The organism is Rhizobium beringeri, from assembly GCF_004306515.1.
In the GTDB taxonomy this organism is placed as follows: Bacteria; Pseudomonadota; Alphaproteobacteria; order Rhizobiales; family Rhizobiaceae; genus Rhizobium; species Rhizobium beringeri.
Map to the genome: position 1 here is coordinate 3815628 of NZ_SILG01000001.1, position 50917 is coordinate 3866544.

Here is a 50917-nt window from a genome sequence, read left to right on the forward strand (position 1 = left end):
CCGCACCTTCACCACGCCGGGCGCCACCGCCTACACCGCAACCAAGGCGGGCCAGGTCGCCATGGTCCAGCAGCTCGCCCTCGAACTCGGCCGGCACGGCATCCGCGTCAATGCCGTCTGCCCGGGCGAGATCGAGACCAATATCGGCGCCAATACCGACAGCCGCCATCGCGAGGAGACGGAGGTTCCGGTCATCTGGCCGCAGGGGGATATCCCGATCGCCGGCGGCAAGGCAGGCAAGAGCGAGGATGTCGCCGAAACCATCCTTTTTCTCGCCTCCGAGCGCGCCCGACACATCACCGGTACGCCGATCTGGATCGACGGCGGTCAGGGCCTGTTGCGATAGCCCTTGCAGTCAGGAACTCAGCCGTTCAGCCGGGCGCTGTCGAGAGTATACAGTTCCTGCGCGCGCTGCACGCCGCGCAACGCGTAGCGTCCGACGCAGGCGAGTGCGGCACGCTGCTGCTCCGGTATCGCCGCGGCGAAATCGGAGGAGATCAACAGGTTGAGATCGACGGAACGACACATCGAGGCGATCCGGCTGACCTCGTTGACGGCAGGTCCGATGACGGTGAAGTCCAACCGGTCCTGGCTGCCGATATTGCCGTAGAAGACATCGCCGATATGCAGGCCGATATAGACGTCGGTCGTCGCCCGGCCGTCGGCCGCACGCGCGGCATTCAGCTTGGTGAGCTTTTCCCGCAGCAACGATTCGGCGCTCAGCGCCGCACGACATGTCTCCGCCGGCACCTCGCTCTTAAAGATGGCGAGCACACCGTCGCCGATCAGCTTCAGCACGTTGCCGCCGGACTCGTGGACCGCTGTGATCACCGCCTCGCTATAGTCGTTGAGCAGCGGGATGATCTCCTCCGGCGGCACGCTGTCGGAGATCTTGGTGTAATTCAGCAGATCGGAAAACCAAAGTGCCGCGGAAATCCGCTCCGACTTGCCGCGGCTGATCTTGCCTTCCATCACCTGGCGCGCGGCGTCTTCGCCGAGATAGACCTCGGCGATGGTGCGAGCGATACGCCCGAGCGCGATGCATTTGATCGCCAGCCCCAAAACTGGCACCAGCTTGCGCAGGATGGCGAGGTCGTGATCGGAAAAGCCCTCAGGATGCTTCGTCGCGAAATGCGAGAAGAAGCAATCCATCTCGCCGATCGTGCCGGCCTCGGAAAAACGATGCATCATCGCCACGAAATCCGTGTGGCCGGCTTCAGCGATCGTATCGAGCATAGAGAAATCGATCGGATCGCCGAAGCCAAGACGCCGGCGTATCTCCCGCTCGTTGTTAGACCATAGATGATAGAAGGCCGAACGCTGCCAGTTCGACGCCGCTTCCCCCGAGCTCGTCGGACCATATTCGAACTCGGCCTGAATCTCCTCGACGCTGTCCCAGCGGAAGGCGCGGCCCTCATGCACCGGATGCAGCGTATCCATCAGCGCCAGACCACGGTCGAGTGGCAGGCCGGCATCCCGGCAAGCCGAGCAGAAACCGGTCATCAGCTCGGCTTCCGAAGCGCCCTTCAGTCCCTGCTCCGTGATCCAGGCTGCAATCGTGCTGACGTCGCTGTAATCCATGTTCTCACCTTCACTCGTACTAAAGTTGTAGCTCGAATTCGGCGTGGAAGGAAAGCCAATTGGCTCAATCGCCCTCGGGCATATTGTAGGGCGTGACGATTTCGACTGTTGAAAGCGAGGGCGAAACCGCTCGCGGCAAGGCAGTCGCCCGGCTCATGATCGCCCGGAAGGCCGAACGCGCATCGGTTCTGAGATCATGATGCAGCACGAAGCCGATCCGACGCGCCCCAAGCAGGGCGCGATTATCCGCATCGAGATCATGGGCGACGAAAACGCGGACGGGACGTTTGGCCGCGTCGAAGGCCGCAAGCACCGCCCGGTTGCCGCCGCCGATCGAATAGACGGCGTTGATGGCGGGGTCGGCCGCAAGGGCTGCCGCGGTAAGCGTTCCCGTCGCGGCATCGGTGCCGTGCCCCTCGCTGATTTCGGTAATGCCGATGTCGGGATAGCGGGCGCGGATGACGCGGCGAAAGCCGATTTCGCGCTCCTCCTCGCCGCGGAACCGTCCGCTCGACAGCGTTACCAGCACCTTGCTACCATCACTCCCGAGGAATTCGCCGATCAGATAGGCGGCGGTCTCTCCCGCCGCCCGGTTGTCGGCCCCGGCATAGGCGATGCGGGCCGAATTCGGCAGATCGGTCACCAGCGTCACGACGGGAATGCCGGCCGCATCCGCCCGGGCAACGGCGGCCGCCACCTCGGCAACGTCAGGCGCCTTGAGCACGATACCGTGCGTGCCGCGCAGCCGGATGCGATCGAGAAGCTGCACCAGTTCGGTCGGCTTCATCACCTCGGCGAAATGGAACCGGCAACGGAAGACGCCGGGCAGAAAGGTCGCCATCTCCGCCTCGAAGGCGGCGCGCACCGCGTCGCTGAAACGCTGCGGCGTCTCCATGACGATATCGATCGCCAGCACCCGCCCGCTGCCCATCGCTCCGGCCTGCTGCTTCTCCAGCTCCGCGATCGCCGCCTTCACCCGCATCTCGGTCTGCCGGCGCACGCCCGGCCTGCCGTTCAGCACCCGGTCGACGGTCGCAGTGCTGAGCCCGGCCTGGAAGGCAATGTCCTTGACGAGAAAGAGATGTGCCATGCGATTGGCCTGATGGTTTTTTGATGGATTCCTGATCTATATCACCCGGCATCGCGGCGTATAGTGCCTCCATTGGAAAGAGGGAGGAGCCGCTATGAAAACCAACAACCAGCAGAAACTGCGCGCCGACCGCGTCTGGGTGAGCGAAGACGCCTGCGATCTCGACGATTTCCGCAGCCTTGCGGAAAGGACGACTGTGCTTACCGATTACCCCTCGGCGTCTGCGGTCGAAAAAAACGTGCTGATCTATGACAGCCGCAAGGTGATGGCAGCGGCCGCAACGCCAGAAGGCCGACGCGCCGTGTTGGCGGAGATCTGCGAGGCTTTCGGCGAGGGTCCTGGTGTGGTCGTGTTCAAGCGCGCTTACGAAGACACCGGCATCATCGATCGGGCCAGCGTGATCTTCGACGCGATCATCGAGGAACAACACCGCACCTCGACCGGCGGCGGCGATCACTTTGCCAAGCCTGGCGCCAACGACCGTATCTGGAATTCGCTGGAAAAACATTGTCTCGCCGATCCGGCAAATTTCGCCGAATATTACGGCAACGCCATTATCGCGCTGGCCAGCGAAGCCTGGCTCGGTCCGAGCTACCAGATGACGGCGCAGGTCAACCGCGTCAATCCGGGCGGCGCGGCGCAGTCGGCGCACCGCGATTACCATCTCGGCTTTCAGTCCTCAAAGGTGATCGAACAGTTCCCGGCGCATGTGCACCGGCTCTCGCCGGTGCTGACGCTGCAGGGTGCGGTCGCCCATTGCGACATGCCGCTCGAAAGCGGCCCGACACTCTTCCTGCCGTATAGCCAGACCTATGTGCCGGGTTATCTCGCGCTGAAGCGGCAAGAGTTCCGGGATTATTTCGAGACCAACCATGTCCAGCTGCCGCTCGAAAAAGGCGACGTCGTCTTCTTCAATCCCGCCCTCTTCCATGCCGCCGGCACCAACCGTTCGGCCGACATCAAGCGCGTCGCCAACCTCCTGCAGGTCTCTTCCGCCTTCGGCCGGGCAATGGAAACCGTCAATCGCGAGAAGATGAGCGCCAGGCTGTTTCCCGCGTTGAAGACCTTGCAGGGCAGGCTCTCGCCTGATGAGATCGCCAACGCCGTCGCTGCCTGCGCCGAGGGCTACTCCTTCCCGACCAACCTCGACTGCGACCCGCCGCTCGGTGGACTGGCGCCGAAGACACAGGCGCAGCTGATGCATGAGGCGCTGAAGGAAGGCTGGAGCGATGAAGTCTTTACGGCAGCACTTGCCGAGCAGGCGCAGAAGAAGTTGAGCTGATTTGGAGCTCGAGCCTCTTGCATCCGCACTGAGATAAAAGCCTCCCGCACCTGCGGGAGGCTATTCGCACATCATCACAATGGAGGAACCACATGAGCACAGACCACGGCCGCCTCGACGGCAAGATCGCCATCGTCACCGGCGGCACGCAAGGATTGGGCGCGACCATCGCCCGCCTCTTCGCCGAACGCGGCGCCGAAGGCATCGTCATCTGCGGCCGCAACGAAGCCAAGGGCAAGGCAAAGGCGGCGGAGATTTCGGCCGCGACCGGCACCAGGATCGTCTACGTCAAAGCCGACCTCGGCAAGGTCGGGGATGCACAGCATGTCGTGCGCGCCTGTGACGAGACCTTCGGCCGTGTCGACGCCTTGGTCAATGCCGCCGCCATCACCGATCGCGGCACCATCCTCGACACCAGCCCGGAGCTCTTCGACACCATGTTCGCCGTCAATGTGCGTGCGCCGTTTTTCCTGATGCAGGAGGCGGTGAAGGTCATGCGCCGCGAAAAGATCGAGGGTACGATCGTCAACATCGGCTCGATGTCGGCCAAAGCCGGCCAACCCTTCATCGCCGCCTATTGCGCCTCCAAGGGCGCGCTGGAAACGCTGACGAAGAACACCGCTTATGCGCTCCTGCGCAACCGCATCCGCGTCAATGGTCTGAACATTGGTTGGATGGCCTCCGAAGGCGAGGACCGGATCCAGCGCGAATATCACGATGCACCGGCCGACTGGTTGGAGAAGGCGGCGGCAAGCCAGCCCTTCGGCCGTCTCGTCGATCCGCACGAGGTGGCGCGCGCCTGCGCTTACCTGTCGTCTTCCGAATCCGGCCTGATGACCGGCTCGGTCATCTGCTTCGACCAGTCGATCTGGGGCGCTTACGACGGCTCGCCGCATCCGGTCGCCGCCCTCTAGAGCCTTTCCTGGTCAGATTGAATCATTCTGCCGGAGCAGGTTTTCGTCAGGGCAGAGGCGATTGGCGAAGGGCATACCCCTTGGTACGTCCGAGCCGATCGCCTTTGATCCTGGCGGAAAGATGCCCGACCCTTCGGGTTGGCTGAAACGGGCCGGCTGATCGACCGGCCGGCTTGGCCGTAGAGCTTGGCTACGACGCGCGCCGGCCGGTCGACCATCCGACTCCGTTTGAGCCAACAGAATGCTTCAATCTGACCAGGAAAGGCTCTAGGAAAACCGGAGCCCGGCATTTCCATCGCCGGGCTCTGGTACCTCCAGGTTTTTGCCGCTAGGAAAAGAACGGCAGCATTCAGGGAGGAAACTGGCATGGGCGACAATCCGATTTATGAGATCCGCGACGAACGCTTCGGTGCCATGGTCATCGGCAGCGCCGGCCTCGAGGAGCTTTATTCCGGCTGCCGCTGGACGGAAGGCCCGGTCTGGTTTTCCGACCTGAACTGCCTTCTCTGGAGCGATATCCCGAATGAACGCATGATGCGCTGGACACCGGATGGTACGGTCTCCGTCTTCCGCTCGCCCTCCAACTACGTCAACGGCAACACCCGCGACCGGCAGGGCCGGCTGGTCTCCTGCGAACATGGCGGCCGCCGTGTCACCCGTACCGAGACGGACGGCACCATCACCGTTCTCGCCGACAGCTACCAGGGCAAGCGACTGAACTCGCCGAACGACGTCGTCGTGCACTCCGACGGCGGGGTCTGGTTCACCGATCCGACTTACGGCATCCTGTCGGATTACGAGGGCCACAAGGCCGAGCCCGAGCAGCCCACGCGCAACGTCTACCGGATCGATCCGGCAAGCGGAGCGATCGATGCCGTCGTCGAGGATTTCATCCAGCCGAACGGCCTTGCCTTCTCGCCCGATGAGACGAAGCTTTATATTGCCGATTCCGGCTCCGCAAAACATGACGTGCCGCGCCATATCCGCGTTTTCGACGTCATCGACGGCAGGGCGCTTGCCAACAGCCGCTATTTCTGCAGCCTCGATGTCGGCCATCCCGACGGTTTCCGTTGCGATGTCGCCGGCAATCTCTGGACGAGTGCCTCCGACGGCGTGCACTGCTTTTCGCCTGACGGAACCCTGCTCGGCAAGATCAGGGTGCCGCAGACGGTGTCCAACCTCACCTTCGGCGGCCCCAAGAAAAACCGGCTTTTCATCACCGCAACGCGTTCGGTCTATTCGATCTATATCAAGACGACCGGCGCGCAATATCCATAGATCAGGCCTTCGCCTTGTCGGGGCGGCAGTGCAGCGGCTCGGCGCGGTGCCAGTTTTCCAGAATGCGGCCATCGGTATGTTTCTGCCGCGCCCAGCGGATGCCATTCGAGATCACCTTATGCACGATCTTGTCGTGATAGATCGGGTAGGTCTCGTGGCCGGGGCTGAAGAAGAAGATGCGGCCGCGCCCGCGCTGGAAGGTGCAGCCGCTGCGGAACACCTCGCCGCCGGAATACCAGGAGATGAAGACAAGCTCGTCCGGCTGCGGAATATCGAAGGGCTCGCCGTACATTTCCGAGGCATTGACTTCGAAATAGGGCGGCAGCCCCTCGGCGATCGGATGCGAAGGATTGACCACCCAGACGCGCTCCAGGTCGCCATCCGGCGTCTCACGCCAGGAGAGGTTGGCATTGGTGCCCATCAGCCGGCGGAAGAGCTTGGAATGGTGGCCGGAATGCAGCACCAGCAGGCCCATGCCCTTCAGCACGCGCTGCTGCACGCGGTCGATCAGCCCGTCGCTGACGTCGTCATGCGCCATATGCCCCCACCAGAGCAGCACGTCGGTATCATCGAGCACGCTGTCCGGCAGGCCTTCGTCAGGATCATCCAGCGTGCCGCGGCGGATTTCGAAATCTGGATGGGCGATGCCGGCTTCGATCGCTCCGTCGATACGATCAGGATAGATCTCCTGAACCTCCTTGTGGAGCTGCTCGTGGCGTCCCTCGTTCCAGATGGTGACCTTGATTGTCATGACATTCCTCGATGTTTCAGGCCTTGATGTTTCAGGCGCGATTGTCAGGCGGTTGCCGGACGGATCACCCGGCCGGCGGAATCGAACAGATGGCAGGCGGCGGGATCGGCCGTCAGCGACACGCGGTCACCCGGCCGCACGGCGATATCGCCCTCGGCGCGCACGACGATAGGCTGCTCCTGCGAGCCGACGGTCATATAGGTCTCGACGCCGAGGCGCTCGACGATGACGACTTCGGCCGTAAAGTGGTCCTGGCCCTCGGCGGCGATCTTCAGATGTTCCGGCCGGATGCCGAGCTTGGCATCGCCCTGCGGCATCGCGCCGTTGGCATCGGCGAGATCAAGCGAAAGCCCGATCGGACTGTTGAGATGCACCTTGCCGGCCACCGGCCGCGTTATAGTGACGGGAATGACGTTCATCTTCGGCGAGCCGATGAAGGTCGCGACGAATTCGTTGTCCGGCTCATGATACAGCGACATCGGCGCACCCTCCTGCGCCACCACGCCCTTGTTCAGCACGACGATGCGGTCAGCCATCGTCATCGCTTCCACCTGGTCGTGAGTGACGTAGACGACCGTCGCCTTCAGCTCGCGGTGCAGGCGTTGCAGCTCAGCGCGCATCTGCACGCGCAGCGCCGAATCGAGGTTCGACAGCGGCTCGTCGAACAGGATCAGCGCCGGCTTCTTGATGATGGCGCGGCCAATCGCGACGCGCTGGCGCTGGCCGCCGGAAAGAGCGGCCGGGCGGCGGTCGAGATAGTCGGTGAGCTGCAGGATCTCGGCAACACCCTCCACTTGCCGGCGGATCTCCGCCTCCGGCACCTTCTTCAAACTGAGCGAGAAGCCGATGTTTTCGGCAACGCTCATATGCGGATAGAGCGCATAGGACTGGAACACCATGGCGATGCCACGTTTGTCGGGCGGCACGTCGTTGATGCGCTTGCCGTTAAGGATGAGGTCGCCCTCGTCGATGCCTTCGAGGCCGGCGATCATGCGCAGCAGCGTGGACTTGCCGCAGCCGGACGGGCCGACGAAGACCGCGAATTCGCCGTCTTCCACGGTGATGTCGACGCCCTTGATGACCTCGAGCGCACCGTAGAACTTGCGAACGTTTCTGAGATTGATCATCTGTTTCTCTTTCTTGATCTCAGCCCTTCACGCCGCCCGAAAATGTCTGGACGAGGAAGCGCCGCGCAAAACCGAAGGCAACGACGGCAGGCAGCAGGTAGATGAATGCCAGCGCCGTCAGCAGGCCGTAATCGATCTCGTTGATGCGCAGAAAGGCGCGGAAGAGACCAAGCGGCAGCGTCTGCAGCTCCGGCGACGACAGGAGGATCAGCGGCAGCAGGAAATCGCCCCAGGCCGACATGAAGGCGAAAAGCCCGGCCGCAGCCAGCCCCGGCAGCGCCAGCGGGATCAGCACCCGGCGGATGCACTGTATCAGTGTTGCCCCATCCATCAGCGCCGCCTCCTCGTAGTCCTTCGGCAGCCCGTCGAAGAAGGTCTTCATGATCCAGAGCGCCAGCGGCAATTGCATTGTCGCAAGCACCAGGATCAGCCCGAGATACCCGTCGATGAAGCCGGTCCAGCGCATGATGTCGCGGGTATAGCTGCCGAAGATCGGCCGCAGCACCGCCGCCTCCGCATTGTTCAACGTCAGCAGGAACTTGTAGAGCGGCACGATGAGTGCGGTCGGAGGCAGCACACGGATGAGCAGGATCGCGTAGAGGAAGGGTAACTTCCACCAGGCCCTGGTGCGCGACAGCGCATAACCGCCGAGCCCCGCAAGCACCATGACGAGCAGCGTGGCGCCGCCGACCACGAAGAGCGAATTGAACAGCCACTTCGCTCCGTCCTCCTTCGCGAAGACTCTGATATAGTTGGCGAAGGTCCATTGTTCCGGCCAGCGCAGGAAGAGCTGCGCATTGCCGTCGAACGAGGCGATCAGCACCCAGAAAAAGGGTATCGCGCAGAAGATCGAGATCAGCGACAGGATCGCATAGGCGATGAGATCGGATCGACCCTTGTTTGCAGTTTCGCTTGGAGAAACGACGGCCATGTCAGACCTCCACCTTCATGGCCCGGACATAGGCGACGCCTAATATCAGCGAGATGACGAGCGCGACGACGGCGACCGCAGCGCCATAGCCCAGCTGGTACGCCGTGAAGGACTGGTTGTAGATATAAATGCTGACGAGTTCGGTCGCCCCGCCCGGTCCGCCGCGCGTCAGCGCATAGACGAGGCCGAAGACGGCAATCGTGGAAACCGCCGAGATCAGCATGTAGAGCAGGATCGTCGGCATCATCAGCGGCAGAGTGATGCGGCGGAACATCTGCGATGGGGTGGCGCCGTCCATGCGGGCGGCCTCGTAGATCTCCGCCGGGATGGTGCTGAGGCCCGCCGTCAGCAGGATCATCGCCGTGGCGATGCCGCGCCAGGTATTGACGATGATGATCATCGACAGCGGGAAGACCTGCAGCCAGTCGGCCGGCGTGATGCCGAAGAAATTGACGATGCGGCTGAGTGTGGCGTTGTCGCCGCCTGCCAGCATCGAGATCCACATGAAACCGGCGACGACTTCGGGAGCGGCATTCGGCAACAGGATAATCGACGAGAACACCCGCCGGAAGCGGATCGGCCGGCGCAGCGCGATCGCCGAGATCAGGCCGAGCACGAACTGGCCGATCACTGCAGAACCGATGACGAAGATGAAGGTGACGACCAGCGTGTTCCAGAACTTCGCGTCGTTGAAGAGCCTGACATAGTTGCGGAAACCGACAAAGCGGGGCCGAAGGGCCGCAGCCCCGGTCAGCGCCTCATTGGTGAAGCTCAGATAGATGGAATAGAGGGCCGGGTAGATCACGAAGGCCAGAAGCAGCACCAGCGAGGGCAGCAGGATCAGCAGCCATTGCCGTTCGGCGCGCTTTTCATGAGAGTTTCGGGCCATGGAAGCTCACAACCTTATCGAATGAAACCGGCTTGTAGAATGAAAGCGGGAAGACGCAGCGATGATGCCGCGTCCCCGTCTTGGCGAAAGAGAGGGTGCCGGAGCTTACTTGACCATGTCGTCGCCGAGCGTTTCCTTGACGTAGTCGACAAGGATCTTCTGGGCGCCGGCGGCATCGGTTTCTTTGCGGAGCAGCGCTTCGGTGGCCCGCGCGACACCTTCCGAGACCGCACCGAAACCGGAGGCCTGCTTCAGGAACACGCCGTTCTCGGCCGCCGCATGGATCGGAACCAGTTCCGTCAGCTTCTGGAACTCGGCATTATCAGCCGCACCCTTGCTGGCCGGGATATTGCCGATACGGGCGGCGTAGGAAACCTGCGTCTCGATCGAGCCGATCTCCATCAGCGCCTTGATCGCCAGTTCCGTATTGGCCGACTTGGAATTGACGGCCCACGGCGCAGCGAGGTTGGCAAGCACGTACTGGCCGCTGCTCTGGCCGGGAACGGTCCAGGTGCCGACCACCTCCGTCACGTCAGGGATGGGGTTCTTGCTTTCGCGACCCCAGTCGAAAATATAGCACCAGGAGCCGCAGGTGGTCGCGACAAGCTTGCCGGCCGGAAACATCTGGTACTTCGGCACGACCCAGGGCTCGGGTCCGAGCAGCGGCTGCGTCGGCATCAGATCCTTGTCGATCAGTTCCTTGTAGACGTTGAAGACATCCTTGATGCCTTCGCCACTCAGATCGAGCTTGCCGTCGGCATCGACCAGCTGCGGCGTCTTGGAACCGACGAGCAGATGTTGGAAGCCTTCGTCGAAGGCGCCGCTTCCCCAGGAGACGCCGGCCGGGAAGAGCAGGCCGTAGGCGCCGGTCTTCTGCTTGATCTCGGACGCACGATCGAGAAGTTCCCGCCAGCTCTTCGGCTGTTGGGTGGAGATGCCTGCTTTTTCGAGAATATCCTTGCGGTAATAGATTTCCTGGATGCCGAGCATGAACGGCATCACATAGGTTTCACCATCCGGGCTGACGGCAAGCTCCTTGGCGACGTCATAGAGGTTGGCGTAGCCATCCCAAGCCTTGAACTCCTTGGTAACAGGCGCGAGGTAGCCGGCTTCCACCATGTCGGCGACCGCAGCCGTGGTCGGGATGGAGAACAGGTCGGGCGCGTTGCCGGCGCCGAGCTCCGTCAGGAGTTTGGTCAGGTAGTCCTTGTCGGGCGCCGGATATTCGATGACCTCGACGGTGACGCCATATTTCTTTTCGATCCGCTCGACCGTCGACTTCATCGCGTCGATGCCGGCCTGACCATGATTTGCAATTCGGATTGTTTCAGCCTGCGCCAGCGTCGAAACCGCGCTCAGCAGAATGGCGCATAGGCCGCCAAGAACCATCTTCTTCAACGGAAGTCCTCCCTTTTGTAGAGACACGGCGCCCTCCAGCACCGGTCATGAAAATGTACACGCATTCCAAACACTGACAAGACGGTTTTTCAAAAGATTCGAGTGCGAGTTTTAATATGCTGATATTACTTATCTATTTAGATATTGCCATCGCAATATGGTTTGTGTAATCGTGTGCACAATGCATTCAGGGAGGAATTTTCATGACTAGGAAATTGCGCCTCGGCGTCATTGGCGCTGGCTTGAAGGCGGCGGAATATGCCGAGAGCTGGGTCAAGATGCCGGAGATCGAATTTGCTGCACTCGCCGACACCACGGCGGCTTCGCGCCAGCGCCTGATCGATGTCTGCCTCGCCGCCGGCGCGCCCGAACCAAAGAGCTTCGAGGACTATGGTCAGATGCTTGCCGAATGCCGGGGCGAACTCGACATCGTCTACGTCTCCACCCCGCATGCCTTCCACGCCGAGCAGGCAACCGCCGTCGCCGAAGCCGGCCTCGATCTCTTCCTGGAGAAGCCGATGGTGACGACGGCCGCCGAGGCCGAGAGGCTGATCGCCGCGCAGAAAAAGAGTGGCGTAACCATCGTCACCGCCTTCCAGGGCGGCCTGTCGCCGCTGGTGCTCGACACGCGCCGGCGGGCTCTCGCCGGCGAATTCGGCGAGCTGATCGCCATATCGGGCATGATCTGGGAAAGCTGGTCTTCCAACTACGACGGCCATTGGAAGCAGCAGCCTGATATCTCCGGCGGCGGCTTCATGTTCGATACCGGCGCCCATATGATGAACACCGTCTGCCTGCTCGCCAATTCCGATTTCGACAGCGTGTCGGCCTATATGAACAACCACGGCAGACAGGTCGATATCACCACGGCCGTCTCCGCCCGCCTGAAAAACGGCGCGCTGGCGACATTGACGGCCGCCGGCGAAGGACCTCCTGGCTGCGCCTCCTACATCACCTTCTTCTATTCGAAGGCGATCGTGCGCATCGACGCCTGGGGCAGCTGGCGCGAGATCAGTGTCGGCCGCACAGCCGAGCCGCGCGACGAAGCTGAGATTCTCGGTAACCCGATGAAGAATTTCCTCGCCATTCGCGAGGGAAAGATGGAAAACTCTGGCTCCGTTGAAATGGGCCTCAGATTCGCTAGGCTATGGGATGCAATTAAGGAATCGGCAGCGGCCGACGGCGCTTCCGTCAGGATCGTCGCCCAATAGGCGCTGAAGATGAGCGGTATGAGCAGACGGCGGATCACCTCGAAGGAACTGGCGAAACTCGCCGGCGTCTCATCCGCCACCATTTCCCGCGCCTTCTCGCCGGATTCACGCATCGGCAGCGCGACGCGCGACCGCATCCTCGCCGTCGCCCGTGAACATGGCTACCAGCCGAACGCGATCGCCCGCTCGCTGAACAATCAGCGCTCGCGGCTTGTCGCGCTCGTCGTCAATGCGATCGGCAACCCTTGCGAGGCCGAGGAGCAGCAGCTTCTCGTCCACCGTCTGCAGGCGAGACAATTGCTGCCGATTATCCTCTGCTGCGCCGATCATTCCGACCGGCTGCAGTTGATGCGCCTTGCCTCCACCTATCAGGTCGATCACGTCGTCGTCTTCTCCGACATGGTGTCGATGCAAGATGCCGTCGATATCTTCCACACGACGAAGCCGATCATCGTCTCCTTCGAGCCGCTCGAAAACGAAAACGTCTCCAGCATCCGCATCGACGGCGCTGAGGCCGCCGACGGGATCATCGACAAGATCGTCCGCGACGGCAAAAAGCGTTTCGCCTACCTCTCCGGCACCAATTCAAGCTGGATCGACAAGCTCCGGCGCAAATGGTTCGCCGATGCGCTGACCAAGCGCGGCCTCGCCTTCGAGGCGCAGGCCTTCGGCGATTATTCTTATGATTCCGGCTTCAAGGAAGCCGTGCTCCTGCTGCACCGTGACAAGGTCGACGCCATCATCTGTGGCAATGATGTCATGGCGATCGGCGCACGCGATGCGGCCCGCCGGGTGCTCGGCAAGAACACCCCTGATGATATCGCCATCGTCGGCCAGGACGGCATTGCCATGGCCGCCTGGGATTGCAACGACCTCACCACGCTGAGCCTCGACCACGTCGCCTTCATCGATGCCGTCGTCGAATTGATCGAACGCCATGACGCCGAGATCGAAGGCCCGCACAGCATCACGCTCACCTGCACCGCCCGCTGGGGCTCGACCGCCTGATGCATGTCGCCTGGAAATGTACAGCGGTTCCGGGATGACGACATGCATGAAAAAAGCTAAAGCGCGTCGCATGAATCAAGTTCGCTGTGACGTGCTTTAGCGGCTCGCTCATCCATTGCATCGAGGAGGAATACCGATGACCAGATTTTCACGCGCCGAGAGGCGCCGCAATGTCCCTGATGCCGTAATTTGGAGAGCCTGAAATGCGTTCCGTCGTTTCCTTCAATGAAGGCTGGAGTTTCCACGAGGGCTTCGGCCAGCGCTTGCTCGAAACTTTCGATGCCGCCAAGTCGGTCAGCCTGCCGCATACCGCCGTCGAACTGCCCTTCAGCTATTTCGACGAGACCAGCTATCAGCGCGCCTTCACCTATCAGAAGGTGCTGCGCTGGCTGCCGGAATTCGAGGGCCGCGAGGTTTCGCTCGTCTTCGACGCCGCGATGGCCGACAGCGTCGTCTATCTGAACGGCGAGGAAATCATTGCCCATAAGGACGGCTACACGCCCTTCGAGGCCCGCCTCACCGGCAAGCTCGTCAAGGGCGAGAACCTCGTCACCGTCAAAATCGACGGCAGCGAGAACCCTGACATTCCGCCTTTCGGCGGCCGCATCGATTATCTGACCTATGCCGGCATCTACCGCGATGTCTGGCTGAAGGTCACCGACCCGGTCTCGATCCGCAATCTCAAGATCGAAACCACTGACGTTCTTCGCCCGGAGAAATCGGCGACCATCCGCGTCGACATTGCCAATCCCGAGGGCCGCAGCTTCTCGGCGACCGTCACCGCAACGCTGAAGCAGGCCGACGGCACGGTGGTCGCCACCGCCGCAACCGAAACGATCGGCAGCCGCACCACGCTCTCCTTTGGCGGCCTCATCGGCATTGCCCTCTGGGACATCACCGATCCCACGCTCTATGACGTCACCGTCGAGCTCAGGACCGAACACGGCTCCGACCGTGTCTCGACCAGGTTCGGCTTCCGCACCGCCGAATTCACGCCGGAGGGGTTTCTCCTCAACGGCAAGCCATTGAAGCTGCGCGGCCTCAACCGCCACCAGGCCTTCCCCTATGTCGGTTATGCCGCCGGCCGCTCCGCCCAGGAGCGCGACGCCGACATCATGAAGACGGTGCTGAAGTGCAATATCGTCCGCACCTCGCATTATCCGCAGTCGAAATGGTTCCTCGACCGATGCGACACGATCGGCCTGCTGGTCTTCGAGGAGATCCCCGGCTGGCAGCATATCGGCGACGCCGACTGGCAGCAGGAATCGATCGAGAACGTCCGCCGCATGATCGAGCGCGACTGGAACCACCCCTCGATCATCATCTGGGGCGTGCGCATCAACGAATCGCAGGATAGTCACGATTTCTACGCCGAGACCAATCGGTTGGCCCGTGAACTCGACAGCACCCGCCAGACCGGCGGCGTGCGTTATCTCACCGAGAGCGAACTGCTCGAAGACGTCTACACGATGAACGACTTCATCCTCGGCAATGAAGAGCTGCCGGGCGCCAACCGCCCGCGCACAGCGCTACGCGCGCAGCAGGAAAATACCGGACTGTCGCACAAGGTGCCGTACCTCATCACCGAGTTCAACGGCCACATGCACCCGACGAAGATTTATGACCAGGAGCAGCGTCAGGCCGAGCATGTGCGCCGTCACCTGGAAGTGCTGAATGCCGCCTATGGCGATCCTGATATCTCCGGCGCCATCGGCTGGTGCATGTTCGATTACAACACCCACAAGGACTTCGGCTCCGGCGACCGCATCTGTTATCACGGCGTCATGGACATGTTCCGCGAGCCGAAATTCGCGGCTTATGCCTATATTAGCCAGTGCGACCCTTCCGAGGAGATCGTCATGAAGCCGGCGACCTTCTGGGCGCGCGGCGAACGCAATATCGGCGGCGTGCTGCCGCTGATCATCCTGACCAACTGCGACGAGGTGGAGCTGCGATATGGCGCGCTCAGCAAGCGCATCGGTCCGGATCGCGAGAATTATCCGCATCTGCCGCATCCGCCCGTCGTACTCGACCATCGGCACTTTACCGCCGATGAGCTCGGCACCTGGGGTCTCGAATGGATCGACGGCACCTTCACCGGCTATATCGGCGGCGAGCCGGTGGCCAGCCTGACGCTGGCGGCCGATCCATTGCCGACGACCCTGGAAGTGGTTGCCGATAGCTCGACGTTGAAAGCCCGTGAACGCGACAGCACGCGCGTCATCATCCGCGCCCTCGACCAGCGCGGCCAGCGCCTGCCTTTCATGAACGACAGCATTTCGCTGAAGGTGCACGGCCCGGCAAGGATCGTCGGCCCGACCAACGTGCCTCTGCAGGGCGGCACCGCCGGTTTCTGGCTGGAGGCGACGGGGTTCACCGGCGAGATCACCGTCGAAGCAGTCTCGTCGCGTTTTCCCCCGGTGAAGGTCGGCGTGACGGCCGCCTAGCGCATAACCCCGAAAATCGAAATCGATTTTCGGAAAGGAATTATGCGAAAACCCAAAGTGTTAGAGCGTCCTTAGCGCGTCTTTCGAGACGCGCGGCGCTCTAACGGTCGTCACCCAATCCTGAGCTGGCTCTCGGGATCGAAGAAGACGGCCTTATCGAGATTGAATGCGAGGCGGGTGTTTTGTCCTGGAGCGATGCCGGTATCGGCGCGCAGGCGAGCGACGACGGATTTGCCGCCGAGCTTGGTGACGGCGAAGGTGTCGGAGCCGGCCGGTTCGACCACCTCGATCAGGCAATCGCCCTCGGTCAGCGAGCGCGCCTTGCGGTCGGCGCCATCGGGATCGGTCAAGGCCTCCGGCCGGATGCCGAAGATCACCTGTCTGCCGGTATAGGCGGTCAGGCCGTCATTGCCTGAGATGACGGGGAGCCTCAGCGGGGCGGCATTCGGCCGCTCCAGCGAGACTTCGAGCCCGCCGGCGCCGTTTTCGACGGTGGCGTTGAGCAGGTTCATCGCCGGCGAGCCCATGAAGTCGGCGACGAAGATATTGGAGGGGCTGTTATAGATCTCGGCCGGCGTGCCGAACTGCTGCAGCACGCCATCCTTCAGCACGGCGATCTTGGTCGCCAGCGTCATCGCCTCGATCTGGTCATGGGTGACATAGACGAAGGTGGTGCCCATGCGCTGGTGCAGCCGCTTGATCTCGGTGCGCATGTCGACGCGCAGCTTGGCATCGAGATTGGAGAGCGGCTCGTCGAACAGGAAGACCTGCGGATTGCGCACCAGCGCCCGGCCCATGGCGACACGCTGGCGCTGGCCACCGGAGAGCTGGCTCGGCTTGCGGTCAAGCAGATGACCGATCTGCAGCATGTCGGAGACTTGGCCGATCGCCTTGACACGCTCCTCCTTCGGCACACCGCGGATCTCCATGCCGAAGGCGATGTTGCCGGCCACCGTCATGTTCGGATAGAGCGCATAGGACTGGAACACCATGGCGATGTCGCGCTTGGAGGGATGCAGCCCGCTGATGTCGCGCCCGTCGATCTTGATATCGCCAGAGGTGATCGTCTCCAGCCCGGCAATGGTGTTGAGCAGCGTCGACTTGCCGCAGCCGGACGGGCCGACCAGCACGAGAAAGCCGCCCTTTTCGAGTTCGAGGTCGATCCCCTTGAGAATGTCGACGGCGCCGAAGCGCTTTCTGAGACCGGAGATTTCGAGGAAGGCCATGGATTACCCTTTGACAGCGCCCGCCATCAGACCGCGCACGAAGTAGCGGCCGGCGAGGATATAGACGATGAGCGTCGGCACGGCTGCGATCATCGCAGCCGCCATGTTGACATTGTATTCGACCACCCCGGTCGAGGTGTTGACGACGTTGTTCAGCGCCACCGTCATCGGCATGGATTCACCGGTGCCGGCATAGGCAGAGGCAAACAGGAAGTCGTTCCAGATATTGGTGAACTGGTAGATCACCGTGACGACGATGATCGGCAGCGAGTTCGGCAGCATGATGCGGCGGAAGATCTGGAAGAAGCTGGCGCCATCGACCTGGGCGGCCCGCACCAGCTCGGTCGGAAAGGCCTCGTAGAAATTGCGGAAGAACAGCGTCGTGAAGCCCAAGCCATAGACGACATGGACGAAGACCAGATTGACGGTCGGATTGCCGAAGCCGAAGTTCCAGCCCGTGGCATTCTGCAGTGTGGCGCCGAAGCGGCCGAGGCTGCCGAGGATCGTTGCCATCGGCAGCAGCACCGACTGGAACGGGATGAAGCAGGCAAACAGCATCAGCCCGAACACCAGCGTGTGGCCGGGAAAGCGCCATTTGGTGAGGACATAGCCGTTCAGCGCCCCCATGATGGTGGAGATCGCGACAGCCGGCACGACCATCTTGATCGAGTTCCAGAAGTAGCCCTTGATGCCGGCGCAGGTGAGCCCCACGCAGGTCTCACCCCAGGCCTTGATCCAGGGATCGAAGGTCGGCGATTGCGGCAGCGCCAGCATGTTGCCGTTCTGGATCTCGTCCATGGTCTTGAACGAGGTCGTCAGCATGACGAAGAGCGGCATCAGGTAGAGGACGGCAAAGACCAGCAGCAGGCCGTAGATGACGGTGCGGCCGATCCAGCGGGTGTTGTTGCTGTTCTGCGAGGTTGCTGTCGGAGACGTCACGCTGCTCATCGCGCCTTCTCCTTCAGTTCGGAATAGAGATAGGGCACGATGATCGCCGAGATGGTCATCAGCATGATGATGGCGCTGGCCGAGCCGACGGCCATCTCGTTGCGCTTGAAAGTGTATTCGTACATGAAGTTGGACGGCAGCCAGGCCGAGCCGCCGGGACCGCCCGAGGTCAGCGCCACCACCAGGTCATAGGACTTGATCGCCATATGGGCGAGCACGATGAAGGCGGACAGAAAGATCGGCCGCAGCAGCGGGATGACGATGCGCCGATAGAGCTGGAATGGCGAGGCGCCGTCGATCTGGGCGGCCTTCATGATCTCGCCGTCGATGCCGCGCAGGCCCGCCAGGAACATCGCCATGACGAAGCCCGACGCCTGCCAGACGCCGGCGATGACGACGGTGTAGATGACGAAGTCCTTGTTCTTGATCCAGTCGAAGTGGAAGCTCGTCCAGCCAAAATGGTGCAGCGTCTGTTCCAGCCCAAGGCCAGGATCGAGGAACCATTTCCAGGCAACCCCCGTGACAATGAAGGAGAGCGCCATCGGATAGAGGAAGATCGGCCTCAGCAGCCCCTCGCCGCGGATCTTCTGGTCGAGCAGGATGGCGAGGAAGAGACCGAGCACCAGGCAGATGCCGATATAGAGGAAGCCGAAGATCGCCATGTTGGTGATCGAGGTGTACCAGGAGGACGGCGGATCGCTCTCGAAGGTCCAGCGCCACAGCCGCTGATAGGCGCGCGCGCCGGTCAGCGCATAGGAGGGAAAGGTCTTGGAATTGGTGAACGACAGATAGGCCGTCCAGACGATGAAGCCGTAGACGAAGATGATGGTGATGACGAAGCTCGGCGCCAAGACGATCTTCGGCAGCGCATCCTGCAGCCGGCCCCTCAACGAGATCCCCGTCGATTGCCTCGGCGTCAAAACCGGATCGGTGGTCGCAACGGTGCTCATGGAATGTCATCTCCTGCCTGCATGATCGTCCGGGCAATCGGCCCTGCATGATCATCCCGTATGATCGCGGAGCCTGAAGCTTCCCCGCCAGCAGGCGGGGAAGCATTTTTAGTCGACAGTGATCTCAGCGGGCGTCGTCGATCGCCTGGACGAGCTGCTTGACGGCTTCGTCGGAGGTCTTGATCTGGCCGTGGACGAACTTCGAGACGACATCCTTATAGGCATTGGCGATCGCCGGCGGTGCGCCATAGCCTTGCGCCAGCGAGCCGAACAGCGTGCCGCCTTCATTGGCTGCCTTCAGGTCGGCGATGCCCTTCTTGCCGCAAGCGTCGAAGTCGGTATCGGGAACGTCGGTACGGGCCGGCACCGAACCCTTGACGACGTTGAAGGCCGACTGGAAGCTCTTCGACAGCGTTGCCGTCGCCAGCGCCACCTGGGCAGCCTTGCGGTCGTCGGGAACGTTGAACATGCCGAACATGTCGGAGTTGTAGACCACGCTGCCGTCGGTGCCGGGGAAGCGGTAGCACAGGAAGTCGGTGTCCGGCGTCTTCTTGGCGGCGACGAATTCGCCCTTGGCCCAGTCACCCATCACCTGCACCAACGCGTCACCCTTGATGACCATGGCGGTTGCCAGGTTCCAGTCACGGCCCGAGAAGTTCGGGTCGACATATTTGATGATCGTCGCCAGATTGTCGAAGGACTTCTTCATCGTGTCGGACTTCAGCGATTCCTCGTCGAGGTCGTTGAAGGCCTTCTTGTAGAACTCCGGACCACCGGTCGACAGCACGATGGAATCGAACATCGTCGCTTCCTGCCAGTTCTGGCCGCCAAGGGCGAGCGGGATGACGCCAGCGGCCTTGGCCTTGTCGAGCAGTGCGATCAGCTCGTCGAAGGTCTTCGGCTGGGTGCCGCCGATCTTGTCCATCACAGCCTTGTTGATCCACAGCCAGTTGACCGAGTGGACGTTAACAGGGGCAGCAACCCACTTGCCGTCATAGACCGAGAACTTCTGCAGCGCTGCCGGAACCGACTTGTCCCAGCCTTCCTTCTTCGCCGTCTCCGTCAGATCGCCCATGACACCGGCCTGGGCATAATCGAGCACGGTATAACCGAGCATCTGCGAGGCTGTCGGATAGGTGCCGGCCGCAACCATCGCCTTCAGCGCCGTCATCGCCGCATCGCCGCCACCGCCGGCAACCGGAACGTCCTTCCAGGCAAAACCTTCCTTCGAAAGATCCTGCTTCAATACGTTCAGCGCCGCTGCCTCGCCGCCTGACGTCCACCAGTGCAGCATCTGTACTTCCTTCACGTCGGCTGCTTGGGCCACACCGAGGCCAGCCATCATCACGACAGCAATAGCTGCCGAGCTCAAAAACTTGCTCATGAATTTCCTCCCATTTGCAAATCGGCGGCGGGACCCTCCCTGCCGCCCGATGCTTCCCGCCATTGCAGCGGTCAGCATACGGCCGCACTCCTCCGCGCGGTTGACAATTTAAAACGTTATAAGGCTCCCGTCGTCAAGCCCTTTCTCGACTCTCGAGAAAAATATGGTTATTTCCCTAAGTTACTGAATATAATTCATATTTAATTCATGGCTAACAGAACGTTAAAATTTAAAACGTTTTCATTCGTTGATTGCGCACCGGATTCATCGTGTTATGGTATCGGCAATTCCAGCATGGAAAGCCAAGGGTGACCGAACCGTCCCGGCCGCAGCGCGGCGAAAATCTCGATATAACGCATAAGCGCGGCAAGCCGACCTTGCGAACGATCGCCACGATCGCTGGTCTTGCGGTGACGACGGTGTCACGGGCGCTCTCCGATGCGCCGCAGATTTCGCTCGAGACCCGTCAACGCGTGCACCGCATCGCCCGCGAGATCGGCTATCTCCCGGACCGGGCCGCGCAGCGTCTGAAGACCGGCCGCACCAATGTCATCGCTATCCTGCTCGATTCGCACGAGGAAGTGGTCGGTTTCAGCACCTCGATCATGTACGGCATCGCCAAGGCGTTGAAAGAGACCTCCTACCATCTTGTCGTCGCGCCGAACTTCCTGTCGACGACCGATGTCGAGGCCGCTGAATACATCATTCGCAATCACCTCGCCGACGGGCTGATCTTCACGCGCACCGAACCGCTCGATGCCCGCGTCCGCCTGCTGCTCGAGACCGGCTTTCCCTTCATCTGTCATGGCCGCACCGAATTTTCGACGCCGCACCCCTATGTCGACTACGACAATTTCACCTTTGCCTATGAGGCGACGCGCCGGCTGATCGCCAAGGGCCGCAAAAAGGTGGTGGTGATCCTGCCGCCGAAACGGCTGACCTTCTGCCAGCATATCCTGCATGGCTTCATGACGGCGGTGCGGGAGGCAGGCATCGCCTATGAGATCCCCGAGGCGGTCGATCTCGATACGCCGGCAGACGTGCTGCGCGACTTCATTAGCAGCCGCGCCGCCGCCCCGGATGCTCCTGATGGTTTCATCTGCCCCGGCGAAGTTTCGGCGCTTGCCGTCATCAGCGGCATGAGCGATGCCGGCCGCATACTGGCCGTCGATTACGATATCGTCGCCAAGGAGACGTCCCGCCTTCTCAGCCAGTTGCAGCCGAAGGTCGACACGATCCACGAGGACCTGACGGCGGCGGGCGAGGATCTGGGACGCATGCTGCTGCAGCGCATCAGCAATCCGGATGCCGAGGACCTGCATCTCCTGCTGCCGCCGCAGATCAACTTTCCGATCGGTTAAGCTACCCCGCTGTGGGAGTGTTGGCATCAGACCCCGCAGCCATGAAAATCGCCGTGAAATCAACGTCATCTCATCCCTCAATCACGCTCACGCTTCAAAACTGTTTCCATGGCGCGTGATTTGTCCTAGAAGCACCGCCTAATCCGGTCGCAGCCCACCCGGTCAAAACAAGGGATCCAAAATATGAAAACCATCGTCGTCTGCTCAGGCGGACTGGACTCCGTTTCGCTTGCCCACAAGGTAGCAACGGAAAAGCAACTTATCGGCCTGGTCTCCTTCGACTACGGCCAACGGCATCGCAAGGAACTCGACTTCGCCGCCAGATGTGCCGCACGGCTCTCCGTTCCACATCATATTATCGACATCGCCAGCATCGGCGGTCATCTCAGCGGATCGGCCCTGACCGACAATGTCGAGGTTCCAGACGGCCACTACGCCGAGGAGACCATGAAAGCCACCGTCGTGCCCAACCGTAATGCCATCATGCTGGCAATTGCGTTCGGTCTGGCTGCCGCGCAAAAAGCAGATGCCGTTGCCGTCGCCGTGCATGGCGGCGACCACTTCATCTACCCGGACTGCCGGCCGGGCTACATCGATGCTTTCCAGCGCATGCAGAACGAAGCGCTGGAAGGTTATGCCAGCGTGAAACTGCTTGCACCCTATGTCGATGTTTCCAAAGCAGCGATCGTGGTTGACGGCGCGAAACACGGCACGCCGTTTTCGGAGACCTGGTCCTGCTACAAAGGCGGCAGTCTGCACTGTGGGCGCTGTGGAACCTGCGTGGAACGCCGTGAAGCTTTCCATCTTGCCGGTGTTCCCGATCCCACGGAGTACGAAGACCGGGATTTCTGGAGAGCGGCCGTGTCGCGATACTCGGCCACGGAGGTGCGTTGATGTACCGCATCACCAAGGAGTTTCATCTCTCCGCCTCCCATCAATTGGATCACCTGCCTGCCGACCATCAATGCGCTCGACTTCACGGTCACAACTACATCGTCGTCGTCGAGCTGGCTGCCGAAAGCCTGAATGATGATGGCTTCGTTCGTGACTATCACGACCTCTCGCCACTCAAGCGCTATATCGACGAAACTTTCGATCATCGTCACCTGAACGACGTCTTCGGCCATTCGAAAGTCACCTCCGAATTTCTGGCAAGGCACTTTTACGACTGGTGCAAGCAGCGTTTCCCGGAGACATCGTCCGTTCGCGTCAGCGAAACGCCGAAAACCTGGGCGGAGTACAGGCCGTGAGCGTGGGGACCATTCGCGTCAGCGAGATCTTTGGCCCGACCATACAAGGTGAAGGCGTCTTGATCGGGCTGCCGACGGTGTTCGTGAGAACAGGCGGCTGTGACTATCGGTGTTCCTGGTGCGACAGTCTTCACGCGGTCGACAGCGCGTTCCGGGATCAATGGATTCCCATGTCCACTGAGGCGATCTGGCATAAGGTCACGGAACTCTCCGGGGGCAAGCCACTGACGGTTTCCCTTTCCGGAGGCAATCCGGCGATACAGCCCTTAGGGCCACTGATCAAGCTCGGCCATTCCCAAGGATACCGCTTTGCACTGGAAACACAGGGAAGCGTGGCCCAGGCCTGGTTTCGCGATCTCGACATCCTGGTCATCAGCCCCAAGCCGCCATCAAGCGGAATGCTGACGGATTGGGGCCAGGTGGATCACTGTCTTCAACTGGCCGCCGGCGGACCGGAAGTCGCATTGAAGATTGTTGTCTTCGACGACACCGACTACGAATTCGCCCAGCGCGCGGGTCAGCGCTATCCCCAAATTCCCTTGTTCCTTCAGCCCGGCAATCATACGCCGCCGCCGCCAGATGACGATGACGCACGCATTGATATCGACGGCGTGATGGATCGGATGCACTGGCTTGTCGAAAGGGTGACGGCCGACCAATGGTTTGCAGTACGCGTACTGCCGCAATTGCACGTGCTGCTCTGGGGAAACAAGCGAGGCGTATGAACCTGCCTGCGCTGAAAATTATGCAGCAGCGGCACGCTCCGGAAAAGCGAAAACATCGACGGGCTCTCCAAGCCCACGCAGCGGGAAGGTGCCGAGACTGTCCATGTCCTTCGCGCAGCCCGCCATTTCGACAAAGGCCCGCGACAGGAGCACCGGGCGCTTGACCTCCTTGGTCAGGGTTTCCAGCCGCGAGGCGACATTGACCGCCGGGCCGATGACGGTGAAATCCAGCCGCCGGCGCGAGCCGATATTGCCGTACATGACGTCGCCGACATGCACCCCGACGCCGTAGCGCAGCGGTTCGCGTCCGTTGCCCGCATACTGCTGGTTCAATTGCGCCATCAACGCCTGCCCTTCGCGGATCGCCTGCAGCAGATCGTGACAGGCCGTGTCCTTGCTCAGCGGGAAGATTGCCAGCAATCCGTCGCCCATGAACTTCAGGATCTCTCCGCCATACCGTTCGATCGGATCCGACATGGCGTCGAAGTAATCGTTGAGCAGATGAATGACATCGTCACGCGGCCAGAGATCGGAGATCGCCGTAAAGTCGCGCAGGTCGCAGATCATGATTGCCGCACCGACGGTCGCGCCGCTGCCGCGCGTCGTGACGCCCGACAGGATCTGTTCGCTCGCATGCGGTCCGACATAGGTCTGCAGCAGCGTGCGCGCCATGATGTTCTTCAGCCGGATTTCGCTGACGAGGGTCAGTGCCGGCAGCAGGTCGCGCAGGAAATCGACATGCTCGCTCGTAAAACCGCCCGGCCGGCTGGAAGAAAATGTCGCGACGTGCCGTTTGCCGAAAGTATGCTCGAGTGGCCAGGCGATATACTCGGTGAGGCCGTCATCGCGCAGTTCCTGATAGAATGAATCCTCGTCGCCGTCGGCTGTATCTTCCAGCTGTTTACGCACCTCCTCCGCACCCTGATGGATCGCGTTGACGGGACTCTTCAGGAACTCAGGCGTGTTTTCGACACCATAGGCAAATGTGTTAATCTTCGCCTCGGCTAGGCCTTCCTTCCAGAGGATGCGGGCACCGATCCATTGCGGATGGTTCGTCCTGAAATGCAATGTCGCCCGCGCCACCGGCACCCCTGCCGCCAACAGCTTTTCGCACATTTCCACCAGGATATTGTCGATGAACCGCTCGCCGCGTGTCTCGTTCACCAGCCAGTCGAGAATCCGTCTTCTGCGGATCGGCCAGACGCCTTCGCCCGCCTCGACGGCAGTCCCGGCCTTGTTCAAAAAAGACGACATCAAAAACTCCCGCTACGCCGCATCACCGGCGAGGACCGAATTTAGTTTCCGCTGAATGTGGGCGATGAGAGAGCAAATGATAAGAGGGAGACTGCGATCAAGCCTCAGAAATCCCAGTCCTCGTCCTCGGTCGCGACAGCCTTGCCGATCACATAGGAGGAACCGGAGCCGGAGAAGAAGTCGTGGTTCTCGTCGGCATTCGGCGAAAGCGCTGACAGGATTGCCGGATTGACCTTGCACGCCTCACCCGGGAACAGCGCCTCATAGCCAAGGTTCATCAGCGCCTTGTTGGCATTGTAATGCAGGAATTTCTTGACGTCCTCGGTCAGCCCGACGCCGTCATAGAGCGCCTCGGTATATTTCGCCTCGTTGTCATAGAGCTCGAGCAGCAGCTCGAAGGCGAAATCCTTGATCTCCTGCCTTCTCTCCTCGCCGAGGCGTTCCAGCCCGCGTTGGAACTTGTAGCCGATATAATAGCCGTGCACAGCCTCATCGCGGATGATCAACCGGATCATGTCGGCCGTGTTGGTCAGCTTGGCCCGGCTCGACCAGTACATCGGCAGGTAGAAGCCGGAATAGAACAGGAAGCTTTCGAGGAAGACGCTCGCAACCTTCTTCTTCAACGGATCGCCGGAGCGATATTGTTCCATGATCAGCGCTGATTTCCGCTGCAGGAATTCGTTCTCCTCCGACCAGCGATAGGCATCATCGACATCGGGCGTCGAGCACAGCGTCGAGAAGATCGAGGAATAGGAGCGCGCATGCACCGCCTCCATGAAGGAGATGTTGGAAAGCACCGCCTCCTCATGCTGCGTCACCGCATCCTCCATCAGCCGGATGGAACCGACGCCATTCTGGATCGTGTCGAGCAGCGTCAATCCGGTAAAGACGCGGATGGTCAGCTGCTGCTCGACCGGCGTCAGCGTCGCCCAGGAAGGAATGTCGTTCGAAAGCGGCACTTTCTCTGGCAGCCAGAAATTGCCGGTGAGCCGGTTCCAGACTTCGAGATCCTTATCGTCCTCGATGCGGTTCCAGTTGATGGCGCGCACGCGGGAAGCGGGTTTGACTTGCATGTTCATCGGATGGTCCTTTTCGGGCGTCGGCATCTGCATGGCGAAGGGAACTGCGGAACCCTCCCGCTTCTTGCAGCGCCAGCGGCAATCAAATCACAAGGTACAGGATACGCAGCCCTGCACCTCGGTGCCGGACAGCGCCATCTGGCGAAGGCGGATGTAGTAGATCGTCTTGATGCCCTTCTTCCAGGCGTGGATCTGCGCCTTGTTGATGTCACGCGTCGTTGCCGTATCACGGAAGAACAAGGTCAGAGACAGGCCTTGGTCGACATGCTGGGTCGCCGCCGCATAGGTGTCGATGATCTTCTCCGGCCCGATCTCGTAGGCATCCTGATAATAGTCGAGATTGTCGTTGGTCATGAACGGCGCCGGATAATAGACACGGCCGATCTTGCCTTCCTTGCGGATCTCGATCTTCGAGACGATCGGATGGATCGAGGAGGTCGAGTGGTTGATATAAGAGATCGAGCCTGTCGGCGGCACCGCCTGCAGGTTCTGGTTATAGAGGCCGGAGGCCATCACCGCCTTCTTCAACGCCACCCAATCTTCCTGCGTCGGAATGTGAATGCCTGACGTCTCGAACAGCGCCCTCACCGTCTCCGTCGCCGGCTCCCAGCGCTGCTCCGTATATTTGTCGAAATATTCGCCGGAGGCATATTTCGAGTTCTCGAAGCCCTTGAAGCTTGTGCCGCGTTCGACCGCCAAAAGGTTTGAGGCGCGGATCGCGTGGTAGGTCACCGTATAGAAATAGATGTTGGTGAAATCGACGCCTTCCTCGGAGCCGTAGAAGATGCGTTCGCGGGCGAGATAGCCGTGCAGGTTCATCTGGCCGAGTCCGATTGCATGGCTCTCGTCATTGCCCTTCTCGATCGAGGGAACCGAGGAAATGTGACTCATGTCGGAAACGGCCGTCAGGGCCCGGATCGAGGTCTCGATCGTCTTGCCGAAATCGGCCGAATCCATTGCCGCCGCGATATTCAGCGAGCCGAGATTGCAGGAAATATCCTTGCCGAGATGTTTGTAGGAAAGGTCGTCATTATATTCGCTCGCCTCGCTCACCTGCAGGATTTCCGAGCATAGATTGCTCATCGAAATACGCCCGGCGATCGGGTTCGCCCGGTTCACCGTGTCCTCGAACATGATGTAGGGGTAGCCGCTCTCGAATTGGATTTCAGCAAGCACCTGGAAGAATTCGCGCGCCTTGATCTTCTTCTTGGAGATGCGGACGTCGTCCGCCATCTCGCGGTACTTTTCCGTCACCGAAATCTCAGTGAAGGGCACGCCATAGACGCGCTCCACGTCATAGGGCGAGAACAGGTACATATCCTCGTTGTTCTTGGCGAGCTCAAAGGTGATATCGGGCACGACGACGCCGAGCGACAGCGTCTTGATGCGGATCTTCTCGTCGGCATTTTCGCGCTTGGTGTCGAGGAAGCGCATGATGTCGGGGTGGTGGGCGTTAAGATAGACGGCACCCGCCCCCTGCCGCGCGCCGAGCTGGTTGGCATAGGAGAAACTATCTTCAAGCAGCTTCATGACAGGGATGATGCCCGAGGACTGGTTCTCGATATGCTTGATCGGCGCGCCCGCCTCGCGGATATTCGTCAGCGACAGCGCCACGCCGCCGCCGCGCTTCGACAATTGCAGCGCCGAATTGATCGACCGGCCGATCGATTCCATATTGTCCTCGACGCGCAGCAGGAAGCAGGAAACCAGTTCGCCGCGCTGCTTCTTGCCGGCATTGAGGAAGGTCGGCGTTGCCGGCTGGAAGCGGCCGGAAATGATCTCCTCGACCATGTCGCGGGCAAGGGCCTCGTCGCCACGCGCCAAGGCCAGAGCCACCATGCAGATGCGGTCCTCATAGCGCTCGAGATAGCGCTTTCCGTCGAAGGTCTTCAGCGTATAGCTGGTGTAATATTTGAAGGCGCCGAGGAAGGTCGGGAAACGGAATTTCTTGGCATAGGCCTGGTCGAACAGATCCCGCACGAAATTGAAGGAATACTGGTCTAGAACCTCCTGCTCGTAATAGCCCTCGGTCACGAGGTAATCGAGCTTTTCCCCCAGATTGTGGAAGAACACAGTGTTCTGGTTCACGTGCTGGAGGAAATATTGCTTGGCCGCCAAACGATCCTTGTCGAGCTGGATCCGCCCCTCATCGTCATAGAGGTTCAGCATCGCGTTCAGCGCGTGATAGTCGAGGGTTTCGGCGGCCTTCGGCGGCCTTTCCCCGGCGGGCTGAGCGAAAGTGTGATGCGGTTTTGCGTCCGCATCCCGCGTCATGTTTGTTGCCGTGTCCAAAATCGTTCCATTCCGTGTTTGACCTTGGCAACGTCGTCTTCGGTGCCCATGAGCTCGAACCGGTAAAGGTACGGCACCTGGCATTTCTGCGAGACTACGTCGCCGGCGAGCCCGTATGTCTCGCCGAAATTGCTGTTGCCCGCGGCGATTACGCCGCGGATGTGTCCGCGGTTTTCCGCATCGTTGAGGAAACGGATCACCTGCTTGGGAACGGCGCCCTTGCCGCCGTCGCCGCTATAGGTCGGCACGATCAGCACGAAGGGTTCGCGGATATGGAACGCGTCTGCGCCACCTGGCGGAATGCGCGCCGCGCGCAATCCGAGCTTGACGACGAACCGATGGGTATTCTCGGATCGGCTGGAATAATAGACGATCAGGCCCATCGCTTGTCCTCAGGTCAGGAGAGCGCGCTAATCATGTCGGGACGGAAGCCCGCCCAATGCTGCTCGCCGGCGATGACCACAGGCGCCTGCATGTAGCCGAGGCTGCGGACGCGATCCAGCGCTTCGGCATCCTGCGAGATATCGACGATGTCATAATCGACACCCAACCGGTCGAGGGCGCGGTAGGTGGCAGTGCACTGGACGCAGGCAGGCTTGCTATAGACGGTAATGGTCATGATATTCCTCGTGACGACGCGATTGGGCGCAGGACATCGATCGGAAATCTGCCGATATCCATCGAAAAATTCTCTGATGATTTGAGCTATGCGGCTGTTTAGCCCCTGGGCGCACTCCGCCCTCTACCTCGAGCGGGTGGCGGCCTGAACTGAGATACTGACATGACTTCACCCCGAAGTGGCTCATGCGGAGGCTCGAGCCGGCGAAACGCGATGCGGAGATTCCCCGCAGCCATGCAACGCGACCTTCCGGACACCCCGCCCGTGGACGTTTCGTTCGAGGCAGGTCTCCTGGCTCACGGGTCAAAGCGCCTGCCCCAGCCTTCCCGGAGCATCATGCTCCAGTGACCTGAAATCGGACAGTTGCTCGCCGCTTACAGTTGCGGGGGCAGCTCCGGCATTGCCGCACCATGATGGCGAGACGCACCGAATTCCCGTCTTAGCCGCCGATCCTCACGAATCGACGGAACCTCGAACACTAGATATGGTACTCGAATCGCCGATGACGTCAACAAGTTGTTGTGGCGTCGCAGCAATGGCGGCAAAGAATCGCCGCGCCTGTGTATGATGTGGATAATGAAGCGTTAATGGAAATGCGCTGTGGAAAACCCATCATAAAAGAGCCGGTAGAAGCCGGCTCCCCAAACGATATTCATATTTTTATTCGAAGCAGCCTGAGCGCGTTGATCGTTACCAGCACGGTGGCGCCGGTATCGGCGAGGATCGCTGGCCAGAGCCCGGTGATGCCAGCGATCGTCGTCACCAGAAACACCGCCTTCAGCCCGAGTGCGATGGTGATATTCTGCAGGATGTTGCGCATCGTGCGTTTGGAAAGTTCGATCATGCGCGCCACGTCGCCGACGCGTCCGTGCAACACGGCGGCATCCGCCGTCTCCAGCGCCACATCGGTGCCACCACCCATGGCGATGCCGATATCGGCAGCAGCCAGCGCCGGCGCATCGTTGATGCCGTCGCCGACCTTGGCGACGATAAAACCCTGGCGCTTCAATTCGCCGACGACCCGCTGCTTGTCCTCCGGCATCATCTCGCCGCGCCAGTCGATGCCGAGCATGCCGGCAACGGCTGCTGCCGTCCGCTTATTGTCGCCCGTCAGCATGATAGCCTTGACGCCTGCCGATTTGAGGCTAGCGAGCCCGGCCTCGGCATCCTCACGCGGCTCGTCGCGCATGGCGATCAGGCCGGCCGCAACACCGTTGACGAGCAGCACCGACACGCTCTTGCCCTCGTCGTTCAGCGCCGTGATGCGTGCATCCTGTTCGGCGCTGAGCGCCCCGCGCTCGCGAGCGGCAGGCGGCGACAGCAGATCCAGCGTCTCACCGCCGACTTTGCCGCTGACACCCTTGCCCGGCATCGCTTCCAGCTCGAAGGCCGGCGGCACGGGAACGCCGTCCGCCTTGGCGCGGTTGAGGATCGCCAGCGCCAGCGGATGGCTGGAACCCTGCTCCAGCACCGCCGCGCGCGACAGCACCTGCGCCTCGCTCAGGCCAAAGGAAATGATGTCAGTCACCTGAGGCTTGCCTTCCGTCAGCGTGCCTGTCTTGTCGAAGGCGACCATCGTCACCTTGCCGAGCGTTTCCAGCACCGCGCCGCCCTTCATCAGCAGCCCGCGTCGCGCACCTGAGGAAAGCGAGGCGGCGATCGCCGCCGGCGTCGAAATGACCAGCGCACAGGGGCAGCCGATCAAGAGGATGGCAAGGCCCTTATAGACCCATTCGCCCCACGGCCCAGCGAACAGCAGCGGCGGAACGACCGCGACAAGCGCTGCGACCACGACCACGCCGGGCGTGTAATAGCGCGAGAACCGATCGATGAAACGCTCGGTCGGCGCCTTCGATTCCTGCGCTTCCTCCACCAGCTTGACGACGCGGGCGATGGTATTGTCGGCGGCAGCCGCCGTGACGCGAACCCTGAGCACCGCATCGCCATTGACCGTGCCGGCAAAAACGACGGCATCGACGCCCTTGCGCACCGGCGTGCTCTCGCCCGTCACCGGCGCCTCGTCGATCGCGCTCTCGCCTGAGAGGACGATGCCGTCCGCCGAGATCCGATCGCCCGGACGAACCATGATGATGGCGCCAACCGAAAGGCTCTCCGCCGCCACCTCCCGTGTCTGCCCATTGTCTTCGAGCAGCGCGGTCTTCGGCACCAGCGCCGTCAGCGACTGGATGCTTTCGCGCGCCTTGCCCGCTGCCACCCCTTCCAGCAGCTCGCCGACGAGGAACAGAAACACAACCGTTGCCGCCTCTTCGCCGGCATTGATGATGACGGCGCCGACGGCGGCGATCGTCATCAGCATCTCGATCGAAAACGGTGTGCCTGAGAAGGCGGCCATGATAGCGCGCCGAGCGATCGGCACCAGCCCGATCAGCATGGCGACGATGAAGGCATAAGATGCAATCGCCGGCACGAGATGGCCGACGGAATAGGCGGCAACGAGTGCCGCACCCGAAAGGATGGTCAGCCGGCCCTTCCTACTCTGCCACCAGGGACCGGCCATCGGCGCATGGTCGTGCAACCCCTCGATTTCCTTCTCGCCATGATCATGGCCTTCATGATTGTGGCCCGCACGATCGTGGTCATGGCCCGCGTGATCGCCGTGATCGTCCCCGTGGTCGTGACGATGCTGCGAGCTGTGGGCATGCGCAGGCGCAGCGCTTCCGGCAAGCGGCGCGACGGAATAGCCGAGCCCGGTCACCTTCTTCTCGATCGCCTTGAGATCGCTGCTGCCATCGTGCCGGATGGTCATCGTGCCGGCCATCACCGAGACGGAAACATCGGCGACACCCGACACGCGTCTGACCGCCGTATCGATCTTGGTTGCGCAGGAGGCGCAATCCATGCCGCCAACCCGGTATCGTGTCTCGCTCTCAGCCATGATCCGCTTCCTTGTCAAATAGAAGCATCTCTCCTACATCCTCTAGCGACTAGAGGTGCAAGAGGAAAATCATGAAAAAGATCACGATCGGTGAAGCCGCCCGCCAGAGCGGCGTCAAGGTGCCGACGGTGCGTTATTATGAAAGCATCGGCCTGCTCGCGGCCCCGAGCCGCAGCGAGGGCAACCAGCGCTCCTTCGCACCTGCCGATATCAGCCGCCTCGCCTTCATCCGCCACGCCCGCGAACTCGGCTTCGAGATCGAGGCGATCCGCACGCTGCTCACCCTGCAGGACGATCCGCACCAGTCCTGCGCTTCGGCCGACGCCATCGCCAAGGCCCGCCTCATCGAGGTCGAGCAGCGCATCCGCAGCCTGATGGCGCTGAAGGCCGAGCTGGAAACCATGGTGGAAGGCTGCGGCCACGGCCGCGTCGATCAATGCCGCGTCATCGAGGTTCTCGCCGACCACGGCCAGTGCACGCACCCGCACCACTGATCTCCGCCCTTGCGGGCGATCCACGCCCGCGCCAAAACTGCATGCAGAGAGAATCGGGCGAAGACATCAATGAACCAGAAGCGGATTGCAATCATCGGCGGCGGCCCGGCGGGTCTCGCGGCTGCCGAACTGCTTTCCCGTTCCGGTCATACGGTGACCGTCTATGACGCCATGCCGACCTTTGCCCGCAAGTTCCTGCTGGCCGGCAAGTCCGGTCTCAACATCACCCATTCCGAGGATTATGCCCGTTTCAGCAGGCGCTTCGCCGCGGCCTCCGCCCGTCTGCGCCCCGCTCTTGATGAGTTTACCCCTGATGATATCAGGAATTGGGCAAGCAAGCTCGGGACGGAAACCTTCATCGGTTCGTCCGGCCGGGTTTTCCCGAAGGTGATGAAGGCCTCGCCTTTGCTGCGCGCCTGGCTCAGACGGTTGGAGGCACAGGGCGCCACGCTGCGCACCCGCCACCGCTGGACCGGTTTTGCCGAAGACGGCTATGTTTTCGAAACGCCCCAAGGGCGCAGCATCGTCCATTGCGACGTAGCCCTGCTGGCGCTCGGCGGCGCAAGCTGGCCGCGCCTCGGCTCCGATGCTGCCTGGGTGCCTTGGCTGGCCGGCAGGGGTGTGGAAATTGACACTTTTCAACCCGCCAATTGCGGCTTCGTCGTCGGATGGAGCGGGAACTTCAGCGAGCGCTTCGCGGGCGAGCCGGTAAAATCAGTCACCGCCACGTCCGAGGCCGGCACTTTTCCCGGCGAATTCGTCATCACCGGCAGCGGCATCGAGGGCAGCCTCGTCTATATCCATGCCGCCAGCCTCCGCGACCGGCTGCTGAACCACGGCAGCGCTGCCCTGACGCTCGACCTCGCACCCGGCCGCTCCATCGAGAGGCTGCGCCGCGACCTTGCGCGACAGGACGCCAAATCGAGCTTTTCAAACCGCCTGCGCAAGGGCGCCGGCCTCGACGGCGTCAAGGCGGCGCTGCTGCGCGAACTCGCTCCCGAGCGCGACCGCACCAATCCGGAGCGTCTCGCTGGCATGATCAAGGCCCTGCCGGTGCCGGTGATCGAAACCCGGCCGATCGCCGAGGCGATCTCCTCGGCCGGTGGCATCCGCTGGACCGGCATCGACGAAAACTACATGTTGAAGGCGCTGCCGGGCACCTTCGTCGCCGGTGAGATGCTCGACTGGGAGGCGCCGACTGGTGGCTATCTCCTCACCGCCTGCCTGGCGACCGGCCGGGCGGCAGCGCGTGGTATCGAAGCCTGGCTGCAGCGCTAGAACGCCGTGCGTCCTTTCGGACGCACAAAGGACGCTCTAACTCTTTCAATCCGCGCTGGCGGCCGTCAGCCCTGAGGCAAAACAACAAGATCATCCCTCGATCAGGCCGAGGCCGGATGGAAGGTCATAGCGAGACCATTCATGCAGTAGCGAAGCCGGGTTGGCTTCGGGCCGTCATCAAAGACATGGCCGAGGTGACCGCCGCAACGGCTGCAGTGCACGGCGGTACGCGCCATGCTGAAGGTCGTGTCGCCGGTTGTGCCGACGGCATTTTCAAGCGGCGCCCAGAAGCTCGGCCAGCCAGTGCCGCTGTCGAATTTGGTGGTCGAGGAAAAGAGGTCCTGGTCGCAGCCGGCGCAGGCGAAATTGCCCTTTCGCTCCTCATGCAGCAAGGCACTGGTGAAGGGATGTTCCGTCCCTGCCTGGCGCAGGATGACATATTGATCCGGCGTCAGCAGCTTGCGCCATTCCGCCTCGGTGTGGGTCACAGCAAACGTCTCGCCGGCGATCGCCTTACCGGCCAGGCCTGAGCGAACCGCAAGCGCGCCAAAAGCAGCGCCCATCAGCAACAATCGTCTGTTCAGCATGGTCGGATCTCCTTGTCTGGCAAACCTTGCTTCTGCAAAGAACTACGAAAGAGAGGGTCTTTTGTTACGCCATGGCCGCCAAAACACCGAAATGTGATTTCCGCCACTTTCGTCAGGAAGCGCCGCATGCTGACGACCGCAGCGCCGGCCGATTGCAAACCAGCCACTTTTCCATCAGAATGTGCTGAAATTCGGTGGGAGGAGCCGATGCACGAACACTCAGCGCACGCCGAGCACGTCTACACATCTGCCCAGCGCGATTCTGCGGCGGCCAGTTCCCCTGTTGTCGCCTCATGGCGGCGGTGCATGACCATGCATCAGCTCGCCCCCGAGGACCAGCGGGCTCCACTGCGCCTCACCGACCAGGAATTCCGCCGCGCGCGCGAGCAGTCCGAACAGCTGATCGCCAGCGCGACGGAAGAGCTCGATCGTCTCTTTACCACCGTTGGCAGGGCCGGCTGCTGCCTGCTTCTGACCGACAAGAACGGCATCGCGCTGGAGCGCCGGGGCGCTGCCGGAGACGACAAGGAATTCCGCGAACTCGGCCTCTGGACCGGCTCGGTCTGGACAGAGGCCAGCATCGGCACCAACGGCATCGGCACCGCACTTGCCGACGAGCGGGCCGTCGCCATCTTCCGCGATCAGCATTTCTTCTGCTCGAATACCAGCCTGAGCTGCACGACCGCGCCGATCCGCGATCATCGTGGCCGGGTGGCAGCAGCCCTCGACATCTCCACATGCCGCGAAGACGTCAACGAGATGACGCTGGCGATCGTGACGCAGACCGTGCGCGATGCGGCGATGCGCATCGAGCTCAACCTTTTCCGCTCGGCCTTTGCCGGCGCCCGTTTCCTGATGGTCCCGGCCGGCGCCAATTCCGCCGCCGCCCTGCTGGCCGTCGACAGGCACGATCTGGTGCTCGGCGCGACGCGCGCCGCCCGCATCGCGTTGCAGCTGGACGACAAGCGCATCGCCGCCGGCATTCCGGCGGCCGATGCCCTGCACGAGGCTGGCGTCTCCCAGCAGGACGAGATCGTCGAGGCGGAGAAGGCGGCACTCTTGCGGGCGCTGTCGCGCGCCGGCGGCAATGTCTCGCAGGCGGCGATCGCGCTCGGTATCAGCCGCGCCACGTTGCACAGGAAGATGAAAAAGCTCGATCTCCACTGATCGGAGTAAAGATCCCGCTCCTGGAGCAATCGTGGCCCGATGCTGTCGCAGGTCTGCGACACTGTGCACTGCGGTATGGAAGACCCGGCCTGTTCACTCCGCCAAAACATGCACATTTTCCTCCCACTGGTTCGCTTGGGAACCTGGATCATCATGGGAGGATGACATGCTTCATCAGAAAATCGTCGAGTCGCCGTTCAAGCTGAAATACGGCAACTATATCGGCGGCGAATGGCGCGAGCCGGTCGAGGGAAAATACTTCGAAAACCTCACACCCGTCACCGGCGGCAAGCTCTGCGACATTCCCCGCTCCAATGAAAAGGACGTCAACCTCGCACTCGACGCCGCTCATGCGGCGAAGGAAAAATGGGGTCGCACCTCGGTTGCAGAACGCTCCAATATCCTCATGAAGATCGCCCAGCGCATGGAAGACAAGCTGGAATTGCTCGCCCAGGCCGAGACCTGGGACAATGGCAAGCCCATCCGTGAAACCATGGCGGCCGACATTCCGTTGGCAATCGACCACTTCCGCTACTTCGCCTCCTGCATCCGCGCCCAGGAAGGTTCGATCGGCGAGATCGACCACGATACCGTCGCCTATCACTTTCATGAGCCGCTCGGCGTCGTCGGCCAGATCATTCCGTGGAACTTCCCGATCCTGATGGCCACCTGGAAGCTGGCGCCTGCACTTGCCGCCGGCAACTGCGTCGTGCTGAAGCCCGCCGAGCAGACCCCGGCCTCGATCCTGCTCTGGGCCGAGATCGTCGGCGATCTCCTGCCGCCCGGCGTGCTTAACATCGTCAACGGCTTCGGCCTCGAAGCCGGCAAGCCGCTGGCGACCAGCCCGCGCGTCGCCAAGATCGCCTTCACCGGCGAGACGACGACCGGTCGGCTGATCATGCAATATGCCAGCCAGAACCTCATTCCGGTGACACTGGAACTCGGGGGCAAGTCGCCGAACATCTTCTTCGCCGATGTGATGGCCGAGGACGACGATTTCCTCGACAAGGCGCTCGAAGGCTTTGCAATGTTTGCCCTCAACCAGGGCGAAGTCTGCACCTGCCCGAGCCGCGCCCTCGTCCAGGAATCGATCTACGACCGCTTCATGGAAAAGGCCGTCAAACGCGTTGAGGCGATCAAGCAGGGCAACCCGCTCGACACCGCGACGATGATCGGCGCCCAGGCTTCGACGGAGCAGCTGGAAAAGATCCTCGCCTATCTCGACATCGGCAAGCAGGAAGGCGCGGAAGTGCTGACCGGCGGCTCGCGCAACGATCTCGGCGGCGAGCTGGCGAACGGCTACTACGTCAAGCCGACGATTTTCAAGGGCCACAACAAGATGCGTGTGTTCCAGGAGGAGATCTTCGGACCGGTGGTTTCGGTCACGACCTTCAAGAACGAGAAGGAGGCGCTCGAAATCGCCAACGACACGCTCTACGGCCTCGGCGCCGGTGTCTGGAGCCGCGACGCCAATCGCTGCTACCGTTTCGGCCGCGAGATACAGGCCGGCCGCGTCTGGACCAACTGCTACCACGCCTACCCGGCCCATGCCGCCTTCGGCGGCTACAAGCAGTCGGGCATCGGTCGTGAAACCCACAAGATGATGCTCGACCACTACCAGCAGACCAAGAACATGCTGGTGAGCTACAGCCCGAAAGCGCTTGGCTTCTTCTGAGATACTCAGCATGGCGGGAGGGTCTCAAACCCCTCCCCACAAGGGGGAGGGGCTTAACATGCGGCCCTCGCTGTATTCACTCTTGAGGCGCAGCATATGCAGCCGGCTTGTTGTTTTGCGAGCCGGTGCCACAGCTTAGCCCCTCCCCCTTGTGGAGAGGGGTTGGGGAGGGGAGTTCTCCCCCAAAACTTTGGAGGAAGAACAATGGAAACCACCGTCAACGGCGAAGCGCGTGTTCTGGCAACCAAAACAGCCCTCGATCTGATCGCAGAAATCAAGCGGGATCATCCCGAGATCCTCTTCCACCAGTCCGGCGGCTGCTGCGACGGCTCCTCGCCGATGTGTTATCCGGCTAACGAATTCATGATCGGCGACAGCGACGTCAAGCTCGGCGAGATCGGCGGCGTACCGGTCTATATCAGCGCCAGCCAGTTCGAGGCGTGGAAGCATACGCAGCTGATCATCGACGTCGTGCCGGGCCGCGGCGGCATGTTCTCGCTCGACAATGGCCGCGAGAAACGCTTCCTGACCCGCTCCCGCCTCTTCGGCGGCGGCGAGGCTTGCGCATTGCCTGATGCGAAGGTCAGGGCGGTTTAATGCCGTCGCCTTATCGGGTACGAATTTTGCCTGTAGTATTCCCATAGTACCTGCTCTCCACAGCTCTTTGCTACTCTCCGCCAGTTGGTTTCAAAGGGAGGAAACGATGCCAGCTTCAAAGATCCTGATGATCACCGGTGATTTCACCGAAGATTACGAAACGATGGTGCCGTTCCAGACGCTGCTCGCCTGCGGCTATACGGTCGACGCGGTCTGCCCCGGCAAGAGGGCGGGCGAGACCGTCGCCACAGCCATCCACGATTTCGAGGGCGACCAGACCTATTCCGAAAAACGCGGCCATAATTTCGCGCTGAACGCCACCTTCGACAGCGTGCGCGCCGAAGATTACGATGCGCTCGTCATCCCCGGCGGCCGCGCGCCCGAATATCTGCGCCTCAATGCCGACGTCATCAAATCCGTGCGGCACTTCTTCGACGCCGGAAAACCCGTCGCCGCTATCTGCCACGGCGCGCAGCTGCTTGCCGCTGCCGGGGTTTTGAAGGGCCGCACCTGCTCGGCCTATCCCGCCTGCCGGCCGGAAGTCGAACTTGCCGGCGGCATTTATGCCGACATATCAATCAGCGATGCAGTCTCCGACGGCAATCTGGTCACGGCGCCCGCCTGGCCGGCGCATCCGTCGTGGCTGCGCCAGTTCATGGCCGTGCTCGATGCCGCAGCCCTGCTGGAAACCAACGCCGCCTGAGAAGGGAGGCACGGGGAGGACAACATGTGTGAACTCTTCATCAAGGCGGATGCGCGGCTTTGGGAAAGCGCCACCCGATCGCTGCGCATCGACGGCATGGTCACCAGCGTCAGACTGGAGAACTTCTTCTGGTCGAAGCTCGAGGAGATCGCCCGGCGCGACGGCATGAATGTCGTCCAGCTGATCACCCGGCTGCATCATGAATCGATCGATGCCGGCCATGATCTCGGCAACTTCACGTCCTTCCTGCGGGTCTGCTGTGCCCGCTATCTCGACCTGCAGCTCACCGGCGACATCCCGGCCGATGTCACCCGTCCGATCTCCGGCCTCGACGCACCTGTCATCCTCGGCCGCGAACGGGCGAAGTATCATTGAAAGCCAGGCCCGACAGGACTATCGGGCAATGAGAACGGAACTGCCCGCGGATAGCTTCGCCGACAGTTCCGCAAGACGTCTCGACATTACCCCTGCGGTGGCCTTGCACTGCGGCGCAGGCTGGATCAACAATGCGCGGCATCGTCCAGCACCGGCACCATCAGGAGATCGATTGCCATGAATAGCCAGAAAGCGGTGATCGTCACCGGAGCCGGCGGCAACCTCGGCAGCGCCGTTGTCCGCGAGCTTGCCAACGCCGGCGCGAAACTCGTCTGCATGAACCGTTCAAGCAATGAGCTGGAAGTCTTGGCCGGCGATCTTCCTGCCTCCACCGAGTTTCTGTCGATCGCGGGAACGGATCTCACCGATTATGGTTCCTGCGCCGCCGCTGTCGCCCGGGCCGTCAAGCGCTTCGGCGGTGTTAGCGCATTGGTCAACACCGTCGGCGGTTTCCAGATGGGGCCGGTCGGGCCGGAGGCCCCCGCGCAGTGGGAGACGATGATGACCGCAAACGCCCGCACTGCGCTGACGATCAGCGCCGCGGTTCTCCCGACCATGAAAGCCACCGGCTACGGCCGCATCGTTCATATCGCCGCCGCGCCCGGGCTAAAGGCCGGCGCCAAGCAGGCCGCTTACGCCGCCTCGAAAGCCGCTGTCATCCGTCTGACCGAGGCGATCGCTGCCGAATGCCGCGACGACCGCATCACCGCCAACTGCATCCTGCCCGGGACGATCGACACGCCTGAGAATCGCGCGGCCATGCCCGATGCGAAGACGGACGGCTGGGTATCGCCGCAATCGATCGCCCGCCTCATCGCCTTCCTGATTTCGCCGGCCGCAGCCGTCGTCACTGGCGCAGCAATCCCGGCGACCGGCCGCGAATAATGGAAGACGCGGCGTAAGCGGCAGCCGCAACGCGCTGCAACCGCCCGCGCCGAGCTTTGACCGGGCCTCACCTTACCCTCTGTTTCGGCGGCAGTCCCTTGTCGGGAGCAATGGGTGATAAGAATAGGGAGACCTGCAAGTTTTAGTCAGTGACACACGATCTGGCTTGAGCTTCGGTTCGCCTTGGGGCAGCCTGCGTCTCCGCCCACTCATGTGACGGGCACAAGACAGCGGGCGGACACAATGGTCTTGAGGATCGCATTGCGGCGGCATTTGCCAAAAGGCGGGTGGTTTCGATGACGGACGGTCCGGCATTGCGCGCTGTCGGCGCAGCCAGCCTGATACGCGAGGAATGGTTCTTGGGCGTCAGCGTCGCGACGAGCTTGGCGTTTCTTGTTTTCCAGGAGCAGCTCTTCGGGCAGCTTTCCGATCCGCTTTGGTTCACTGTCGTTTTCGCGTGGCTGTTCGCTGCCGTCCTCGGCTCCGCTCTGTCGGTTGTCCGGCACGCGGATCATTTGGCTGAGCGGCTGAAGGAGCCCTACGGCACGCTCATTCTGACGCTTGCCATCACCTCGATCGAGGTGATGGCAATATCAGCCGTCATGCTTCACGGCGAGAACAATCCCACGCTTGCGCGCGACACCCTGTTCGCAGTCGTCATGATCATCCTGAACGGCATGGTCGGCCTGTCCTTGCTGCTGGGCGCATGGCGGCGACCGGAACAGCAACATAACCTGCAGGGCGCCAACGCCTATCTCGGGGTCATCGTCCCGCTGGCCACCCTGAGCCTGGTGATGCCGACATTTCTTGCAGGCCCGGACGGACAGCATCCATCCGCACCGAGACAACTGATACTGGGTATAATATCGGTCGGCCTTTACGCTACGTTTCTGTTTCTTCAGGCCGGCCGTCATCGGGACTATTTCACCGACGACAGCAACCCTCACGAGCCCATCAGCGAACGTCTCCCTCGCCACGGACCGGTCTGGCATCATGCCATTCTGCTTTTCGCCTATATGGCTCCTGTCGTCTTTCTCGTCGAACAGCTTGCCCGGCCGATCGATTACATTATCGAAACCCTGCATGCTCCAACCGCATTTGGCGGTGTTGTCATGGCCATCCTTGTCGCGACGCCTGAGGCAATCAGCGCCGTGCGTGCGTCCATCGCCAATAATCTTCAGCGTTCCGTCAACATTTTCCTTGGTTCGGTGCTGTCGACGATCGGGCTGACGGTGCCGGCGATGCTTGTTGTCAGTCAGCTCTACGGACATCCCGTGACACTCGGCCTGGAGCATGGAGATCTGGTGATGCTCCTGCTCACTCTCGCCGTCAGCATCATCACCTTTGCCAGCGGCCGCACGCATCTCATGCAAGGCGCTGTCCATCTGGTGCTTTTCCTGGCTTACGTGTTGCTGATTTTCCAGCAATGAAACCCGCCCGATGGCGGCCGCGCGAGATCCGGAAAGTAAAGCGTTCCGCGCTTGGTCTGTCTTCCGCTATGATGACCGGAGCTATTGCACAGCTTGCAAGCAATCGCGGTGGTGGCTGCAGGACCTACGTGGCGATACGGAGACCGGACTTGGGCTCACTGTTGGTTGGCGGGCTGGTATTTGTTTTTCTGTCGATGGCGACGTCGACGGGATTGATCATGCGTGCCCGATTGCCCGATCACCATCTCAATGCGGAATCCAAGGACGTCATCAGGCTGGCGACCGCAGTGGTGGGAACGCTGTCAGCCCTGGCGCTCGGCCTCCTGATCGCATCCGCCAAGTCGACCTACGACAACGCCGAAGTGGAGATGAGAACGGCCGCTGCACGGGTACTGCTGCTTGACCGCGTCATGGCGCAATACGGGCCGGAAACCGACAAGGCGCGGCAATTGCTGCGTGAACTCATCGCGAAACGGCTAAGCCGCGGCTGGTCTGCCGAGACCACCGACGAGCCATCCGCCAAGGCGTTGGGAGAATATCAGGACATAGAGGCGGTTCAGGCCGACCTTCGATCCCTGACGCCGAAGGATGCGGGGCAGCGCTCTCTCCAGACGCGTGCTCTGGAGGTGAGCGGCATGGTAGCCGAAACCCACTGGCTGCTGGTCGAATCCGGTAAAGAGGGTTTGCCCTGGGCCTTCCTTACCGTTCTCGTCTGTTGGCTCTCGCTGCTTTTTGCCACCTTCGGGCTGCAGGCGCCGACCAATCCGACGGTGCTGTCAATTCTGCTTGTTTGCGCCCTGTCCGTCGCGGGCGCGATCTTCCTGATTTCGGATATGGCAAATCCCTATGTCGGGCTGGTCCATGTTTCGGATGCACCTTTGCAGTCCGCCATCGAACGCCTCGGGAAACCCTAGAGCCTTTCAGGGTTAGATTGAAGCATTCTGTTGGCTCAAACGGAGTCGGATGGTCGACCGACCGGCGCGCGTCGTAACCAGGCTCTACGGCCAAGCCGGCCGGTCGATCAGCCGGCCGGAAAGGCTCTAGCCACGTCATGGCGTCCGTCGAGGGTGAGCTTCGACACAGTTTAATTGTGCACCAGCAGCTATTGCAATTTTTAGCAATGCCGCGACATAATATCGCATGCCCGGAACTTTTCGGAGAGGGGTCGTCTCGGCCGAGGCACGCATGAAGACTGGGGCTCGTAAACATCGGGGCGGCGGCAATGCGTGTGAGATTGTATCAGGGTCTGCACCTGTCTGTGGTGCTTGCTGGCATGGCAATTCTCGCTGGCTGCGAAGAAAGCGGCAACACTTACGTTGCCCCTCCTCCACCTCCGGTTCGCGTCGCCCAGCCGGTCCAGCAACCCATAACGCTCTATTTTGAACTCACCGGCAATACGGCGCCGCTTAATTCCGTCGATATCGAGGCGCGCGTCCAAGGCTACATCAAATCCATCGACTATCAGGACGGCATGACAGTCACGAAGGGTACCAAGCTCTTCGGAATCGAGCGCGACACCTACCAGGCCCAACTGGATCAAGCGAAGGCATCGCTCGCCTCGCAACAGGCGTCTCAGGTCGGCGCGCAGCAGGAATATGACCGACAGCTCAATTTGTCGAAGCAACAGGTCACCACGCAGACCGCAGTCGACAGCGCCAAGGCAACGCTCGACGAGGCGAATGCATCCATCCTCAACGCTCAGGCCAATCTCGATCTCGCGACGATCAACCTCGGATATACGGAGGTGCTTGCCCCCTTCGACGGTACCGTCACCGATCACCTCGTCGATATCGGTGCGCTTGTCGGCGTATCCGGTCCCACCAAACTCGCCAGCATCGTTCAGACAGATCCGCTTTATGCCTATTTCAACGTCAGCGAAACCCAGGTTCTGATGATCAAGGAGACCCTGGCAAGGCAGGGACACACCTTCAAGCAGACGGACCTTCCAAGCATTCCTGCGGAGCTCGGCCTGCAGACGGAAGAAGGTTATCCCCATAAGGGACATCTCGATTACGTATCGCCACAGCTCGATGCCTCCACAGGCACGCTTCAGGTACGCGCTCTGTTCGACAACAAGGACCGCGCCATGCTGCCCGGTCTCTTCGTGCGGGTTCGTGTGCCAGTCGGCCATAACGACAAGGCTCTGCTGGTGCGCGACGATGCCATCGGAACGAACCAGCTGGGCAGCTACCTGCTCGTTCTCGGCAAGGACGACGTCGTCGAGCAGAAGCAGGTCAAAACAGGCCAGCGGGAGGGTGCGCTCCGTGTCATCGACTCCGGCCTCGATCCGGCCGACTGGGTCGTGACCCAAGGTATCCAGCAGGCCATCCCCGGCAGCAAGGTCACGCCCGAGAAAATAGAAATGAACCCGCCGGCGGCTGCCGCCGGCGATGCCAAGGCCAAAACCACCACGCAATGAATTCGCCACCATGGTTCATCTGAACGTCTAAGGACAGCAGCATGATCTCGCGCTTCTTCATCGAGCGACCGATACTCGCCAATGTTCTGGCGTTGGTTTTCGTGCTCATCGGCGCGGTGGCCCTGTTCCAACTGCCTGTGGCGCAATATCCGAATGTCGTCCCGCCGACGGTACAGGTGACGACACGCTTTCCGGGCGCCAGCGCCCAGACCCTCGTTGACACCGTCGCTCTGCCGATCGAGCAGCAGGTCAACGGCGTGCAGGACATGCTCTACATGCAGTCGACGAGCGCCAGCGACGGCACTTATTCGCTGACCGTGACCTTTGCCATCGGAACGGATCCGGACCAGGCCCAGGTTCTTGTACAAAACCGCGTTGCCATAGCGATGTCATCGCTTCCCGAAGCGGTGCAGCTTCAGGGCGTGACGACGCAAAAGAAATCGACGGCGATCCTCGGCTTCGTCAGCCTGACCTCGCCCGACAGCCGCTATGACAGCCTGTTCCTGTCGAACTATGCCGTCATCAATCTGCAGAATGAACTTGCCCGCCTGCCGGGTGTCGGCAACGTTACCGTGTTCGGCGCCGGCCAGTATGCCATGCGCATCTGGATGGATCCGAACCTGCTGCAGGCGCGCGGCCTGACGCCACAGGATGTCGTCAGCGTCGTGCAGCAGCAGAGCCAGGAGGTTGCCGCCGGCCAGATCGGCATTCCGCCGGTGCCGAAGGGGCAGGTCTTCCAATACACGCTGAACGTCAATGGCCGGCTGAACGAGGCGGCAGACTACGAAAACATCGTCGTCAAGGTCGAGAGCGGCCAGGGTGGCCGCGTCACGCGCATCCGCGATATCGGCCGCGTCGAACTCGGCGCCCAGACTTACAGCCAGTCCTTCATGCAGAACGGTCGACCGGCGGCCGGTATCGGCATTTTTCAGCTGCCGGAGGCGAATGCCATTGCGGTGGCGCAGGCGGTAAGCGCAAAAATGGAAGAGCTCTCGAAGAGCTTCCCGCAGGGCCTCGAATATCACGTGCCGTTCGACACGACGAAATTCGTCGAGGCCTCCATCGATGAGGTTTACGTCACCTTGATCGAGGCCGGTGTTCTCGTTCTCATCGTCATTCTCGTCTTCCTGCAGGATTGGCGGGCGATGCTGGTGCCGGCGACCACCGTTCCAGTCACCATCATCGGTGCCTTCGCGGCCATGGCGGCATTGGGTTTCACCGTCAACCTGTCGACGCTGTTTGCCATCGTTCTCGCCATTGGCATCGTCGTCGATGATGCCATCGTCATCGTCGAAGGGGTTGCCCGGCACATCGAGGCCGGCATGTCCGGCCGACAGGCCGCCGAGAAGGCGATGGAGGAACTCCTCGGCCCGGTCATCGGCATCACACTGGTGCTGATGGCCGTTTTCATTCCGGCCGCCTTCCTGCCCGGCCTGACCGGGCAGCTCTATCGGCAGTTCGCCCTCGTCATTGCCGCGACGGCGCTGATCAGCGCGATCAATGCCGTCACGCTGAAACCGACGCAATGCGCCCTTTGGCTGCGTCCGCCAGTCCCGCCGGAGAAACGCAACATCCTCTATCGCGGCTTCAACAAGGTCTATGACAGGGGTGAACGCAGCTATGCCGGGCTGATCGGATCAATGACCCGCCACAGCGGTATCATGGTCGTAGCAGCCTTTGCGCTGATCGGGGTTGCCGTCTGGGGGCTCGCCCGCCTACCGACTGCGTTTCTGCCCATCGAAGATCAAGGCTATGTGCTGATCAGTGCGCAGCTGCCCGACGGCGCCTCGAAGGAACGCACCGACGCGGTGATGGAGGAGGTCGGCAAGATCGCCGAAGCCACACCCGGCGTCGATCAGGTGCTGACCATCAGCGGCATTTCCGTTCTCGACAACAATGCCAGCCTGCAGAATGCCGGCGTCGCCTATGTCGTGTTGAAGGATTGGGACGAGCGCGGCAAGGAGAAGGGGCAGGATCTGCTGTCGATCTACCAGCATCTGAACGGCGCGCTGCAAAGCGTGCTGGCCGCCAAGACGCTGGTGGTCGTGCCGCCTCCGATCCAGGGCGTTGGCAATGCCAGCGGCTTTACCATGCAGGTCGAAATCAGGAACGGCATTTCCGACTACCCGCTGCTGCAATCGCTTGCCGATACGATCGTCAAGAACGGCAGTGCCCAATCGTCGCTGCAAAGGCTGAGCACGCCATTTCGCTCGAACGTGCCGCAACTAGCCATTTCCGTCGATCGCATCAAGGCGGAGACGCTGGGAATTACGGTGGGGCAGGTCTTCTCCGCTCTCTCCGGCTATGTCGGATCGAGCTATGTGACCCAGTTCAACAAATTTGGCCGCACCTTCCAGGTCTATGCGCAAGCTGCTTCCGATTTCCGGGTCAGCGCCGAAGACATCCGCGATCTGAAGGTCAAGGCCGGCGATGGGACGATGGTGCCACTCGGCACGGTCGTCGATGTCACGACGACGCAAGGCCCCTCTCTGATCAGCCTCTACAATCTCTACCCCACAGCAACCATCGTTGGCGGGCCTGCCGCCGGCTTCAGTTCCGGCCAGTCGCTCGATGTCATGGAGCAGATTGCCGATCGCACACTACCGCCGGGCACAGGTTTCGAGTGGACGGCGCTGTCCTATCAGGAGAAGGCCGTGGGCGGGCAGATCTATTTCATCTTCGCGCTCGCCATGCTCCTCGTCTATTTCGTACTCGCTGGCCAGTATGAAAGCTGGATCTTGCCTTTGGCGGTCATTCTCGCCGTGCCGCTCGCTCTCCTCGGCACGGTGGCAGCACTCACGGCAGCCGGTGTTGCCAACAATCTCTATACGCAGATCGGCCTTATCCTGCTGATCGCGCTTGCATCGAAGAATGCCATCCTGATCGTCGAATATGCGCGGGAAAAGCGGACGGAAGGCATGGAAATCCTGGACGCGGCCGTCGAGGCGGCCCGCCTGCGCTTCCGGCCAATTCTGATGACCTCCTTCGCCTTTATCCTCGGCGTCCTGCCGCTGGTGCTGGCGACCGGCGCCGGCGCATCGGCCCGCAAGTCGATCGGCATATCGGTCTTCAGCGGCATGATCGCCTCGACCTGCCTCGCTGTGCTCTTCGTACCGTCTTTTTACGTCGTGCTGCAGCGCCTCGAGGAATATTGGAAAGGCCGCACAAGGACCGCAGGCGTCGCAGAGGCGGAGATGCCGAAGGTACAGTAAGGCTCTTGCAACAAGTTGCGCGATCACCTGCGGTTTCGCGCGGGAGCAGGTTGTTGGCGGCACGTCACAGCGCGAGTTTCGAACAGACGCTATAATCCCGAGGTCAGGACCCTGTGGCAGGCAGGCGACACACGTTGCAGATTGTCCCGCAGGCAAGCGATAGCCCGCCCTCCGCCCAAAGGCACCATGCGGCACAGGGCCTGAAAATCCGATCCGCAGGTTTCGCGCAGGATCATCAGTTCCTCGCGCGGCGAGAAGGCCGGCATCATGGCCCGAGGAGCAGGCGTGGTCGCAACCGTCGCCGCGGCACCGCCGGCGGCTGGGGTTGATCCAGCTGATCCTTCCCCGGTTGATCCTCCCAAGGCCGCAACGGCTTGCTGACACGGCGCCGATAGAGCGGCATTGTGCTGTTGCAAGCAGCCGAGAGCCTCGCTGCCGCCCGGTGTGACGCCGGAGCATTGCGCCATGAAATCGCGTTGGCAGGCCGATTTGACGACGTTGCGCTGCGCCTGCGTCGGCTGATGCGCCGGTGCGCCCGTCGCCGGCGCTGGGGTGGTCGACCCAGTGGTTGCGGGCGCAGCCGGAGCCGGCTCCGCGGATGTCGATTTAGGTTTGCTCACCGCCGACACAGCCTTCCGGCAGCCGGCCGACAGTGTGGCATTATGCTGTTGCAGACAAGTGAGCGCCTCGATGCCGCCCGGCGTCACCCCTGAACATTGCGCTATGAAATCGGATCGGCATTCTGCCCTGATCGCATTGCGCTGCTCTTCGGTCGGCGCCTGCGCGGACGCGACGCCAGCTAAGAACACCACTGCGCAGAGCGGTGGCAATCCCGAGATAGCAAACAGAAGACGACGCCTTCCATGCCGAGCCGTCAGTAGAGAAGATGCCCATTTTTGCATTATTCCTCCCCCTATAAATCTCTAATTTACTTCATGAAATCGAACGCCCTGCTGAATAGGATAATAAACGCCCACCAATTGGAGGGACGTTGCTTGCCGCTGCGAAAATATTAAAACGCCGGCTCCACGTATATTAGAATATTGCTATTTTAGCAACTATCGTGCGCCTGAAAACTGATCAAGGGAAACGTATCACTCATCAGCTTTCTGATCGGAATCCATGCATCTCAAAGCAAGTTAACAGGCTCTACGAATACATGCTGCCGTCATGCCGCAGCCTCGTACCCTCTTGAAGCCGGGCTCTCGCGGCCTTCAAGCCGAAAGCGTGCAATCATGTCGGTAAGTGCAAGCGCCTCGGACGATAGCTGTTGGGTGGCAGCATTCGTCTCTTCCACCATCGCCGCATTTTGCTGCGTCATACGATCAATATCGTTCACCGATGCGTTGATCGAATGGAGTGTCGTCGCTTGGTCGCGGCTTGACGAGGCGATGAGCTCAATATGACCGACGATGTGGACGATCTCGCTGGAAATCTCCATCAGCGCATTGCCGGTGCGGCCGACGAATTCGGAGCCGGACGCAACCTCGCGGACGGAATTGTTGATGAGCTCGCCGATTTCCCTGGCTGCGCGAGCCGATCGCTGCGCCAGCTCCCGCACCTCCTGCGCCACGACAGCAAAGCCCTTGCCGGCCTCACCCGCTCTTGCCGCTTCGACTCCCGCGTTTAGGGCCAAGAGATTGGTCTGAAAGGCGATAGAGTCGATGGCGCTGACAATCTGAACGATCTTGCCGGACGCGTCCTCAATCCGTCCCATGGCCGAAACCGCGTTTTGGACCACTGAAGCCGAGGCGTCGGCGCCCAGTTTGGCTCGTTGGACAAGCGCAAGCGCTGCCGCTGCCCGTCCTGAAGAAGTGTTGACGGCGGAAGAAATCTCCTCCACTGCCGCTGCGGTTTCCTCAAGTGCGGCCGCCTGCTTTTCCGTTCGGCTGGCCAGGTCATCAACGGCTTCCGCCATCTGCCGGCCATTGTCGCTGATGAGGGAAGACGTCTCGCGGATATCGCAGAGCGTCTCCCTGAGACCCGCCACCGACATGTTGAAATCGGTGCGGATCCGGTCGAGTTCGGCGGCAAAGGGCGTATCGATCGAAAAATTCAACTCCCCGCGCGACAGCCGCGTGAGTCCCTCTGCAAGCGCCTCGATTGCGGCGTCAACCTGGGCCTTGGCGCTACGTCGCTCGAGTTCGTTGCGGGCGCGCTCAGATTCCGCATCACTACGCGCGATCTCGGCCTGTTGTTCCATTTCGACATTCGACAGGGCATTTTGTTTGAAGACGGAAAGCGCACGGGCCATTTCCCCGATTTCGTCGCCCCGTGCCTCGCCGGTGATTGTGGTGTCGAGCCTTCCCTCTGCGATCTTGCGCATCGCTGCGGTAATCTGGGTGATCGGTCCCTTCAGGGTGACGACCAGCGCGGCACCCGCAGTCATAGCGATCAGGATGCCGATGACAATCGCGCCGCCGGATATCCTATTGGCCTGTTGACGATCCTGCCCAGCATTTTGCCGCTGCGTCTCGGCGAATTGAGCAAGCAGGTTCCAGGTGTTGTCGATCTGCCCCGCAGCGCTGTCGAACTCAGCCAGCTTGCGCACTGCACCTTCGGAGAGCGCTGCCGCGTTCGCCGCAAGCAGATCGAGGACGGGTTGAGCCTTCTTCGGAATTTCGGCAAAGACCGGATCGTCGTTCACCACGCCGGCGAGACGGCTGAGCTCGGTCTGATACATGTAGATCGACTGCTGGACTTTCTTCACTCGCGCGTCGTCTGGATTGCCGGCGAGTTCGGCGAAGCCGACGCGGATCTCGTTATTGCTGTTAACGATGGCGCGCAGTTCGTTGCCGACATTCGTCGCCTGAGAGATATCCTTGTCCGACGCGGCAAGCGCAAGCACGGAAGTCCGCATCAGATCGTCGCCAATCGTCTTGAGACTGTCGCCAGTTGCAGCAAGATTGGCGACGGCGGTATCCGTTGCTGGGACATCCAAAGTGTCAGGCGACACCTTCGAAGCGTTGGCGACGGCATCCACAGCAGCGGCATACTGCACGGCGAGGGCTTGTTTGTCGGTCCCTACAGCAGGCGAAAGCTGCCCCTTTGCCTTTTGCAAATCGGACACATATTTGGCTAGCAGGCCAACTTTGTCAGCCGGCGTCGTCGCGTTCGTATAGTCATTGCGAAGTTTTGTCGCGACACTGGCGGCGGCGCTGATGGAGACGGAATTGCCCAGGCCGCTCTTGTTGGCATTTTCCATCTTTTTCGCACTGGCCATCAGCATGAACGAGCGCTTGCCAACCTGCCCTTGCAGGTCAAGAAGTGCCGCGGAAGCAGCGTCCACATCACTGAGAATTTTCTGCTGTCCCGTTTCGATTTGCCAGATCGCTTCGATCTTTTGCGGGATGATTTGCGACTGATCAAGCGCCTGGTCAAGAAGCGCCACATGGGTCGTCGGCCTTAGCCTCTCGATCGTCTGCTTCAGGTTTGCCAGTTGCTCTCGGGCGTCCGCAAGCGCGGTATCACGAGCTTCCTGCGACGGCTTCATCAGAAAGCCGGTCATGCTGGAAGAAACATGTTTGAACCCGTTCAGGGACTGCAAAACGTGGTTGGAGATCTCCATCCGTCCTTCGAGAAGGCTGGACGCGTAGTAACCCGTCAGTCCCACTGCGCATAGGCTGATGACGAATGGTGCCAAAAGTACGAGCACCTTCGTCTGAATGCGAACCCGCGACATCAAGCCATTTACCACGAATGCACCCTCACCACCGATTGGAACTAAGCTGTCATTCTTTGCTTAAGAACCGATAAATGGGTTGATCCGAGGGATTATGCTCGCATCACCTGCCGGGGCGCGGACGTGGTTCAGACACTCGAACGGGCATGTCGGCAGATTGGCTATTCATCATTGCCTGGCCTTGTTGCGGCCCCCTGCCAAGGTACTAACTCCTCGAGCCAGGTCTAGAAACGCAAAAAGCCCGCCGGAGTGGGGGGCTTTTGTGTCTATGGTCGTCTATTTGGAATTTGGTTGCGGGGGCAGGCTTTGGCCCGTTCGGGTCTTAAAACAGTCCAGTGGACTGTTCGATTGCCCGCGGAGCGGGCTGCTCCACGAGGAGTGTTTTGATTTTTGGAAGGAAGGTTTGGTTGCGGGGGCAGGATTTGAACCTGCGGCCTTCAGGTTATGGTCCGCAGGACGAGGAGCTACCATCGCCAGGGAAAGCGAAGCTTTTCCGCCAGCGATAAGAAGGTAGTTGCTGAT

At 61.2% G+C, this 50917-nt stretch carries 43 protein-coding genes and 1 riboswitch (1 of these 44 running past the window's edge); of the genes, 23 read left to right on the top strand and 20 right to left on the bottom strand.

The features are described 5' to 3' along the window. On the top strand, window positions 1–346 hold the 3' end of the coding sequence (locus ELH03_RS19075; protein WP_128412751.1) for an SDR family oxidoreductase. Its footprint begins 434 nt before the window's first position; only the last 346 of its 780 coding nucleotides appear in the window; its start codon lies off the left edge, out of view; its stop codon occupies window positions 344–346. 17 nt (window positions 347–363) lie between these two features. Here the strand turns inward: ELH03_RS19075 and ELH03_RS19080 are convergent, their stop codons facing one another. Together ELH03_RS19080 and ELH03_RS19085 are read right to left on the bottom strand one after the other, a co-directional pair. Then, the gene (locus ELH03_RS19080) at window positions 364–1581 is read right to left on the bottom strand and encodes an adenylate/guanylate cyclase domain-containing protein (protein WP_128412750.1); all 1218 of its coding nucleotides are present in this window, start codon (window positions 1579–1581) and stop codon (window positions 364–366) included. 64 nt (window positions 1582–1645) lie between these two features. Further along, complete coding sequence (locus ELH03_RS19085) at window positions 1646–2671, bottom strand: LacI family DNA-binding transcriptional regulator (protein ID WP_128412749.1); 1026 nt, start codon at window positions 2669–2671, stop codon at window positions 1646–1648. Window positions 2672–2765: 94 nt separating this feature from the next. Between ELH03_RS19085 and ELH03_RS19090 the strand changes: the two genes are divergently transcribed. The 3 genes from ELH03_RS19090 (at window position 2766) to ELH03_RS19110 (ending at window position 6145) form a co-directional block, all read left to right on the top strand. After that, entirely contained in the window at window positions 2766–3953 is a 1188-nt protein-coding gene (locus ELH03_RS19090; protein WP_128412748.1) for a phytanoyl-CoA dioxygenase family protein, read from the top strand. A gap of 92 nt (window positions 3954–4045) precedes the next feature. Further along, a complete protein-coding gene (locus ELH03_RS19095) occupies window positions 4046–4867 on the top strand; it encodes an SDR family oxidoreductase (protein ID WP_128412747.1) in 822 nt (273 codons plus the stop codon). Window positions 4868–5233: 366 nt separating this feature from the next. Beyond that, window positions 5234–6145, top strand: coding sequence for an SMP-30/gluconolactonase/LRE family protein (locus ELH03_RS19110; RefSeq protein WP_128404194.1), 912 nt, complete (start codon window positions 5234–5236; stop codon window positions 6143–6145). A gap of 1 nt (window position 6146) precedes the next feature. On the opposite strand, the gene ELH03_RS19115 is transcribed toward ELH03_RS19110, so the two are convergent. The 5 genes from ELH03_RS19115 to ELH03_RS19135 form a co-directional block, all read right to left on the bottom strand. Continuing rightward, window positions 6147–6896 carry a ThuA domain-containing protein gene (locus ELH03_RS19115; protein WP_130766588.1) on the bottom strand — a complete coding sequence of 250 codons (750 nt, stop codon included), beginning with the start codon at window positions 6894–6896 and terminating at the stop codon, window positions 6147–6149. Between the two features lie 44 nt (window positions 6897–6940). Further along, window positions 6941–8023, bottom strand: coding sequence for an ABC transporter ATP-binding protein (locus tag ELH03_RS19120; RefSeq protein ID WP_128412489.1), 1083 nt, complete (start codon window positions 8021–8023; stop codon window positions 6941–6943). A gap of 19 nt (window positions 8024–8042) precedes the next feature. Further along, window positions 8043–8954, bottom strand: a complete 912-nt coding sequence (locus ELH03_RS19125; RefSeq protein WP_128412488.1) for a carbohydrate ABC transporter permease — start codon at window positions 8952–8954, stop codon at window positions 8043–8045. Window position 8955: 1 nt separating this feature from the next. Continuing rightward, a complete protein-coding gene (locus ELH03_RS19130; protein WP_128412487.1) occupies window positions 8956–9843 on the bottom strand; it encodes a carbohydrate ABC transporter permease in 888 nt (295 codons plus the stop codon). Between the two features lie 105 nt (window positions 9844–9948). Beyond that, entirely contained in the window at window positions 9949–11241 is a 1293-nt protein-coding gene (locus ELH03_RS19135) for an ABC transporter substrate-binding protein (RefSeq protein WP_128412486.1), read from the bottom strand. 203 nt (window positions 11242–11444) lie between these two features. Here ELH03_RS19135 and ELH03_RS19140 point away from each other — a divergent pair, with 203 nt between their 5' ends. The 3 genes from ELH03_RS19140 (at window position 11445) to ELH03_RS19150 (ending at window position 15907) form a co-directional block, all read left to right on the top strand. Beyond that, complete coding sequence (locus tag ELH03_RS19140; protein WP_130766589.1) at window positions 11445–12452, top strand: Gfo/Idh/MocA family protein; 1008 nt, start codon at window positions 11445–11447, stop codon at window positions 12450–12452. A 9-nt stretch (window positions 12453–12461) separates the two neighbouring features. Then, complete coding sequence (locus ELH03_RS19145) at window positions 12462–13460, top strand: LacI family DNA-binding transcriptional regulator (RefSeq protein WP_128404201.1); 999 nt, start codon at window positions 12462–12464, stop codon at window positions 13458–13460. Window positions 13461–13663: 203 nt separating this feature from the next. Beyond that, a complete protein-coding gene (locus ELH03_RS19150) occupies window positions 13664–15907 on the top strand; it encodes a glycoside hydrolase family 2 protein (protein WP_128412484.1) in 2244 nt (747 codons plus the stop codon). A 110-nt stretch (window positions 15908–16017) separates the two neighbouring features. Here the strand turns inward: ELH03_RS19150 and ELH03_RS19155 are convergent, their stop codons facing one another. The 4 genes from ELH03_RS19155 to ELH03_RS19170 form a co-directional block, all read right to left on the bottom strand. Further along, window positions 16018–17133, bottom strand: coding sequence for an ABC transporter ATP-binding protein (locus tag ELH03_RS19155; protein WP_130806775.1), 1116 nt, complete (start codon window positions 17131–17133; stop codon window positions 16018–16020). A gap of 3 nt (window positions 17134–17136) precedes the next feature. Then, complete coding sequence (locus ELH03_RS19160; protein ID WP_128412896.1) at window positions 17137–18081, bottom strand: carbohydrate ABC transporter permease; 945 nt, start codon at window positions 18079–18081, stop codon at window positions 17137–17139. Then, window positions 18078–19031 (bottom strand): carbohydrate ABC transporter permease, encoded by a 954-nt coding sequence (locus tag ELH03_RS19165; protein WP_128412889.1) that lies wholly within the window; start codon window positions 19029–19031, stop codon window positions 18078–18080. Before ELH03_RS19165 ends, ELH03_RS19160 begins: the two co-directional genes overlap by 4 nt. 124 nt (window positions 19032–19155) lie before the next feature. After that, a complete protein-coding gene (locus ELH03_RS19170; protein WP_024323819.1) occupies window positions 19156–20415 on the bottom strand; it encodes an ABC transporter substrate-binding protein in 1260 nt (419 codons plus the stop codon). A gap of 308 nt (window positions 20416–20723) precedes the next feature. Between ELH03_RS19170 and ELH03_RS19175 the strand changes: the two genes are divergently transcribed. The 4 genes from ELH03_RS19175 to queE all read left to right on the top strand — a co-directional run bounded on the left by ELH03_RS19175 (window position 20724) and on the right by queE (window position 23751). Next, the gene (locus ELH03_RS19175; RefSeq protein WP_128412595.1) at window positions 20724–21776 is read left to right on the top strand and encodes a LacI family transcriptional regulator; all 1053 of its coding nucleotides are present in this window, start codon (window positions 20724–20726) and stop codon (window positions 21774–21776) included. Window positions 21777–21959: 183 nt separating this feature from the next. Further along, window positions 21960–22670 carry a 7-cyano-7-deazaguanine synthase QueC gene (gene queC / locus ELH03_RS19180; RefSeq protein ID WP_128412594.1) on the top strand — a complete coding sequence of 237 codons (711 nt, stop codon included), beginning with the start codon at window positions 21960–21962 and terminating at the stop codon, window positions 22668–22670. After that, window positions 22670–23026 carry a 6-carboxytetrahydropterin synthase QueD gene (gene queD, locus ELH03_RS19185; protein WP_062945050.1) on the top strand — a complete coding sequence of 119 codons (357 nt, stop codon included), beginning with the start codon at window positions 22670–22672 and terminating at the stop codon, window positions 23024–23026. Before queC ends, queD begins: the two co-directional genes overlap by 1 nt. Further along, complete coding sequence (gene queE, locus ELH03_RS19190; RefSeq protein ID WP_128412593.1) at window positions 23023–23751, top strand: 7-carboxy-7-deazaguanine synthase QueE; 729 nt, start codon at window positions 23023–23025, stop codon at window positions 23749–23751. The genes queD and queE overlap by 4 nt, the downstream gene beginning before the upstream one ends. A gap of 18 nt (window positions 23752–23769) precedes the next feature. Here queE and ELH03_RS19195 read toward each other — a convergent pair whose 3' ends face one another. The 6 genes from ELH03_RS19195 to ELH03_RS19220 all read right to left on the bottom strand — a co-directional run bounded on the left by ELH03_RS19195 (window position 23770) and on the right by ELH03_RS19220 (window position 31891). Further along, window positions 23770–25005 (bottom strand): adenylate/guanylate cyclase domain-containing protein, encoded by a 1236-nt coding sequence (locus ELH03_RS19195; protein WP_128405335.1) that lies wholly within the window; start codon window positions 25003–25005, stop codon window positions 23770–23772. A 104-nt stretch (window positions 25006–25109) separates the two neighbouring features. Further along, entirely contained in the window at window positions 25110–26084 is a 975-nt protein-coding gene (gene nrdF / locus ELH03_RS19200) for a class 1b ribonucleoside-diphosphate reductase subunit beta (protein ID WP_128412592.1), read from the bottom strand. A gap of 87 nt (window positions 26085–26171) precedes the next feature. After that, complete coding sequence (gene nrdE, locus ELH03_RS19205; RefSeq protein WP_128412591.1) at window positions 26172–28376, bottom strand: class 1b ribonucleoside-diphosphate reductase subunit alpha; 2205 nt, start codon at window positions 28374–28376, stop codon at window positions 26172–26174. Beyond that, the gene (nrdI, locus tag ELH03_RS19210; protein ID WP_128405338.1) at window positions 28355–28759 is read right to left on the bottom strand and encodes a class Ib ribonucleoside-diphosphate reductase assembly flavoprotein NrdI; all 405 of its coding nucleotides are present in this window, start codon (window positions 28757–28759) and stop codon (window positions 28355–28357) included. Before nrdI ends, nrdE begins: the two co-directional genes overlap by 22 nt. 14 nt (window positions 28760–28773) lie before the next feature. Further along, complete coding sequence (gene nrdH / locus ELH03_RS19215) at window positions 28774–28995, bottom strand: glutaredoxin-like protein NrdH (RefSeq protein WP_018243700.1); 222 nt, start codon at window positions 28993–28995, stop codon at window positions 28774–28776. 264 nt (window positions 28996–29259) lie between these two features. Next, window positions 29260–29484, bottom strand: a riboswitch (cobalamin riboswitch). Window positions 29485–29647: 163 nt separating this feature from the next. Next, window positions 29648–31891 (bottom strand): heavy metal translocating P-type ATPase, encoded by a 2244-nt coding sequence (locus ELH03_RS19220; protein ID WP_130659324.1) that lies wholly within the window; start codon window positions 31889–31891, stop codon window positions 29648–29650. Window positions 31892–31962: 71 nt separating this feature from the next. On the opposite strand from ELH03_RS19220, the gene ELH03_RS19225 reads away from it, so the two are divergent. Then, the gene (locus tag ELH03_RS19225) at window positions 31963–32385 is read left to right on the top strand and encodes a MerR family transcriptional regulator (protein WP_128412589.1); all 423 of its coding nucleotides are present in this window, start codon (window positions 31963–31965) and stop codon (window positions 32383–32385) included. Between the two features lie 69 nt (window positions 32386–32454). After that, a complete protein-coding gene (locus ELH03_RS19230) occupies window positions 32455–33663 on the top strand; it encodes a TIGR03862 family flavoprotein (protein ID WP_128412588.1) in 1209 nt (402 codons plus the stop codon). Window positions 33664–33764: 101 nt separating this feature from the next. Here ELH03_RS19230 and msrB read toward each other — a convergent pair whose 3' ends face one another. Further along, a complete protein-coding gene (gene msrB / locus ELH03_RS19235; RefSeq protein WP_128405341.1) occupies window positions 33765–34250 on the bottom strand; it encodes a peptide-methionine (R)-S-oxide reductase MsrB in 486 nt (161 codons plus the stop codon). A 207-nt stretch (window positions 34251–34457) separates the two neighbouring features. Here msrB and ELH03_RS19240 point away from each other — a divergent pair, with 207 nt between their 5' ends. The 10 genes from ELH03_RS19240 to ELH03_RS19290 all read left to right on the top strand — a co-directional run bounded on the left by ELH03_RS19240 (window position 34458) and on the right by ELH03_RS19290 (window position 46713). Next, window positions 34458–35417: a helix-turn-helix domain-containing protein gene (locus tag ELH03_RS19240; protein WP_128405342.1), complete on the top strand. Its 960-nt coding sequence runs from the start codon at window positions 34458–34460 to the stop codon at window positions 35415–35417. Window positions 35418–35583: 166 nt separating this feature from the next. Next, on the top strand, window positions 35584–37092 hold the full coding sequence (gene adh / locus ELH03_RS19245) for an aldehyde dehydrogenase (RefSeq protein WP_064650807.1): 1509 nt from the start codon (window positions 35584–35586) through the stop codon (window positions 37090–37092). 204 nt (window positions 37093–37296) lie between these two features. After that, on the top strand, window positions 37297–37689 hold the full coding sequence (locus tag ELH03_RS19250) for a DUF779 domain-containing protein (protein ID WP_018485510.1): 393 nt from the start codon (window positions 37297–37299) through the stop codon (window positions 37687–37689). A gap of 106 nt (window positions 37690–37795) precedes the next feature. Next, the gene (locus ELH03_RS19255) at window positions 37796–38392 is read left to right on the top strand and encodes a DJ-1/PfpI family protein (RefSeq protein WP_128412587.1); all 597 of its coding nucleotides are present in this window, start codon (window positions 37796–37798) and stop codon (window positions 38390–38392) included. 24 nt (window positions 38393–38416) lie between these two features. Further along, window positions 38417–38767 carry a ribbon-helix-helix domain-containing protein gene (locus tag ELH03_RS19260; protein ID WP_027682755.1) on the top strand — a complete coding sequence of 117 codons (351 nt, stop codon included), beginning with the start codon at window positions 38417–38419 and terminating at the stop codon, window positions 38765–38767. Window positions 38768–38944: 177 nt separating this feature from the next. Then, window positions 38945–39652 (top strand): SDR family NAD(P)-dependent oxidoreductase, encoded by a 708-nt coding sequence (locus ELH03_RS19265; protein WP_128412586.1) that lies wholly within the window; start codon window positions 38945–38947, stop codon window positions 39650–39652. Window positions 39653–39948: 296 nt separating this feature from the next. Beyond that, on the top strand, window positions 39949–41082 hold the full coding sequence (locus ELH03_RS19270) for a calcium:cation antiporter (protein WP_128405345.1): 1134 nt from the start codon (window positions 39949–39951) through the stop codon (window positions 41080–41082). 149 nt (window positions 41083–41231) lie between these two features. Continuing rightward, a complete protein-coding gene (locus ELH03_RS19275) occupies window positions 41232–41996 on the top strand; it encodes a bestrophin-like domain (RefSeq protein ID WP_128412585.1) in 765 nt (254 codons plus the stop codon). A 308-nt stretch (window positions 41997–42304) separates the two neighbouring features. Continuing rightward, window positions 42305–43501 carry an efflux RND transporter periplasmic adaptor subunit gene (locus ELH03_RS19285; protein WP_128405347.1) on the top strand — a complete coding sequence of 399 codons (1197 nt, stop codon included), beginning with the start codon at window positions 42305–42307 and terminating at the stop codon, window positions 43499–43501. 41 nt (window positions 43502–43542) lie between these two features. Then, on the top strand, window positions 43543–46713 hold the full coding sequence (locus tag ELH03_RS19290; protein ID WP_128412584.1) for an efflux RND transporter permease subunit: 3171 nt from the start codon (window positions 43543–43545) through the stop codon (window positions 46711–46713). Between the two features lie 89 nt (window positions 46714–46802). Here ELH03_RS19290 and ELH03_RS19295 read toward each other — a convergent pair whose 3' ends face one another. Both ELH03_RS19295 and ELH03_RS19300 read right to left on the bottom strand, forming a co-directional pair. Continuing rightward, a complete protein-coding gene (locus ELH03_RS19295) occupies window positions 46803–47615 on the bottom strand; it encodes a hypothetical protein (protein ID WP_128405349.1) in 813 nt (270 codons plus the stop codon). Between the two features lie 266 nt (window positions 47616–47881). After that, window positions 47882–50410 (bottom strand): methyl-accepting chemotaxis protein, encoded by a 2529-nt coding sequence (locus tag ELH03_RS19300; protein ID WP_128412583.1) that lies wholly within the window; start codon window positions 50408–50410, stop codon window positions 47882–47884. Window positions 50411–50917: the final 507 nt, after the last annotated feature.

Excerpts from the sequence above, each read along its gene's own strand:
- ELH03_RS19165 (WP_128412889.1), bottom strand. The coding sequence starts at position 19,031 with ATGAGCACCGTTGCGACCACCGATCCGGTTTTGACGCCGAGGCAATCG.
- ELH03_RS19080 (WP_128412750.1), bottom strand. The coding sequence starts at position 1,581 with ATGGATTACAGCGACGTCAGCACGATTGCAGCCTGGATCACGGAGCAG.
- ELH03_RS19240 (WP_128405342.1), top strand. The coding sequence starts at position 34,458 with ATGCACGAACACTCAGCGCACGCCGAGCACGTCTACACATCTGCCCAG.
- queD (WP_062945050.1), top strand. The coding sequence starts at position 22,670 with ATGTACCGCATCACCAAGGAGTTTCATCTCTCCGCCTCCCATCAATTG.
- ELH03_RS19260 (WP_027682755.1), top strand. The coding sequence starts at position 38,417 with ATGTGTGAACTCTTCATCAAGGCGGATGCGCGGCTTTGGGAAAGCGCC.
- ELH03_RS19265 (WP_128412586.1), top strand. The coding sequence starts at position 38,945 with ATGAATAGCCAGAAAGCGGTGATCGTCACCGGAGCCGGCGGCAACCTC.
- ELH03_RS19195 (WP_128405335.1), bottom strand. The coding sequence starts at position 25,005 with ATGTCGTCTTTTTTGAACAAGGCCGGGACTGCCGTCGAGGCGGGCGAA.
- ELH03_RS19270 (WP_128405345.1), top strand. The coding sequence starts at position 39,949 with ATGACGGACGGTCCGGCATTGCGCGCTGTCGGCGCAGCCAGCCTGATA.
- ELH03_RS19170 (WP_024323819.1), bottom strand. The coding sequence starts at position 20,415 with ATGAGCAAGTTTTTGAGCTCGGCAGCTATTGCTGTCGTGATGATGGCT.
- nrdI (WP_128405338.1), bottom strand. The coding sequence starts at position 28,759 with ATGGGCCTGATCGTCTATTATTCCAGCCGATCCGAGAATACCCATCGG.
- ELH03_RS19090 (WP_128412748.1), top strand. The coding sequence starts at position 2,766 with ATGAAAACCAACAACCAGCAGAAACTGCGCGCCGACCGCGTCTGGGTG.
- ELH03_RS19225 (WP_128412589.1), top strand. The coding sequence starts at position 31,963 with ATGAAAAAGATCACGATCGGTGAAGCCGCCCGCCAGAGCGGCGTCAAG.
- ELH03_RS19250 (WP_018485510.1), top strand. The coding sequence starts at position 37,297 with ATGGAAACCACCGTCAACGGCGAAGCGCGTGTTCTGGCAACCAAAACA.
- queC (WP_128412594.1), top strand. The coding sequence starts at position 21,960 with ATGAAAACCATCGTCGTCTGCTCAGGCGGACTGGACTCCGTTTCGCTT.
- ELH03_RS19295 (WP_128405349.1), bottom strand. The coding sequence starts at position 47,615 with ATGCAAAAATGGGCATCTTCTCTACTGACGGCTCGGCATGGAAGGCGT.
- adh (WP_064650807.1), top strand. The coding sequence starts at position 35,584 with ATGCTTCATCAGAAAATCGTCGAGTCGCCGTTCAAGCTGAAATACGGC.
- ELH03_RS19160 (WP_128412896.1), bottom strand. The coding sequence starts at position 18,081 with ATGAGCAGCGTGACGTCTCCGACAGCAACCTCGCAGAACAGCAACAAC.
- ELH03_RS19140 (WP_130766589.1), top strand. The coding sequence starts at position 11,445 with ATGACTAGGAAATTGCGCCTCGGCGTCATTGGCGCTGGCTTGAAGGCG.
- ELH03_RS19130 (WP_128412487.1), bottom strand. The coding sequence starts at position 9,843 with ATGGCCCGAAACTCTCATGAAAAGCGCGCCGAACGGCAATGGCTGCTG.
- ELH03_RS19150 (WP_128412484.1), top strand. The coding sequence starts at position 13,664 with ATGCGTTCCGTCGTTTCCTTCAATGAAGGCTGGAGTTTCCACGAGGGC.
- ELH03_RS19220 (WP_130659324.1), bottom strand. The coding sequence starts at position 31,891 with ATGGCTGAGAGCGAGACACGATACCGGGTTGGCGGCATGGATTGCGCC.
- ELH03_RS19155 (WP_130806775.1), bottom strand. The coding sequence starts at position 17,133 with ATGGCCTTCCTCGAAATCTCCGGTCTCAGAAAGCGCTTCGGCGCCGTC.
- ELH03_RS19095 (WP_128412747.1), top strand. The coding sequence starts at position 4,046 with ATGAGCACAGACCACGGCCGCCTCGACGGCAAGATCGCCATCGTCACC.
- msrB (WP_128405341.1), bottom strand. The coding sequence starts at position 34,250 with ATGCTGAACAGACGATTGTTGCTGATGGGCGCTGCTTTTGGCGCGCTT.
- ELH03_RS19110 (WP_128404194.1), top strand. The coding sequence starts at position 5,234 with ATGGGCGACAATCCGATTTATGAGATCCGCGACGAACGCTTCGGTGCC.
- ELH03_RS19290 (WP_128412584.1), top strand. The coding sequence starts at position 43,543 with ATGATCTCGCGCTTCTTCATCGAGCGACCGATACTCGCCAATGTTCTG.
- ELH03_RS19120 (WP_128412489.1), bottom strand. The coding sequence starts at position 8,023 with ATGATCAATCTCAGAAACGTTCGCAAGTTCTACGGTGCGCTCGAGGTC.
- nrdF (WP_128412592.1), bottom strand. The coding sequence starts at position 26,084 with ATGAACATGCAAGTCAAACCCGCTTCCCGCGTGCGCGCCATCAACTGG.
- nrdH (WP_018243700.1), bottom strand. The coding sequence starts at position 28,995 with ATGACCATTACCGTCTATAGCAAGCCTGCCTGCGTCCAGTGCACTGCC.
- ELH03_RS19285 (WP_128405347.1), top strand. The coding sequence starts at position 42,305 with ATGCGTGTGAGATTGTATCAGGGTCTGCACCTGTCTGTGGTGCTTGCT.
- ELH03_RS19230 (WP_128412588.1), top strand. The coding sequence starts at position 32,455 with ATGAACCAGAAGCGGATTGCAATCATCGGCGGCGGCCCGGCGGGTCTC.
- ELH03_RS19115 (WP_130766588.1), bottom strand. The coding sequence starts at position 6,896 with ATGACAATCAAGGTCACCATCTGGAACGAGGGACGCCACGAGCAGCTC.
- ELH03_RS19255 (WP_128412587.1), top strand. The coding sequence starts at position 37,796 with ATGCCAGCTTCAAAGATCCTGATGATCACCGGTGATTTCACCGAAGAT.
- ELH03_RS19085 (WP_128412749.1), bottom strand. The coding sequence starts at position 2,671 with ATGGCACATCTCTTTCTCGTCAAGGACATTGCCTTCCAGGCCGGGCTC.
- ELH03_RS19145 (WP_128404201.1), top strand. The coding sequence starts at position 12,462 with ATGAGCGGTATGAGCAGACGGCGGATCACCTCGAAGGAACTGGCGAAA.
- ELH03_RS19125 (WP_128412488.1), bottom strand. The coding sequence starts at position 8,954 with ATGGCCGTCGTTTCTCCAAGCGAAACTGCAAACAAGGGTCGATCCGAT.